The organism is Bradyrhizobium pachyrhizi, assembly GCF_001189245.1.
In the GTDB taxonomy this organism is placed as follows: Bacteria; Pseudomonadota; Alphaproteobacteria; order Rhizobiales; family Xanthobacteraceae; genus Bradyrhizobium; species Bradyrhizobium pachyrhizi.
The window spans coordinates 111646-168705 of record NZ_LFIQ01000105.1 but is presented as its reverse complement, the minus strand read 5'-3'; the positions used below and the strand labels follow the sequence as shown (position 1 = coordinate 168705).

Annotated in this window: 53 protein-coding genes and 2 pseudogenes (2 of these 55 cut by a window edge); 38 read left to right on the top strand and 17 right to left on the bottom strand. The window is 62.3% G+C overall.

Annotated features, from left to right (window positions below; all coding sequences use genetic code 11):
- Positions 1-14, bottom strand: partial view of a helix-turn-helix domain-containing protein gene (locus tag AKL29_RS26850; RefSeq protein WP_028334137.1) — the beginning only. Its footprint begins 655 nt before the window's first position; only the first 14 of its 669 coding nucleotides appear in the window; its start codon is at positions 12-14; the stop codon falls past the left edge of the window.
- A gap of 664 nt (positions 15-678) precedes the next feature.
- Between AKL29_RS26850 and AKL29_RS26845 the strand changes: the two genes are divergently transcribed.
- From AKL29_RS26845 to AKL29_RS26835, 3 genes are all read left to right on the top strand, one after another.
- Positions 679-2109, top strand: a complete 1431-nt coding sequence (locus tag AKL29_RS26845; protein ID WP_160321797.1) for a sensor histidine kinase — start codon at positions 679-681, stop codon at positions 2107-2109.
- Positions 2110-2227: 118 nt separating this feature from the next.
- A complete protein-coding gene (locus AKL29_RS26840) occupies positions 2228-2860 on the top strand; it encodes a response regulator transcription factor (RefSeq protein WP_028334139.1) in 633 nt (210 codons plus the stop codon).
- 169 nt (positions 2861-3029) lie between these two features.
- Positions 3030-3404 carry a response regulator transcription factor gene (locus AKL29_RS26835; RefSeq protein WP_050386236.1) on the top strand — a complete coding sequence of 125 codons (375 nt, stop codon included), beginning with the start codon at positions 3030-3032 and terminating at the stop codon, positions 3402-3404.
- Positions 3405-3420: 16 nt separating this feature from the next.
- Here the strand turns inward: AKL29_RS26835 and AKL29_RS42305 are convergent, their stop codons facing one another.
- Positions 3421-3999: an invasion associated locus B family protein gene (locus tag AKL29_RS42305; RefSeq protein ID WP_028334141.1), complete on the bottom strand. Its 579-nt coding sequence runs from the start codon at positions 3997-3999 to the stop codon at positions 3421-3423.
- A 27-nt stretch (positions 4000-4026) separates the two neighbouring features.
- Complete coding sequence (locus AKL29_RS42300) at positions 4027-4914, bottom strand: alpha/beta hydrolase family protein (RefSeq protein WP_050386292.1); 888 nt, start codon at positions 4912-4914, stop codon at positions 4027-4029.
- Positions 4915-5077: 163 nt separating this feature from the next.
- Between AKL29_RS42300 and AKL29_RS26820 the strand changes: the two genes are divergently transcribed.
- From AKL29_RS26820 to AKL29_RS26810, 3 genes are all read left to right on the top strand, one after another.
- Positions 5078-6772, top strand: coding sequence for a SulP family inorganic anion transporter (locus AKL29_RS26820; RefSeq protein ID WP_050386235.1), 1695 nt, complete (start codon positions 5078-5080; stop codon positions 6770-6772).
- Between the two features lie 179 nt (positions 6773-6951).
- Positions 6952-9702 (top strand): decarboxylase, encoded by a 2751-nt coding sequence (locus tag AKL29_RS26815; RefSeq protein WP_050386234.1) that lies wholly within the window; start codon positions 6952-6954, stop codon positions 9700-9702.
- A gap of 91 nt (positions 9703-9793) precedes the next feature.
- On the top strand, positions 9794-10228 hold the full coding sequence (locus AKL29_RS26810; RefSeq protein WP_050386291.1) for a hypothetical protein: 435 nt from the start codon (positions 9794-9796) through the stop codon (positions 10226-10228).
- A 41-nt stretch (positions 10229-10269) separates the two neighbouring features.
- Here the strand turns inward: AKL29_RS26810 and ppk2 are convergent, their stop codons facing one another.
- A complete protein-coding gene (gene ppk2 / locus AKL29_RS26805) occupies positions 10270-11070 on the bottom strand; it encodes a polyphosphate kinase 2 (protein ID WP_050386233.1) in 801 nt (266 codons plus the stop codon).
- A 22-nt stretch (positions 11071-11092) separates the two neighbouring features.
- Entirely contained in the window at positions 11093-11548 is a 456-nt protein-coding gene (locus AKL29_RS26800) for a hypothetical protein (protein ID WP_028334147.1), read from the bottom strand.
- A gap of 156 nt (positions 11549-11704) precedes the next feature.
- Here AKL29_RS26800 and AKL29_RS26795 point away from each other — a divergent pair, with 156 nt between their 5' ends.
- Both AKL29_RS26795 and AKL29_RS26790 read left to right on the top strand, forming a co-directional pair.
- On the top strand, positions 11705-12142 hold the full coding sequence (locus tag AKL29_RS26795; protein ID WP_028334148.1) for a hypothetical protein: 438 nt from the start codon (positions 11705-11707) through the stop codon (positions 12140-12142).
- A complete protein-coding gene (locus AKL29_RS26790; protein ID WP_028334149.1) occupies positions 12135-13367 on the top strand; it encodes an HlyD family secretion protein in 1233 nt (410 codons plus the stop codon). Before AKL29_RS26795 ends, AKL29_RS26790 begins: the two co-directional genes overlap by 8 nt.
- Here the strand turns inward: AKL29_RS26790 and AKL29_RS42980 are convergent.
- Entirely contained in the window at positions 13353-13913 is a 561-nt protein-coding gene (locus tag AKL29_RS42980) for a hypothetical protein (protein ID WP_160321796.1), read from the bottom strand. The genes AKL29_RS26790 and AKL29_RS42980 overlap by 15 nt on opposite strands.
- Between AKL29_RS42980 and AKL29_RS26785 the strand changes: the two genes are divergently transcribed.
- From AKL29_RS26785 to AKL29_RS26745, 9 genes are all read left to right on the top strand, one after another.
- Positions 13906-15216 carry a TAXI family TRAP transporter solute-binding subunit gene (locus tag AKL29_RS26785; RefSeq protein WP_244482438.1) on the top strand — a complete coding sequence of 437 codons (1311 nt, stop codon included), beginning with the start codon at positions 13906-13908 and terminating at the stop codon, positions 15214-15216. The two genes, AKL29_RS42980 and AKL29_RS26785, sit on opposite strands and share 8 nt — an antisense overlap.
- 87 nt (positions 15217-15303) lie before the next feature.
- Entirely contained in the window at positions 15304-17034 is a 1731-nt protein-coding gene (locus AKL29_RS26780; RefSeq protein WP_050386290.1) for a DUF3300 domain-containing protein, read from the top strand.
- Positions 17031-17963, top strand: a complete 933-nt coding sequence (locus AKL29_RS26775) for a DUF2950 domain-containing protein (protein WP_050386231.1) — start codon at positions 17031-17033, stop codon at positions 17961-17963. Before AKL29_RS26780 ends, AKL29_RS26775 begins: the two co-directional genes overlap by 4 nt.
- A 29-nt stretch (positions 17964-17992) precedes the next feature.
- Entirely contained in the window at positions 17993-18415 is a 423-nt protein-coding gene (locus AKL29_RS26770; RefSeq protein WP_050386230.1) for a hypothetical protein, read from the top strand.
- Positions 18416-18514: 99 nt separating this feature from the next.
- Positions 18515-18943, top strand: coding sequence for a universal stress protein (locus tag AKL29_RS26765; protein WP_050386229.1), 429 nt, complete (start codon positions 18515-18517; stop codon positions 18941-18943).
- Between the two features lie 54 nt (positions 18944-18997).
- Positions 18998-19294 carry an HdeA/HdeB family chaperone gene (locus AKL29_RS26760; RefSeq protein ID WP_028334156.1) on the top strand — a complete coding sequence of 99 codons (297 nt, stop codon included), beginning with the start codon at positions 18998-19000 and terminating at the stop codon, positions 19292-19294.
- Between the two features lie 23 nt (positions 19295-19317).
- Positions 19318-19611 carry an HdeA/HdeB family chaperone gene (locus AKL29_RS26755; RefSeq protein WP_050386228.1) on the top strand — a complete coding sequence of 98 codons (294 nt, stop codon included), beginning with the start codon at positions 19318-19320 and terminating at the stop codon, positions 19609-19611.
- Positions 19612-19848: 237 nt separating this feature from the next.
- Positions 19849-20079, top strand: a complete 231-nt coding sequence (locus AKL29_RS26750) for a hypothetical protein (RefSeq protein ID WP_028344998.1) — start codon at positions 19849-19851, stop codon at positions 20077-20079.
- A gap of 205 nt (positions 20080-20284) precedes the next feature.
- Positions 20285-21022: an outer membrane protein gene (locus AKL29_RS26745; RefSeq protein ID WP_050386227.1), complete on the top strand. Its 738-nt coding sequence runs from the start codon at positions 20285-20287 to the stop codon at positions 21020-21022.
- Positions 21023-21127: 105 nt separating this feature from the next.
- Here the strand turns inward: AKL29_RS26745 and aspD are convergent, their stop codons facing one another.
- Complete coding sequence (gene aspD, locus AKL29_RS26740) at positions 21128-22753, bottom strand: aspartate 4-decarboxylase (RefSeq protein WP_050386226.1); 1626 nt, start codon at positions 22751-22753, stop codon at positions 21128-21130.
- Positions 22754-23115: 362 nt separating this feature from the next.
- On the opposite strand from aspD, the gene aspT (AKL29_RS26735) reads away from it, so the two are divergent.
- On the top strand, positions 23116-24807 hold the full coding sequence (aspT, locus tag AKL29_RS26735; protein ID WP_050386225.1) for an aspartate-alanine antiporter: 1692 nt from the start codon (positions 23116-23118) through the stop codon (positions 24805-24807).
- A gap of 13 nt (positions 24808-24820) precedes the next feature.
- On the top strand, positions 24821-26515 hold the full coding sequence (aspT, locus tag AKL29_RS26730; RefSeq protein WP_050386224.1) for an aspartate-alanine antiporter: 1695 nt from the start codon (positions 24821-24823) through the stop codon (positions 26513-26515).
- A 134-nt stretch (positions 26516-26649) separates the two neighbouring features.
- On the opposite strand, the gene AKL29_RS26725 is transcribed toward aspT (AKL29_RS26730), so the two are convergent.
- A complete protein-coding gene (locus AKL29_RS26725) occupies positions 26650-27525 on the bottom strand; it encodes an AraC family transcriptional regulator (protein WP_050386223.1) in 876 nt (291 codons plus the stop codon).
- Positions 27526-27708: 183 nt separating this feature from the next.
- Here AKL29_RS26725 and AKL29_RS26720 point away from each other — a divergent pair.
- The 19 genes and pseudogenes from AKL29_RS26720 to AKL29_RS26625 all read left to right on the top strand — a co-directional run bounded on the left by AKL29_RS26720 (position 27709) and on the right by AKL29_RS26625 (position 48253).
- Positions 27709-28883 (top strand): annotated as a pseudogene (locus AKL29_RS26720) (MFS transporter).
- A gap of 19 nt (positions 28884-28902) precedes the next feature.
- On the top strand, positions 28903-29778 hold the full coding sequence (locus tag AKL29_RS26715; RefSeq protein WP_063779949.1) for a hypothetical protein: 876 nt from the start codon (positions 28903-28905) through the stop codon (positions 29776-29778).
- Positions 29775-31085: a tetratricopeptide repeat protein gene (locus AKL29_RS26710; RefSeq protein WP_050386221.1), complete on the top strand. Its 1311-nt coding sequence runs from the start codon at positions 29775-29777 to the stop codon at positions 31083-31085. The genes AKL29_RS26715 and AKL29_RS26710 overlap by 4 nt, the downstream gene beginning before the upstream one ends.
- A gap of 90 nt (positions 31086-31175) precedes the next feature.
- Positions 31176-31856 (top strand): cupin domain-containing protein, encoded by a 681-nt coding sequence (locus tag AKL29_RS26705; RefSeq protein ID WP_050386220.1) that lies wholly within the window; start codon positions 31176-31178, stop codon positions 31854-31856.
- 233 nt (positions 31857-32089) lie between these two features.
- Entirely contained in the window at positions 32090-33142 is a 1053-nt protein-coding gene (locus AKL29_RS26700; protein ID WP_050386219.1) for an NAD(P)-dependent alcohol dehydrogenase, read from the top strand.
- Positions 33143-34538: 1396 nt separating this feature from the next.
- A complete protein-coding gene (locus tag AKL29_RS26690) occupies positions 34539-36209 on the top strand; it encodes an aromatic/alkene/methane monooxygenase hydroxylase/oxygenase subunit alpha (protein ID WP_050386217.1) in 1671 nt (556 codons plus the stop codon).
- An 82-nt stretch (positions 36210-36291) separates the two neighbouring features.
- Entirely contained in the window at positions 36292-37332 is a 1041-nt protein-coding gene (locus tag AKL29_RS26685; RefSeq protein ID WP_050386216.1) for a 2Fe-2S iron-sulfur cluster-binding protein, read from the top strand.
- Positions 37333-37391: 59 nt separating this feature from the next.
- Positions 37392-38462: an aromatic/alkene monooxygenase hydroxylase subunit beta gene (locus AKL29_RS26680; protein ID WP_050386215.1), complete on the top strand. Its 1071-nt coding sequence runs from the start codon at positions 37392-37394 to the stop codon at positions 38460-38462.
- A 6-nt stretch (positions 38463-38468) separates the two neighbouring features.
- Positions 38469-38840 carry an MmoB/DmpM family protein gene (locus AKL29_RS26675; RefSeq protein ID WP_028334170.1) on the top strand — a complete coding sequence of 124 codons (372 nt, stop codon included), beginning with the start codon at positions 38469-38471 and terminating at the stop codon, positions 38838-38840.
- Between the two features lie 117 nt (positions 38841-38957).
- Positions 38958-39980 carry an amidohydrolase family protein gene (locus AKL29_RS26670; protein WP_050386214.1) on the top strand — a complete coding sequence of 341 codons (1023 nt, stop codon included), beginning with the start codon at positions 38958-38960 and terminating at the stop codon, positions 39978-39980.
- Positions 39981-39986: 6 nt separating this feature from the next.
- A complete protein-coding gene (locus AKL29_RS26665; protein WP_050386213.1) occupies positions 39987-40790 on the top strand; it encodes an iron-sulfur cluster assembly protein in 804 nt (267 codons plus the stop codon).
- Between the two features lie 122 nt (positions 40791-40912).
- The gene (gene groEL, locus AKL29_RS26660; RefSeq protein WP_050386212.1) at positions 40913-42544 is read left to right on the top strand and encodes a molecular chaperone GroEL; all 1632 of its coding nucleotides are present in this window, start codon (positions 40913-40915) and stop codon (positions 42542-42544) included.
- Positions 42545-42653: 109 nt separating this feature from the next.
- Complete coding sequence (locus AKL29_RS26655; protein ID WP_050386211.1) at positions 42654-43334, top strand: MIP family channel protein; 681 nt, start codon at positions 42654-42656, stop codon at positions 43332-43334.
- 140 nt (positions 43335-43474) lie between these two features.
- Positions 43475-43969: a hypothetical protein gene (locus tag AKL29_RS26650; protein WP_050386210.1), complete on the top strand. Its 495-nt coding sequence runs from the start codon at positions 43475-43477 to the stop codon at positions 43967-43969.
- A 121-nt stretch (positions 43970-44090) separates the two neighbouring features.
- Positions 44091-46130: a sigma-54-dependent Fis family transcriptional regulator gene (locus AKL29_RS26645; protein ID WP_244482437.1), complete on the top strand. Its 2040-nt coding sequence runs from the start codon at positions 44091-44093 to the stop codon at positions 46128-46130.
- Between the two features lie 14 nt (positions 46131-46144).
- Positions 46145-46594 carry a hypothetical protein gene (locus AKL29_RS26640; RefSeq protein ID WP_028334177.1) on the top strand — a complete coding sequence of 150 codons (450 nt, stop codon included), beginning with the start codon at positions 46145-46147 and terminating at the stop codon, positions 46592-46594.
- Complete coding sequence (locus tag AKL29_RS26635; RefSeq protein ID WP_050386209.1) at positions 46591-46899, top strand: hypothetical protein; 309 nt, start codon at positions 46591-46593, stop codon at positions 46897-46899. Before AKL29_RS26640 ends, AKL29_RS26635 begins: the two co-directional genes overlap by 4 nt.
- Positions 46900-46907: 8 nt before the next feature.
- Complete coding sequence (locus AKL29_RS26630) at positions 46908-48017, top strand: WD40 repeat domain-containing protein (protein ID WP_050386208.1); 1110 nt, start codon at positions 46908-46910, stop codon at positions 48015-48017.
- Positions 48018-48067: 50 nt separating this feature from the next.
- Positions 48068-48253 carry a hypothetical protein gene (locus AKL29_RS26625; RefSeq protein WP_050386207.1) on the top strand — a complete coding sequence of 62 codons (186 nt, stop codon included), beginning with the start codon at positions 48068-48070 and terminating at the stop codon, positions 48251-48253.
- Between the two features lie 524 nt (positions 48254-48777).
- Here AKL29_RS26625 and AKL29_RS26620 read toward each other — a convergent pair.
- The 9 genes and pseudogenes from AKL29_RS26620 to AKL29_RS26585 form a co-directional block, all read right to left on the bottom strand.
- The gene (locus AKL29_RS26620) at positions 48778-49848 is read right to left on the bottom strand and encodes a threonine aldolase family protein (RefSeq protein ID WP_050386206.1); all 1071 of its coding nucleotides are present in this window, start codon (positions 49846-49848) and stop codon (positions 48778-48780) included.
- Between the two features lie 17 nt (positions 49849-49865).
- Positions 49866-50402, bottom strand: a complete 537-nt coding sequence (locus AKL29_RS46750) for an ABC transporter permease (protein ID WP_430648757.1) — start codon at positions 50400-50402, stop codon at positions 49866-49868.
- 321 nt (positions 50403-50723) lie between these two features.
- Positions 50724-51503: pseudogene (locus tag AKL29_RS46745) on the bottom strand (ABC transporter permease); the annotation flags it as partial.
- The gene (locus tag AKL29_RS26610; RefSeq protein ID WP_050386204.1) at positions 51500-52561 is read right to left on the bottom strand and encodes an ABC transporter ATP-binding protein; all 1062 of its coding nucleotides are present in this window, start codon (positions 52559-52561) and stop codon (positions 51500-51502) included. The gene AKL29_RS26610 and the pseudogene AKL29_RS46745, both read right to left, overlap by 4 nt.
- A gap of 4 nt (positions 52562-52565) precedes the next feature.
- Complete coding sequence (locus AKL29_RS26605) at positions 52566-53540, bottom strand: extracellular solute-binding protein (protein ID WP_050386203.1); 975 nt, start codon at positions 53538-53540, stop codon at positions 52566-52568.
- A 64-nt stretch (positions 53541-53604) separates the two neighbouring features.
- Positions 53605-54675 carry a pyridoxal-phosphate-dependent aminotransferase family protein gene (locus tag AKL29_RS26600; protein ID WP_244482445.1) on the bottom strand — a complete coding sequence of 357 codons (1071 nt, stop codon included), beginning with the start codon at positions 54673-54675 and terminating at the stop codon, positions 53605-53607.
- A 104-nt stretch (positions 54676-54779) separates the two neighbouring features.
- Positions 54780-55277: a LeuD/DmdB family oxidoreductase small subunit gene (locus AKL29_RS26595; protein ID WP_028334186.1), complete on the bottom strand. Its 498-nt coding sequence runs from the start codon at positions 55275-55277 to the stop codon at positions 54780-54782.
- Positions 55274-56536, bottom strand: a complete 1263-nt coding sequence (locus AKL29_RS26590) for a 3-isopropylmalate dehydratase large subunit (RefSeq protein ID WP_050386201.1) — start codon at positions 56534-56536, stop codon at positions 55274-55276. Before AKL29_RS26590 ends, AKL29_RS26595 begins: the two co-directional genes overlap by 4 nt.
- Before the next feature lie 2 nt (positions 56537-56538).
- Positions 56539-57060, bottom strand: the 3' portion of a protein-coding gene (locus AKL29_RS26585) for an RraA family protein (protein ID WP_050386200.1). It continues 159 nt past the right edge of the window; only the last 522 of its 681 coding nucleotides appear in the window; the start codon falls outside the window, past its right edge — the gene reads right to left on this strand; the stop codon is at positions 56539-56541.

Here is a 57060-nt window from a genome sequence, read left to right as displayed (position 1 = left end):
ACGCGAGCGAACATGGACTAACTCTCTTGGGTAACGACTGATGCAGCGTCCGGGGCGGCTCGAAATGCGTATCCGCGCGCAATGACTACGACAGGGCCCGGCCAGTCTCTATTGGTCTTGAGGTCATTGTCCTAAAGGACAGGGTGCGTGAAATGCGGCAATTTGTTCGTAAATTGGTGCGCACAGTCTTAGATTACTTTTCAATTTTCTCGGCGACAACCGGGTGCTAGGTTTTGAACCTGTTGGTCTCCGGCTCCGAACGTTATGAGCAGTGCAATTCGGCTCTCTGGACTGATCATCCTGCTGGCTGCTTTGTTGGTACCGGCTGATCTCCGGGCGCAACAAACACGCCCGCATTCCATGCTGGTGCTGGACCAGTCCGATCGACGCGGCCCCTTCTACTACCAGGTGTTCGTTGGCTTAAGGGATGCGGTGAGCGCTCACGGGCACGCGCCGACCACCGTCTACACCGAAAGCCTCGATCTCAATCGCTTCGGCGGCGAGGCCTATCAGGAGGATTTCCGGCGATTCCTCGAGGCGAAATATCGCAATCGGCCGATCGGCGTGGTGGTCACTATTGGCGCGGCTGCGCTTGAGCTTGCGCTCCGCTGGCGCCCGCAGCTCTGGCCCGACACGCCAATCGTGTTTTCGCTGGTCGAAGAGGCCGATTTCAAGCGATTGCAGCCGCCGGCCTATGTTACCGGCGGCATCGTGAACTTGAAACTCAAGGATGCCGTCACGGCTGCCCGCGCCGTGGTGCCGGAGCTCAAGACCGTCGTGCTCGTTGGCGCGGACTGGGAGCGGCAGGTTCTGTTTCGCAATTGGAATGACCAGGCAGCGGCCGGCATTCCGGGCCTCGACATCATCGAGATCATCGGACGTCCGATGCCGGAGATCGTTGAGCGGGTCGCAGCGCTTCCCGACCATAGTGCGATCATCTACACCGGCCTCTATAGCGACGGCAAAGGCAACTACTATCCGCCCTCGGATGCGCTCTCTTTTCTCGCAGCGAAGGCAAATCGTCCCATCGTGGTTGCGGCGGAGACGTTCCTCGAACCGGGCGGCATCGGCGGATTTGTTATCGTCCCATCCCTGATCGGTGCCGAGGCTGCAGGCAGGGCGCTGCGCATTCTGGATGGCGAGACGCCGGAAAGCCTCCCGCCGTCGGTCATTGACGTGGTGAAGCCGATCTTCAACTGGCGGCAGATGCAGCATTGGAACGTCAGCGAAGCCAGTCTGCCAAAAGGCAGCGAAATTCACTTTCGTGAACCGTCCTTCCTGGAAAAATACCGCTGGCGGGCCGTTGCGCTGGCAATGGCGCTGCTGGTTCAAACCGCCCTGATTGCGTTCCTGCTCCACGAGCGTCACATGCGGCGGAGTGCCGAGGTCGAAGCCCGCAGTCGCCTGTCCGAGCTCGCCCATATCAATCGACAGGCCACTGCCGGTGAGCTCTCGTCCTCGATCGCCCATGAGCTCAACCAGCCGCTGGGGTCGATCCTGACCAATGCCGAGAGCGCGGAGCTGATCCTCGCTTCGCCGACGCCCGACCTTCAAGAGGTGCGGGAAATCATTTCGGACATCAAGCGCGATGATCTGCGTGCAAGCGAGGTGATCCGCAGGATGCGCAGCCTGCTCAAGCGTGCGCCGTTTGAGAAGAAGGATATCGACCTCAACCAGACCATGCGGGAAGCATTCGATTTCCTCAAGCTGCAGGCCTCGACACGCAACGTCGCGATCTACCTGCAGACCTCGCCGCAGACCTTGCGGGTGAAGGGCGACCCGGTGCAGTTGCAGCAGGTCATTCTCAACCTCGTGGTCAATAGCATGGACGCGATGGCCAAAATGCCCTACGGGCGCACCATCATCGGCCGTACGGAGGTCAATGGGGACGCGTCGGCGGTGATTTCCGTCTGCGATTCCGGTCCGGGAATTCCGCAGGACAGGCTGAACGACATTTTCGATCCGTTCTTCACCACAAAGGAGCAGGGCATGGGCATCGGCCTGTCCATCGCACGGACGATCGTTCTGGCGCATAGCGGCCAGCTCTGGGCCGAGAATCAGTCCGGAGGAGGGGCGGTATTCCACCTTTCGCTGCCGCTGGCCGCGTAGCGCGTTTGGGTCTTGTTTGCCTGATTGCAAGGTTCGATTTGCGACGAACGCAGCATTTTCAGATCGCCGCTGATGGACATTCTACAGGTAGCGGCGATCATCCGGCGATGGAGCAGCAATGCACGCTTACGTGCACATAGTCGACGACGACGCCTCGTTTCGCGCAGCGCTCGAGCGCCGGCTCAAGCTCGCAGGCTATCGCGTCGTCACCTACGCATCGGCCCGGGAATTGCTCGATCAATTGCCCGACGACGAAGGGGCCGGCTGTATCCTGCTGGACGTCCGCATTCCCGGAATGAGTGGTCCCGAGCTGCAGGGTCGCCTCAACGAGCTGGGGTCGACGCTCCCGATCGTATTCCTGACCGGACATGCCGACACCGCGACCACCGTCCAGGCGATCAAGGCAGGTGCCGAAGATTTTTTGACCAAGCCGATCGCGTCGGAACAGCTGATCGAGGCGATCAATCGCGCCCTTGCGCGGCACGAACTGGCCCGTGGCCGGCGAACCAGGCTCGATTCGCTGCGCGCGCTGCTGGCGAAGTTGACCCCGCGCGAGCGGCAGGTGTTCGATCTGATTGTGTGCGGCCGGATCAACAAGCAGATTGCTCACGAGCTTGGCACGACCGAACGCACGATCAAGGCGCATCGTCACCAGGTCATGGAGAAGATGGAGGTGCAGTCGCTTGCCGAGCTGGTTTCGATCGCGGAGCAGCTCGGCACGCGCGCGTCCGGTGGCGAGGTCAAGGCTTGATCTGCCGGGCAGCTCTGCTCCTCCTGTCCCATGGTACAATATGAAAGCTCTGTGACGCAGCGTATCTCCGATCTTGGCCGCGAGAATATTGCGCGCCGGTAGCCGCTTGACGTGCCCTTTATCCACACGCGGGCCAAGGTCATTCAGCGATAGAGTGAGGCTTCAGGATTTGCCGACCGCGAAACTCGTTTTCGTCGTGGATGACAATCCCTCCATGCTCCGTGGGATCGGACGGCTTCTGCGGCAATGTGGATTTGCATCCGAGTTATTCGAGACCGGAAGCGCGCTACTGAGACATGGCAGCTTTGACGGCGCGGTCTGTCTGATATTGGACATCAATCTCAGCGATGGGTCCGGGATCGAACTGCGGCACCGCCTGGCGGATCAGGGCATCGAAATCCCTGTCATCTACATCACCGGAAATGACAATCCGGCGACGCGCATGGCGGCAATGGCATCGGGATGCGTGGCCTATCTGACCAAGCCATTCACCGCCAATTCGCTGATCCAGCCGATTGAACGGCTGTTGGCTGGCGTGGTCTAGCGGCTGCCGGTCTCAATCATTCATCGATGACCTGATCGAGTGTCAGCGCGGGCGCGCCCTTGCGCACGCTTGCAAAGCGGTCGAGCGGCACCGATGTCGTCATCGTCAGAATGCTGGTGTCGACGACCTCGATCGAGAGCGTCTTTCCGCCATCCATGTCCTCGAGGAGCTTGGGATCGGCGACATCCGCCGCGATGCACATGTTGGTCGCGCACCAGGTATAGGGCAGGCGATACACTTGCTTCTGGTCGACCGATAGCTTGACGCCGGCCTGCAGATACATCCCGACCGGCAGGAATAGCTGGACGCGGCTGCTGCCGTCCTCTCGCTCGATCAGATCGAGGCGAACGGCCGTCTGTCCGGTCCCGAAGGTGCCCGTGATCGTCGTCCGGCATAGTGTCTTGGCGCCGGCGGCATTGAAGCAGAGCTTCTTCCACTCGCCATACTTGATGTCTCGCGCCGCGCGCGCGCCCCGCGGGGCCACCTCGCCACCGTCTTTCGCCGCAGCCGGTGGTGAGGGCGTCTGTTGACCGTGGGCAGCACTGATGCCGGCCGCAAACAGCGCCAACTTCGCCAAGGCACCATATCGGACCATGGATGCTCCTCCAGCGGGAACGGCCGCCTAGCGAACCTTGTCGAGAAATCGTTCGACCAGGGGCGACCACGTGGGAATGGAATCGGGTGAGCCGATCAGGAAATGCCCTTCGTCGCCGAACGGCGGCAAAAGATGGTACTCGGCACGACCGCCGGCGCGCGTGAAGGCCTCGTGCATTCGCTTCGACAGGGCCGGGCCGAAGAATGTGTCGTTCTCGATGTAGAACCACAGCATCGGCACCCGCGATGTATGGCCGAACATGCCGGTGGCCTCGACCAGTCTGTCGGGGCCGCAATTGTTGTTGGGCTTGCCATCGACACGGCCGCCGCGGCCTGCCGCGAAGGTGATGATGGCCTTGACCTGCGGCGGGTTGAGGCTCGACAGCGCGATCGCAGCCCAGCCGCCGGCCGACTGTCCGACGACGATCACGTCCTTCGGCAAGGTGCGCTTTTCGGCGGCCATGTACTCAATGATCCAGAGATCGACCTGCGCGACGGCGAGGCCCGGATCGAGGAAATTCGGATTGGTGCATTTGCCGATCTTGGAGAAGAACGGGCCATAAAGACCGCGTTCGGGAATATCGATGGCCGCCGCGCCATAGCCGGTCCCGACCGGCGCCACCACGAGATAGCCGCGCCGCGCGAACCACATTGCGGCATCGCGGAATTCGACCAGCGGGAAGAAGCTGCGATCCCTGGCGTTCAGTGACACGCCATGGTTCATGATGACCAGTGGGAAAGGGCCGTCGCCGAGCGGACGGACCAGATAAGCGAACATTGGCAGCGGGGTTGGCAACGCCCAGATCTCTTCCTGGATGCGCTGGGATGTGTCTCGGTCCTCCGTGCGCGCCGGAGCGATCATGCCAAGCAACAGCAGCGCTGCGGTTGCGAAGGTCCGTAAGCGGTGCTGACGCATGCCATGCGCTCCGGCAGTCATCTGGCAAATCTGCAGGTCACGACGATCGAGCCGCGCAAGATCAGAAGCACATCGAGGACTGCGAGGCTTGATCTGAATCAACGCGCATCGGGCCCGCCGGCGCAACCACATGCGAACATTGTGGCGTCACACGGCGGGCTTGATGTCGATCCAGGCAGAGACGAGTTGGGTGCGCTGGTTTCCGCCGGCGAACTGGCTCGCCGACTACCGGGCATCCTGGCTTGGGGCGGACGCAATCGCCGGGGTCACGTTGGCGGCCTACGCGATTCCGGTGTCGCTGGCCTATGCGGGGCTCGCGGGTCTACCGCCGCAGATCGGCGTCTATGGCTATCTGCTCGGCGGCGTGGGCTACGCCCTGCTGGGCTCGTCCCGGCAACTCGCGGTCGGGCCGACGTCGGCGATCTCGCTGATGATCGCCGGCGCCGTCGGCATACTGGCCGGCGGCGATGCCACGCGTTACGGGCAGATTGCCAGTCTCGTGGCCTTCAGCGTCGCCGTGCTCTGCCTGATTGCCTGGCTGTTCAAGCTCAGCGTGCTGGTGCGGTTGATCAGCGATAGTATTCTGGTGGGCTTCAAGGCCGGAGCGGGTCTCACCATCATCATGAGCCAGCTGCCCAGCCTGTTCGGCGTCGCTGGAGGCGGTCACAACTTCTTCGACCGCGTGATCAAGCTTGCCGGCCAGCTGGGTGACACCAGGCCGCTGGTGCTCGGCGTCGGTCTGACTGCGACGGTGCTGCTCTTGCTTGGCGAGAAGAGACTGCCGGGAAAGCCCATTGGGTTGGTGGTGGTCGCGCTCTCGATCCTGATGGTCTCCGCGCTCGGGCTCGCGCAAATGGGACTGCCGGTGACCGGGCCGATCCCGACCGGGCTGCCAACGATGTCGTTACCGACATTTGGTCTGCTCGAATTTGACGATCTCTTTCCGATCGCTGCCGGATGCCTCGTGCTGGCCTATGTCGAAGGGGTGTCCGCCGCGCGAAGCTTTGCGGCAAAGCACGGCTATCCGCTGGATGTCAGGCAAGAGTTTCTGGGACTCGGCGCGGCCAATCTCGCCGCGGCTGTCGGGCATGGCTATCCCGTCGCCGGCGGGTTGTCGCAGTCGGCCGTGAATGACGCCGCCGGCGCACGCACGCCGCTGGCGCTGGTGTTCTGTTCGGCAACCCTCGCGCTCTGCCTGCTGTTCTTCACGAGCCTCCTGACCAATCTGCCGAAGACCGTGCTGGCCGCGATCGTTTTCTCAGCCGTCTACAAATTGGTCGATATTGCGGCGCTCGCCAGAATGTGGCGGATCAGCCGGATCGATTTCTATGCCGCTATCATCGCGCTGGTGTCCGTGCTGTTCCTCGGGATATTGCAGGGCGTGCTGCTGGCGGCCGTCGCCTCGATCTTCCTGCTGCTGTTGCGGGCGTCGCAGCCCAATATCGCGTTTCTGGGCCGTCAAGCCGGCAGCGGGCGCTATTCCGACCGGGCGCGACACGATGACGTCGAGCCCCTGACCGGGATCATCGCGTTCCGCCCGGAGACCTCGCTCCTTTACGTCAATGCCGAGACGATCTTCGAAACGGTGCTGGCGGCGCTTCGGATGTCGCCCGACGTCAAGCTGGTGGCTTGTGACCTATCGGCCTCGCCGTTCATCGACCTTGCGGGCTCGCGCATGCTGCACGACCTTCAGCAGGAACTCGCATCGCGCCAGATCACATTCTGCATCGTGGGCGCGCACGCGCAGTTGCGGGATCTGCTTCGGGCGGATGGTCTTGCCGACAAGACCGATAGCGGCGACTGGACGCGTACGCTCGACAGCGTATTGAGCAACAGGAAGCCGCAGGCAAGCGGCTAGCGTGCCGTACGGACCGCCGCGACATTCCAGCCTTGTTGCGTCGCAAGGCGTCGCGATCATGCGCGCTTGGGGGCTGTCTCAATCCGGCTTGCAGCTTGACTTGGATCAAAGGGCGCAGTGGGCCCCGTTTGTACGATTGGACAGAACCAGCGCTGAGATCACGAGATCAGGAGACACTCATGGCCAACGACGCGAAGCCGGCACAGCAGCGCATCGACCAGTTCTTCTCCGGGCCTGGCGGACGAGCCGACAATTGGCGCGATCTGGTTGAGGCGGCGAAGGTGTGGAACAGGGGCGGCAACCGTGCGGCGTATGACGCCGCGCTGACGGCGCTTGCGGTGACGGAGGAGTTTCACGGCTATCCGGGCCTTCGTTTGATGGCGGCGTTGAAGGAAGCCGCGGCGGCGGGCGACGCCGCCACCTCGCATATGCTCGCGACGCGGATCGCCCAGGCACTTCAGACAAAATCCTTCCGCCAGCATGCAGGTGACTGGAGCACGCAGGACGAGGGCAATGGCGACGTTCCTGATCTGCTTCCGCCAACTCTGGGGCAATCGGCGGCGCGCCGTCCTTACTTCGAGACCCTGATCGTGACCGGGGTGCCGGCCAGCAACTGGCCGGGACTCTTGTCGGAGTGGCGCAAGCTGCGGCGTCCGGTCGACGCCTTCATCTATGAGCCCGTGGTCGTGGGCAACCTCGAGGACGCCTTCTGTGCGGCAATGCTGAACCCCAACATTGCGGCGGTGGTGATCAATGAAGGCTTTGCGCTGCGCTCGCGACACGATGCGCCGGTGCTTCGTGCCATGACCGGTGCCATGGGGCTCAACGAAGAGTCCGATGCGTCCGCGCTCCGGTTGGCCCATATCCTGAAGCGGGTGCGTCCCGAGCTTGATCTCTACCTCATGTCCAATCGCGACGTTGAGGAGCTGGCCGGCAATCCCGAAGCCGATGTGGTGCGCCGGGTATTCTACTCGGTCGAGGATATCCTCGAATTGCACCTTTCAATTCTGGAGGGCGTGCAGGACCGCTTCGACACGCCGTTCTTCGACAATCTGAAGAAATATGCGCAGCGGCCGATCGGTACCTTCCATGCGCTGCCGATCGCGCGCGGCAAGTCCGTGTTCAAGTCGGACTGGATCCGCGACATGGGCGAATTCTACGGTCTGAACCTGTTCCTTGCCGAGAGCAGTGCGACCACCGGCGGCCTCGACAGCATGCTGGAGCCGACCGGCAACATCAAGAAGGCGCAGGAGAAGGCCGCGCGCGCGCTCGGCGCCGACCGCGTCTACTTCGTGACCAACGGCACCTCGACATCCAACAAGATGGCGGTGCAGGCGCTGCTGGGTCCCGGCGACATCGCAATCGTCGACCGCAATTGCCACAAGTCGCACCACTACGGCATGGTGCTGGCGGGCGCGCAGCCGCTCTACGTCGAGGCATTTCCGATGACGGAATACTCGATGTATGGCGCGGTGCCGTTGCAGACGATCAAGCGGGCGCTTTTGAACGCGAAGGCGGACGGCCGGCTCGACCGGGTCAAGATGATCGACCTGACCAATTGCACCTTCGATGGCCACATCTACAACACGCGGCGCGTGATGGAGGAATGCCTCGCGATCAAGCCTGACCTGATCTTCCTCTGGGACGAGGCCTGGTTCGGCTTCGCGCGGTTTTCACCGTTCCTGAGGCGGCGAACCGCGATGGGCGCAGCGAACGAGATCGAAGCCTGGATGCGCGATCCGAAATCGGTCGCCACCTATGAGAAACAGCAGGCCGAGCTCGGCAAGAATCCTTCCGACGAGGTTCTGCTCAAGACCAGGCTGATCCCCGATCCGCGCCAGATCCGGCTGCGCGTCTACCAGACCAACTCGACGCACAAGTCGATGTCGGCGATCCGCCAGGGCTCGATGCTGGCGGTCAAGGACATCGAATTCCACACCGTCGAAGCCCAGTTCAAGGAGGCCGTATTCACGCACGCCTCGACCAGCCCGAACCAGCAGCTGATCGCCAGCCTCGACGTCTCGCGCCGGCAGATGGAGCTCGAGGGCTATGGACTGGTGGCCAATGCCATGGAGATCGCGTTCGCCATCCGCAATGCGGTCAACACCAATCCGTTGATTTCGAGGTATTTCCGCGTTCTCGGCGCGGACGCCATGGTGCCGAAGGAATATCGCCAAAGCGGGTTCACCGACTATCTGGCGGCCGGTACCAATTGGGCGAGCGCCCTGAGGAGCCTGAACGACGACGAGTTCTGTCTCGATCCGACCCGCATGACGCTGGTCTGCGGCACGGCCGGGTACGACGGAACGTCGTTCAAGGGGCTGCTCGCCAACCGCTACAACATCCAGGTCAACAAGACCTCGCGCAACTCGGTCCTGATCCAGTCCAACATCAACAATACGCGGAGCGATGTCGCGCATCTTGTCCGGGTGCTGGCCGAAATCTCCGGCGAAATCGATCGCGGCCTGGCCAAGGGCGGCGCGAACGCCAGGGTCGACTTCGACATGCGGGTCAAGAGCCTGATGAAGGACGTCCCCGACTTGCCCAACTTCTCGCATTTCCACGACGCCTATCGCAGCGATGCCGGCACGAAGACGAATGAGGGCGACATCCGCGGCGGGTTCTATTCGGCCTATGACGCGGCAGGATGCGAATATATTCGCCTGCACGATCCCGAGATCGACAGGCGCCTGAAGAACGGGCCCGATCTCGTCTCCGCCAACTTCGTGATTCCCTATCCGCCGGGCTTCCCGATCATGGTCCCTGGCCAGGTCATCACGCAGGAGACCATCGATTTCATGCGCAAGCTGGATGTGAAGGAGATCCATGGCTACGACGCGGCGGAGGGCTTGAAGCTCGTGACCACCGAGGCATTGGCCAGGATGGGCAAGCCGCGAGCGGCCGCGCCGAAGTTCAAGGCTGCATCATAAACGAGGGAGATTCCGCAAGGCGTCTTCGCATTCTTGCGGCGATGAGTCTTGCGCAACAAGGCGTAACGCAACCGGTTCCTGGAGGGACATGATGAGAAAAGTGAGTTTGATTGGAGCTCTTGCTATGCTGACGATTGGAGTGGCCGGCTTCAGCGCGCCGTCACTGGCTGAAACCGGCTCGGTCGCCGTCATCTTCACCAAGGGTGGATTCATCGTTGGTGTCGGAGGCGGCGAGGGCGTGTTGACGCTGCGCGGCAAGCACTATCCGTTCACGGTGTCGGGCATGAGCGTCGGCTTCACGATCGGCGCTTCGACCACCAAACTGGTCGGGCGCGCCCTCAATCTCAGAGGGCCTGCCTCGATCGAAGGTTCCTACAGTGCCGCAGGCGCCGGTGGGGCGATCGCCGCGGGCGCCGGCGGCGTGCAACTGCAGAACGCCAATGGCGTGATCCTGCAGCTCAGCGGTCCGAAGGTGGGCGCCGAAGTCTCGGCCGCCGTGGGCGGGGTTTCCATCCGTTTGAAATAGGTCCGGAGAGGTCCAGGCCGCGCCCTTCGCGGCCTGGACCTCTAGTAGCGTTCCTCGACGAACTTCATTCCGCGCAGTCCGGCCTGATCATTGTAGCGCCCCTTGTTGGAGCGCTTGGGGAGCTTGACCTTGTCGCGCCTGACCCGTCCGTGAGGGATTGTTTTGAGCAGGAACGAAATGCAGTTCAGCCGCGCCCGCCGCTTGTCGTCGGAACGGATGACGTTCCAGGGCGCGTGCTCCGAGCTCGTCGCCTTGAACATCAGGTCGCGCGCGCGGGAGTAATCGTACCAGCGGCGGTAGGATTCCGTGTCCATCGGGCTCAGCTTCCACTGCCGCATCGGATCGTCGATCCGGGCCCTGAAGCGGCGCTCCTGCTCATCCATCCCGACCTCGAGCCACAGCTTGATCAGGATGATGCCGCCCTCGATGATGTATTGCTCCATCTGCGGGCAGAGCGAGAGAAACCGCTTGTGCTCCGCCGGCGTGCAGAACCCCATCACATATTCGACGCCCGCGCGATTGTACCAGCTGCGATCGAAGATCACGATCTCGCCGGCCGCCGGAAACTGCTGCATGTAGCGCTGGATGAAAAGTTGAGACTTCTCACGATCCGAGGGCGCGGGCAGGGCGACTACGCGAAACACGCGCGGGCTGACCTTCTCGGTCAAGGCCTTGATCGTTCCGCCTTTGCCGGCCGCATCGCGTCCCTCGAACAAGATGATGACCCTGAGCTTGTTCGCCTGCACCCAATCCTGGAGCTGGCAGAGCTGGGCCTGCAGCTTCTGCAGCTCTTCCTCGTAGTCCTTGCGCTTCATCTTCCCAGTCGGCTTGTCTTTCGCCATGGATATCCGTCCATCGTTTCAACTAATCACCCCAGGCAATGACAATGCCGATGTCGCCGGGCATGCCGCCGGGGTAATCGACGATCTGATAGCGGATGCGGTAGCCGCGCGGCTGCAGGTAGTCAGCCCAAAGCTGATATATTTCCCTGGGGATACCCGTCAGCGTCTTCTCCCAGCCGGACTCCATCTGATTGATGGCTCGCCCCTTGTCGGTGCACAGCGTATTGGGGAAGCGATAGACCTGCACTTCGCTCAGCCCGTTGCGCACCGCCCGCTGAATCACCGTCGACGCCAGCTTGACCTTCTCGTCCTCGCTGAGTCCGGAGGGCTTGCTCAGCCGCTCGATCAACGCTCGCTTCTCGGCTTCGATAGCGGCCGCACGCTTGGCGTGCTCCTCGGCTTTCTCCGCTTCCTTCAGCGCTGCCTGCTTCTGGATCTCGTGCGCCTTCGGGATCAGGTCATCGATTTTGTCTCGCATGGCTGGGGACTCCTAAGCCCGATCTTCCACCTTGCCCCCGGAACGGTAGGGATGAGCCGACCGGCTTCCTTGATCCAGATCAAGCAAGCGCGATAGGATCGTCAGCAGTGTCAATCAAGATTCGCCTGCGGTGTTATTGCGACCGGGAGACTTGGCTTGAGCGAACAGATGCATCCGGCAGCCCCCCATCATCTGCCGTTTTTCATTCCCGGCGCCGATGGGTCGGACGCCCTGATGGTGGTGATGGGCATTTTCCTCGTAGCCACGGTCTTGTGGGTTGGCACTCTGTACTGGAAGCTGCACAGCCTGCCGGAGCGCATGGCGCACAAGAGCCAGAAACTTCAGTTTGAGATCGTCGCCGTCCTCGGGCTGATATCGCTTTTCACTCACATGCATATCTTCTGGGTCGCCGGCCTGTTGCTGGCACTCATCGATCTGCCGGATTTCGGCACGCCGATGCGCAGCATCGCCGATTCCGTCGAGCGCATAGCAGACGCCACGCCGGGCGCTGCCGAACCGGAAGCTGAATCCGTACCTGGCGGCGGTCCCGACGTCCGGACGCCCGCCAAGCAAGAGGTGCACAACCATGCTTGAGCTGATGATCTGCTCGCTGGTGACGATCCTGCCGGATTACCTCTACCGCCGCTATCGGCAAGGCAAGCGGTTCGGCAAGGAGATCACGTTCTTCTCTGTCTGGTACGAACTGAGATGGGGGATCACCGGCTGCCTGATGCTCACGATTTCGCTGATCACGATGATCTTCTACTTTCATCCTTCGACAACCTCCGCGGCGATCTACTTCAGGACCGTGCCGATCCTGCCCGAAGGCTCCGGTCGTGTCGTCGAGGTCAATGTCGACTTCACCGCGCCGGTGAAGAAGGGCGACGTTCTGTTCCGGCTCGACAGTTCGAAGCAGGAGGCCGCGCTCGAGACCGCCAAGCGAAAGATCGCCGAGGTCGATGCGTCGTTGATCGCGGCGCAGGCCGACGTCGTCAAGGCGGACGCTCAGATCGGGGAGGCGAAAGCCTCCTTGCAGCAGGCCAAGGACGAGCTGGAGGTGAAGAGCGAGTTGCAGCGCCGCAATCCCGGCATCGTGCCGCAACGTGACATCGAGAAGCTGCAGGTGCTGGTTGATCAGCGGCAGTCCGGCGTCGATGCCGCCAGCGCCGTCAAGGAATCGGCGACGTTGCGGGTCTCCACGCTGTTGCCGGCCGAGAAGGCGAGCGCCGAGGCCGCGCGGGCGCAGGCGCAAGTGGATCTCGACAAGACCTTCGTCCGTGCCGGCGTCAATGGCCGCGTCGAGCAATTCCTCGTTCGCCCCGGGGACCTCGTCGCCCAGATCATGCGGCCGGCCGGAATCCTGATACCGGACGAAGCGGGCCGCAACAAGTTGCAGGCGGGATTCGGGCAGATCGAGGCCCAGGTGATGAAGCCTGGCATGGTCGCGGAAGCCACCTGCATGTCGAAACCCTGGGTGATCATTCCGCTGGTCGTCACCAGCGTGCAGGATTTCATCGCCGCCGGCCAGTTTCGGGCCACCGAGCTGTTGATCGACCCGCAGAGCCTGCAAAAGCCAGGTTCGATCCTCGTGTTCCTGGAGCCGCTTTACAAGGGCGGCCTTGACGGCGTGACACCGGGCAGCAGTTGCATCGTCAATGCGTACACCAGCAACCATGACGAGATTTCCGATCCGAAAACCGGCACGTTGAAAGGCTTTGCCCTGCACGCCGTCGACGCGACTGCACTTGTTCATGCCTTGCTGCTTCGGATTCAAGCTCTGCTGCTGCCGATCAAGACGCTGGTGTTAAGCGGTCACTGACGGGCGCGAACAGGGAGACGGCATATGAAACCGAACTGCAAGTTTCGCGCAATCGTGGCGACGGGCATGATCTTCGGATTGCCGGGTTACGCGCACGCTTTCGATCTCACGGGTGCCTGGGCCACGAGCGCCGAGCAATGCCGAAAAGTGTTCGCCCACAAGGGCAGGGCGAACCAGCTGACCTTCACGAACTTCTGAGGCGTCTATGGCGGCGGATTCATCGCCGAGCCCGATCGCCTCCGGAGCAAGTTCGAGAACTGCAAGATCAAATCGCGCAAGGACGACGGCCAGACCATCAACATCATCGTCGGCTGTGCGTCCGGAATCATGGTATCCAATGTGCAGTTCTTCCTTAAGGCCGTCGACGACGATACCATTACGCGCCAGTTCCCGGGCATCGATGGGATGGAGGTCAACTATCATCGTTGCAAGATCTAGCGTCCGGTCCCCGCACTGGCTCAGCGCCGCCGGACCGTTGTCAGCTGACGCCGGACCGATTGGGTAGCGCGCCGTGGATCCCAGCAGGTTGCCGAGGTCATTGCGCATCGCCCTGGTGGCCGGGCTTGTGCTTTTGGTTGGAGGCGCGAGCCTATTCGCCTATCGCTGGTACGAGCGGCCGACGACCCTGACGATCGCGGTTGGTTCGCTGGACGGCGAGGCCGGCAGACTGGTCTCGGCGATCGCAGGAAAGTTCGCCCAGTCGAAAGCGCCAGTCCGGCTCAGCCTGGTCCAGACGCCGGGACCGCTCGAGTCCGCCAAGGCATTCGCGTCCGGAAAGGTAGACCTCGCGGTCGTCCGTGGAGACGTCGGTGATCTCTCGCAGGCCCAGGCCGTTATCGTGTTGGCCCATGCCACCGTCCTGTTGGTTGCGCCGCCCGGCGCTGCGATATCTGACGTGGCGGAGTTGAAACGCGCCACGATCGGGGTGATTGGTGCCGAAGCCAATCAGAAGCTGATCAAGGTGCTGACCGACGAATACGATCTGACGCGCGCGGGCGTGACGTTCAAGCCGCTCGCCCCGGCGGACGCGCGCCGGGCGCTCGACACCAAGGAAGTACGAGCAATCCTGCTCGTCATTCCCTTGACCGAAAAGTACCTTGCGCTGCTGCGCAATGTCTTCGCGCGCACCACGCGAGCCGGCCCGGTGATGATCGCCATCGAGTCCGCCGGAGCCATCGCCGAGAAAGAGCGCGCCTATGAAAGCTTCGACGTACCCAAGGGAACCCTGCGCGGCTCGCCGCCCATTCCTGCTGATGACCTGACGACGCTGCAGACGTCGTTTTATCTGGTGGCACAGAAGAAGCTTGGGAATGACGTGATCAGCGACCTGACTCAGTCGATCATGAACGCGCGGCGACAGTTGCTCGCCGAACTGCCGGCGCTCTCCCAGATCGCCACGCCCGATACCGATGCAGGTGCCTACATTCCCGTGCATCCCGGGGCGGCAGCGGTCTATGAGGGAACCAGGGAGAGCTTTCTCGATCAATGGGGCAATGCGATCTTCCTGGCGCCGATGATCGCAGGCGGGCTTGCGTCGGTGCTCGCGGCGGCGTGGAAGTTTCTCCGCTCGAGCGAGACACCGAGCCGGAAGGAGGCGCTCGACACGCTTTATGCACTGGCAGGACGAATTCGGATGGCTAACCGTGTGTCGGACCTCGAAGAGATCGAGCGCGAAATCGATCAGGTGCTGCGTACGCAGCGCGAGCAGCCGGTCGCGGATGACAAGGCCGAGCGTGCCGTTACGGCGGTGAACGTTGCCGCCCATCGGCTCGAGAACCTGATTCACGACCGCCGCATCCACCTTGCGTCGCGACAGCCGGGCCAGGCCGGAAGCCAAATCGAAAGCTGAGCCGAAGGACAGTTTCCTTGATCTCGATCAAGGAGGGGAGGGGATCGTGGCCGATGCTGTCGACCGTTGGTGTCGATGGAGGTCGCGATGGTCCGTTGGGGCAAGACTCTGCTCGCGGTTGTGCTGGTCTCGGTGACGTCCGTTGCCGCATTCGCGCAAACGGCTGACAAGCCGCCCGCCCAGACCAGCCCGCCCGCCCAGGCTAGCCAGCCGGCTGCGGCAACCCAGCCGACCGATCAGCTCCTGAAGCCGGAACAGCTGGAGGCCCTGGTGGCGCCGATCGCGCTCTACCCGGACTCGCTGCTCGCCAACGTGCTGGCGGCGTCGACCTATCCGCTCGAGGTCGTGCAGGCCGATCGGTGGGTCAAGGAGCGCAAGAGTCTGAAAGGGGATGCGCTGAAGGCCGAGGTCGACAAGCAGGCCTGGGATGACAGCGTGAAGGCCCTCGCGAGCACCGCCGATGTGCTCGCGATGATGAGCGACAAGATCGATTGGACGAAGAACCTGGGCGATGCGGTGCTGGCCCAGCAGCCCGACGTCATGGACGCGATCCAGCGGCTGCGCAGCAAGGCGCAGGCCAACAACAAGCTGGTGACGACCAAGCAGCAGAAGGTCAGCGTCCAGACCCAGGAGAGCAAGCAGGTCATCGTCATCGAGCAGATCGATCCGAACACGGTCTACGTGCCCTATTACGATCCCGCGACGGTCTATGGCGCGTGGCCCTATGCGGAGTATCCGCCGTATTATTTCGGCTATCCGTCCTATATTGGCGCCGGTGTGATCGCGGCAGGCCTTGCCTTCGGTGCCGGCTGGGCGATCGGACGCTGGGGCAATTATTGGGGCGGCGGCTTCAATTGGGGCAATCGCAACGTCTATGTCAATCACCGGACCACCAACATCGCAAATGGCTGGCAGCACAATCCGGCGCATCGCCAGGGCGTTCGCTACAACAACAGCAACGTCCAGCAGCGCTTCGGCGGCAACACCAATCGGGCCGGTGCCAGCGATCGGATGAACTTTCGCGGCCGTGACGGTCAGCAGGTTCTCAATCCCGGCGATCGCCCGGGTGCAGATCGCGCAGGTGACCGGGCAGGAGACCGCGGCGGCGACCGTGCGGGTGATCGCGCCGGAGATCGTGCGGGCGATCGCGCTGGAGACCGTGGAGGCGACCGCGGCGGAGATCGTGCGAAGGGTGGTGACCGTCCAGGTGCAGGCGATCGCGCCAAGGGCGGCGACCGCGCGGGTGCCGGCAACAGGGGCGGTGGCGATCGCGCAAAGGCCGCCAACCGCGGCGCTGCCGGTAACCGCGCGGCTGCGGCGAATCGTGGCGGTGGCAGTCGTGGCGGCGCCATGAACGTATCGTCCGGACGGGCAGCTGCGGCGGCATCGGCGCGCGGGCGATCGAGTATGGCCAGCATGCCACGCGGCGGCGGCGGCGGCGCAAGTTTTGCCGGCCGTGGTGGCGGTGGCTTCAGCGGCGGCGGAGGCGGCTTCCGCGGAGGTGGCGGAGGTGGCGGCTTCCGCGGCGGCGGTGGCGGTGGACGACGCTCCGACATCGCGCTCAAGCACGATATCGAACTGCTGGGACATCTCGCCAACGGCCTCGGCTACTACCGCTTCAGCTATCTCGGCAGCAGCAAGGCCTATGTCGGCGTGATGGCGCAGGAGGTCGAGCAGGTCATGCCGGCGGCGGTGACGCGCGGCGCCGATGGCTATCTCAGGGTCTATTACGACAAGCTCGGGATCAAGTTCCGCAGCTACCACGACTGGCTTGCCGCCGGCGCGAAGATTCCATTCCCGTCGGAGGCATCACGATGACAGGCCCCTCATACTCGCGACTGGATCGTATCGCCTCGATCGGCGTGGCCGCGGCAACAGCACTCGCCTTGCTGCTGTCTCCTGCACGCGCGCAGCAAGGCTTCCCCAATCCGGAAGACGCGGCGTCTGCCTTGGCAACCGCGGTCAAGACCGGCACCAGTCGGGCGATGCTGAAGGTGCTGGGCCGCGATGCCGCCGATATCATCGAGTCGGGCGACGATGTCGCCGACGCCAATGCGCGAGAGAGCTTTCTTTCTGCCTACGACGCCAAGCATTCGATCAAGGCTGACGGCAACAAGAAAGCCATCTTGATTCTGGGGAGGGACGATTTCCCGTTCCCGATCCCGCTCGTCAACAACAATGACGGCTGGAGTTTCGACGCCGCCGCGGGACGTCGCGAAATCCTCTACCGCAGGATCGGCCGCAACGAGCTGGCCGCGATCCAGACCTGTCTTGCCTATGTCGACGCACAGAACGAATACGCAGAGAAGGATCGCGGCGAGGGTGTGGGCGCCTATGCCCAGCGCATCGTCAGCAGGCCGGGCAAGACGGACGGGTTGTTCTGGCGCGACGACAAGTATCCAAGCCCGCTTGGCGAGCTGGCCGCCCAGGCCGCCGCGGAAGGCTACAAGGTCGGCGAGCAGAGCATGCCGTACCACGGCTACTACTATCGGATCCTGAAGGCACAGGGCTCCGACGCTCCGGGCGGCGCGCTGAACTATGTCGTGAAGGGCAAGATGATCGGTGGATTCGCGCTGGTCGCCTATCCCGCCGAATACGGCAATTCCGGCGTCATGACCTTCCTGGTCAACCACGCAGGCACGGTCTATCAGAAGGATCTCGGCTCACGCACCGATTTCCTCGCCAAGCGCATGATCGTTTTCGATCCGGATCAGACCTGGAAGAAAGCGGATCCGACAAATCCCTGAGCGAGGAGGGGACTGCAGTGACGCGATCCATGATCCGTTCCGTCATACTGGCGCTTGCGGCGACGGTCCTGGCGGTCGCGCCATGCTTCGCGCAGGCCGTCGGCCACGTTCAGGTCAAGTTCGTGAAGGCCGCGCTCGTCGTGGGCGGCGGCGGCGGCAGCGGCACGTTGACCTACCGCGGGCGGCACTATCGGTTCATCGCGTCCGGCTTCAGCCTCGGCGTGACTGCCGGTGCGTCGGTGACCTGGCTGGAGGGCACCGCCTCAGGCATCAGGGACGTCAACGATTTCGCCGGCAGCTACGCGCTGGTCGGAGCAGGCGGCGCATGGGCTGGGGGCGTGGGCGGGGTGAGCCTGCGAAATGAACACGGGGTGGTGCTGGCGCTCAAGGGACCGAAGGCAGGGCTGGAATTTGCCGCCAATCTGGGCGGGCTTACGATCTCGCTGCGCTGAGCGATGGATTGATCTATCTCAAGGCCAGGTCCGAGGCTCAGGTTCAGCCTGCATTTGGCGGGCGGCGATACGTCATCCAGATAACCGGGAGGTGAAGGCATGTACCGGCACATTCTCATTCCGACAGATGGGTCGGAACTGGCGGAGCAAGGGGTGAAGCAGGGATTGGCGCTGGCGAAATCTCTCGGAGCCAAAGTATCGGTCATCTTCGTTGTTGAGCCGCTCTCGGAAATAGGAGGGCGGTACCGTGATTTGCTCGCGAGATTTGCCGAGATACGCAAGGAAGAGGCCACGAGCGCGCTGGATCGCGCCGCACACGCGGCCAGGGAGGCCGGCGTTCCCTGCGAGACAAGCCAGGTCGAGAGCGGGCACCCCCATCAAGCCATCATCGCAGCAGCCGAGGATAAGGGCTGCGATCTCATCGTTATGTCATCGCACGGGCGCAGCGGGCTCTCCAAGCTCCTCATCGGCAGTGTGACAAACAAGGTGCTGACGCAAGCGAAGACTCCGGTCCTTGTCTGTCAGTGAGGGCGCAGATTGCTGGATAGAAATCACTGTGCACGGAGCTTGGGAGAAATCGAAATGAACAAAATCACTGTATGCCTGGCTCTTGCCGGTGCGGCGTTGTCGGGCCCGCTGCAAGCGCAGACGAGCATCGATATGGCGCGGATAACTTGCTCGCAATACCTCGCCATGTCCCCGGGCGATTCGTCCGTGTTTTCTGCCTGGATGAGTGGCTGGTTCAATCAAAAGAAGGGATACGTCTTCGTCGATCTCAACGCGTATGCACGGAATGTCGCAAGCGTGAAGGCGTGGTGCGCGACCAATCCCACTCAGACCGTGATGGCCGGTCTTGAGCGCTCTACGGCCGGCCAGTGATCAAACAGGGTTGGAAGATAACAATGAAACCATCGATTCTTGCAATTGCGACCGTTGCACTCCTCGCCACGAGCGTCGTGGCCAAAGCGCAGGTCGTCGTCGATCTGTCCCTCATTACCTGCAAGCAATTGCTGGAGTCGGATCAGGAACGACAAATGCTGGTCAGCTCCTGGATGTCGGGCTATTTCAGCGCATCGAAGAACCTGACTGTCGTCGATTTTCGCTACGTCGAGCGAAACGGCAAGGTCATCGGCAAGTACTGCAAGTCGCACAAGACAGACACCGTAATGAATGCGATGCAAAAGAACTGGCGCTGATCATCGTTGTTGCGAACGCGCAGGCAGCGGACGGCATCCTCGTTCTTCCCGGGTCGGAGGTGAAGCCGGCGGTGCCAACGGTCGGCAGGCTCGTCGCGGTTCACTCGCGCTTCTGATCGAACTGCTTCGGACCGCGGTGCCCGTATTTTTACGGTCCGGGCCCTTGACCAAGGTCAAGGCGCGGCCGCTGGCCGGATGGTGTGTTGCTAGGGCTGTTCGCTCTCGCCCGGTGTCGCGGTGTCGGCCATCTGGTATGTCACTTATGAAATTCGCCGACGTGGTCTGCTGGCTCGAAGGGCGCGCAGTCCTCGCGAGACCAGGACATTTGCCAGCGAATCGGAAGCCAAGGCGTTCGCACGGTCAAAACTGGACGAAGGGCTGGTCGTGTTTGCCGGCACCATCAATCCGCACCTCCCCAGGCAATTGATCCCCTCGCAGAACATTGCCGATTGGCTCGTCGAACAGTGAGCCGGCTCCTCTTCGGCAGAGCGAGCTTCGTGCTGCACCGAAGTTGAACGCGGAGCCCGAGCACGCTGTTCGTTTGCCCCTTGAGTGTTGCCATTTTGGCACGTGGCTTTTCGTGACTCACATCTAGGCTTCGACCACTGCCCCGATTGGGCGAACGCAAGGACTGCTTTTCTCGATTAACGCGAAGAGACCCGGAGATCATTCCATGAAGAGATTTTTGCTTTCTGTCGCCGCGATTATCGGCATGGCCACGCCGGCGTTGTCGGCTGACATGGCCGTCAAGGCGGCGCCTGTGCCGGTCCCTCCGCCGGTCTACAACTGGACCGGCTTCTATATCGGTGCGAACGGCGGTTGGGGCGAGAGCCGCACCTGCTGGGACTTCATCCCTGCCGTCGGTGGTGTCGTGGCCGACGGATGCAGCTCACGCTCTGGTGGCGTTTTCGGCGGACAGCTCGGCTATCGCTGGCAGGCCGGCCAGTTCGTCTTCGGCCTGGAAGGACAGGGTGATTGGGCGGACCTGAAGAGCTCGCGCCTCAGCCTGATCGATCCGAGGTTCTCGACGACAACGAAGACCGACGGACTGGGCCTTTTCACCGGCCAACTCGGCTGGGCCTGGGATGCCGCGCTGTTCTACGTGAAGGGCGGTGCAGCGGTCACCAGCAATCGCTATGACATCTGGACCACGGTCGGCGGAATCGGGGTGGCGTCGGCAACGTCGACCCGTTGGGGCGGCACGATCGGCGTGGGCTTCGAATACGGCTTCACTCCGAACTGGTCCGTCGGGCTCGAATACGACCGTCTCTTCATGGGCGATGCCAACAACACGTTCTCGGTGGTCAATCCCATCGTGGCCGGCGCCGCCAACCGGATCGGACAGGACGTGGATCTGCTGACGATACGCCTGAACTATCGGTTCGGCGGGCCGGTCGTCGCGAGATACTGATCGTCCTGGATGGATGTAATTTAGGCCCCGGCATTTTCTGCCGGGGCCTTTCCCTTAGCTTTGGCGCTACCGATCCAAACGCTCGATGCGCGGCAGGCACCGCCGTCAGCGCTTTGCGGCTCCGCCCTTCGCTGCCTCGTAGGCGTCGCGATAGCCTCTGGCGATGGTCCGAACGCCGCGCCCGATATCGTCATAGACATCGTCGGGCAGGTTCGCGAGCGACACGCGAAGCGACCATTCGGGCGCATCGAAACCGCCGCCGTTCAACAGCACGATCCCGTGGGCTTCGGCCAGCCTGAACGCCAGGTCCAGCGGATGGACGTTCTTCTTCAGGTATTCAACCGCATCGTCGCCGATGTTCTTCCGGGCCCAGAACTCGAAATCGATCAGGGCGTAGTAGGCATCGTAGTTCGGATTCGGGCTCAGCTTGTCGGCCAGCCCGAGGCCGTCGAGCATCGACCACAGGCGCTTGTTGACGATCTCCATGCAGGCCGCCTGATAGGCCTTGTTCACGTCCATCATCTCGGCGAGCGAGAACAGGCTCATCATCACCTGCTGCGGCAATGACAGGCCCGCGGTGTGATTGAGCGCCACGTCGCGGCTGTCGGCGACGATGCGGTCGATCAGCTTGAGCTTGCGTGGTTCGAGCGTGAGCGGCCCGTAGCGCTTGTCGAGTGCCTTCACGGCCTCGTTCGGGAGCCTGGCGATCATCTTGTCGAAGATGTTGTCCTCGTTGATGGCGATGGCCCCGAGCCGCCATCCCGTGCAACCGAAATACTTCGAATAGGAGTAGACGCCGATGGTGTTGTGCGGGAGTTCGCCGAGCAGCGAACGGAACCCGTGCACGAAGGTGCCGTAGACGTCGTCGGTGAGGATCATCAGGTCGGGGCGCTTGGTCTTGACCAGATTGGCCAGCTTGGCAACCGTTTCCTTGCTCAACGCCATCCCCGGAGGGTTGGACGGATTGACGACGAAGAAGGCCTTGATCTTCGGATCCTCCAGTTTCTTGATTTCCTCGTCGGTGAACTGGAACTTGTTTTCCTGCGGAGCCCTGATCTGAACGACCTTCAGGTCGTAGTCTTCTAGGTGCGTCATCTCGATGTAGGGCGTGAAAATCGGCGTCGCCAGCGCGATCGTATCGCCCGGCACCAGCAGCCGGTTGGCCTTCAACGACTTGAAGAGGTAGCACATCGCCGCCGTGCCGCCCTCGACCGCATAGATGTCGAATTTCCCGGCCGGCCGGGGCTCGCCGCAAACCGCCCACATCAGGTATTCGTGCACGATCTTTTCGTTGTGCACCAGCATGCGGTCCGGCACCGGGTAATTGTCACCGATGATCGAATCGACCAGCTCGTGGACGAAGGCGTCGGGGTTGAAGCCGAATTTCTTGACCGCAAAGGGCAGCATCTCGGTCAGGAAGCTCGCGCCCGGCATGTCCTTGTGCTGCTTGAGCCAGGCCTCGAACCGCCCGGCAATGCCGTTTGCCTGGGGCATGCCGCCGATGCCCGCCGGGTGCTCCATCACCCGCTTGCTCTCGGTGATGGCGAACTGTCCCAGCAGGAAGAAGGCTTCGCGCGGCGTCGTCGCCACCCAGTTGGGATTGCCTCGCCCGGCGTTCAGGAACGGCATCTGGCTCCGCTTCGAATTGCTCTTGGCGAGGTTGATCAGCTCGTCCTTGATCTCGAAGGGGCTCAGCGCCTCGAATTTCTTCAGGGTCAGAAGATCGGCCATTTGACACTCCCGGGGCGATGCATGCTGTTGGAATGGAGGCGACAGCCTCTGTTGTCTGCGCAATCGCGCGCAGCATGATCGGCGACCGGTTGTGAGCCTTGATCTATGTCAACGTTCACGCGCAGGCGATGCGATGCTGCGACGGATAGTCGCTCACGATGCGAGTGCGCGGCACGTGCGTAGTGTCGGCAAGATAGTGAAATCGCAAGGTTCCCGCAGCTGCGGTTGACATAGATCAACATCCTGCTCGCCAACCGCCGTCTGATGTCGACCGATACGGTTGCTCGCCCTTTTCGGCACCCCTGCACGAGATCGAAGCGGGCGCACGCCGAGGCCCGGGGACAGCATGAACGGGTGACATCATGATCGATTGGCTCTTCCAGACGCTCCGCACCTATCCCGAAATTGCGATCTTCCTCTCGCTGGCCCTGGGCTACTATTTCGGATCCTTCACCTATAAGGGCCTTGGTCTGGGCGCGGTCACCGCGACGCTGATCGCCGCTGTCATCATCGGCCAGATCGGGATCACCATATCAGGGCCGCTGAAGCCGTTCTTCTTTCTGATGTTCCTGTTTGCAATCGGTTACGGTGTCGGACCGCAATTCGTGCGCGGCATCGCGCAGGACGGCGTCCCGCAGGCGGTTTTCGCGGCGGTGGTCTGTGTCTTCTGCCTGCTGTCTGCGTATCTCGGCGCCAAGCTCGCCGGTTACGACGTCGGATCGGCCATCGGGCTCTATGCCGGCTCACAGACGATTTCCGCGTCGATGGGGCTCGCGACCGACGCCATCAATCGCCTTGGTCTGCCCGCCGACGAAGCCAAGAAGCTGCTCGATGCCATGCCGGTCGCTTATGCCGTGACCTATATTTTCGGCACGGTTGGGTCGGCGATCGTGCTGGCGCTGCTCGGACCGGCGCTGCTCGGGATCGATCTCGAAGCCGCGTGCAAGAAATACGAGGAGGAGCATGGCGGCAAGAAGCAGCTGGGCGGCCCGGGGACGGCCTGGCACCAGTTCGATGTGCGCGCCTATCGCGTTCATGAGCGCGGACCCGTCGCCGGCAAGACGGTCGGGCAGGCCGAGGCGCTGCTTCCCGATCATCGCATCTTCGTCCTTAGGCTCCGGCAAGCCGGCAAGGTCGTGGAGGCAACTTCGGACACTGTGATTCATGCCGGCGATGTCGTCGCCGTCGCCGGGCGCCGCGATGTGCTGGTGCAGCTGATCGGCGAGCAGGCCGAGGAGGTTGACGATCGCGAACTGCTGGCAGTGCCGATCGAAGGCGTCGATGTCTACGTCACCAGCAAGGACGTCGACGGCAAGACGCTGGAGCAACTGGCGAAGGAACCGGGCGCTCGCGGCGTATTTCTGCGCAAGATCGCCCGGGGCGCGATCGCGGTCGAGATTCCGATCCTGCCGAACACCAAGATCAATCGGGGCGACATCCTCACGCTGGTGGGCCGCACATCCGATGTCGCCGCCACCACAAAGCTGCTGGGCCGGCCCGACCGCGCAACCGACGTCGCCGACGTCGCCTTCATCGGGGCGGCCATTGCGATCGGCGCCCTGGTCGGCGCTTTCGTCTACAAGATCGGAAGCGTGCCGCTCACGCTGTCCACCTCCGGCGGCGCGCTGATCTCCGGCCTGTTCTTCGGCTGGCTCCGATCCGTGCATCCGACCTTCGGCCGAATCCCGTCACCCACGGTGTGGTTCATGAACTCGGTCGGCCTGAACGTCTTCATTGCCATCGTCGGAATCTCCTCGGGCCCGGGATTTGTCGCCGGCTTGCAGAAGCTCGGCTTCAGCCTGTTCCTCTGGGGCGTCGTCGTGACTACCGTGCCGTTGATCCTGGCGATGTTTGTCGGCAAATACGTGTTCCGCTTCCACGACGCGATCCTGCTCGGATGCTGCTCCGGCGCGCGTACCACGACCGCCTCGCTGGGCATGATCAACGACCGCGCCAAAAGTCAGATTCCCGGCCTTGGCTATACCGTCACCTACGCGGTCGGAAACACGCTGCTGACGATCTGGGGCATGGTGCTGGTGATGATGATGACCTAGCCGCGGCCCGACAATGTTGACCTGGCTTGCGCAATTTCTCGTTCGTTATCCGGAGCTCGCGCTGTTCCTGGTGATCGCGGCGGGCTACTGGATCGGGAGCTTCAGGATCGGCGCTTTCAGCCTTGGCCCGGTGACGGGCGCGCTGTTCGCAGGACTCGCGGTCGGCGATTTCGCGCATGTGCCCGTCTCAAGCATGACCAAATCGTTCCTGTTCCTGCTGTTCCTGTTCGGGGTCGGCTATTCGGTCGGCCCGCAATTCGTGCTGGCGATGAAGCGCGACGGGCTGAAGCCGATGCTGATGGCCGTTGTCGTGAGCTTCACCGGTCTTGCGGCGGCGATCGTCGTGGCACGCGTGCTGCGGCTCGACCCCGGCTTTGCCGCCGGGCTCCTGTCGGGCGCGCTCAGCCAGAGCGCTGCAATGGGTACGGCGACCGACGCGGTCAATTCCCTGCCTGTGTCCGAGGCACAGCGCGCGTTGTTTGTTTCGCACATCGCGGTCGCGGATGCGGTCTGCTACATCTTCGGCTATGCCGGCGTGATCACGTTTTGCACCATTGTCGTTCCGGCGCTGCTGAAAATCGATCTGAAGGCGGAGGCGCTCAAGCTGGAGCAGGCCCTGGGCATCACGCGCGCCAAGCCCGGGCTGGCATCGGCCTGGCGCAAATTCGAAATGCGTGCCTACCGGCTGGAAGCTCACGCGGCGATCGCCGGATTGTCGGTTGCGGCCGCCGAAGCTCACGTCCCCGGGCAGCGCGTGTTCATCCACCGCATTCGTCGCGGCGAGCGCATCCTGGAGGCGGAGCCTGCAACGGTGCTCGCGGCCGGCGATATCATCGCGCTGTCGGCGCCGCGCCAGACCATCGTCGAACTGATCGAACCGCGCGGCGAGGAGGTGGAGGACAGCGAGTTGCTCGACATCCCCGTGATCTCGGCGGACGTGTTCCTGATCAACCCGGAGCTTGCAGGCAGCAGTCTGCAGCAGGCGTCGGAACAGAGCTGGGCACGCGGCCTCTACTTGCGTTCGTTGAGCCGCGGCGATGAAGCCCTCCCCATCGCGGCCGGCGTTGTCCTGCAGCGCGGCGATATGCTTCGCATCGTCGGTCCTGAATCGGTGGTGCAGAATGCCGCCAAGAGCATCGGCGTCATCGTTGCGCCGAGCACCAGCATCGATTTCGTGGTGCTGGGGCTCGCGATCTTCTTCGGCGGCCTCGTTGGCGTGCTCCTGAGCTTTTCGATTGGTGGCGTCACGATCTCGCTGAGCACCAGCGTCGGTACGCTGCTCGCTGGACTTCTTGTCGGCTATCTCCGTACGCGTCTGCCGTATTTCGGCCGGATCCCCGATGGCGCCATCAGCCTGATGACATCGCTTGGACTGGCTGCCTTCGTCGGCCTGACCGGGATCCATGCCGGTCCGGTCTTCCTCTCCGCCATACGGGAGTCGGGCGTCGGCCTGCTGCTGGGTGGCATGTTTGTGACCCTGTTGCCGCAGATCGTCGGCTTCTGCTTCGGCCATTTCGTGTTGCGCATGAACCCGATCCTCCTGCTCGGTGCACTGACTGGCGCACAGACGGTCACGGCCGCGATGGCGGCCATTCAGGAGCGCTCGGGCAGCTCCGTGGTGGTGCTTGGCTACACGCCCGCCTATCCGATCTCCAATATTCTGCTGACAACCTGGGGATCGATCATGGTCGTCGTTTTCGCTGGATGACGGGGCAGGGACGGCTCGCGCCTACCTCGTCATTGAGAGTCGCGCACAAGCGAGCCTCCCCCGGGTCCGGACGACCGTATTTCGCCTGTTCCGAACTGAACTGCGGTTTCCAACGAGTCCCTACGGCTGAAGGGTCAGCGCGCTCGGCGGGGCGAATCCTGAGATCCGGATCGACGCCTTGATGGAGTCCCTCTGCTGGCAGCTTGGCCCAGACTGCGTCGATGTTGCAGGGGACTAACGCGCATTTCAGAGCGAAACATGAATATGAATGCGGAGGCCGATGAGTAACCCAGACGCAACGCGATCTCCGTGATCGGCAGTTCGCTGCCCAACAATTCGATAGCCTTGAGCAGGCGGAGACGCTGACGCCATGCACGCAAGCTCATGCCGACTTCGCGCTCGAAGTGCCGCGTCAAGGTTCGCGGCGACATGCCGATCTCACGCCCCCATCTCTCGGCGCGGCGAGGATTCGCTGGATCGGCGTAGAGGGTTTCACAGAGGGCCAGCAGGCCCGGGTGGGTGGGCCAAGGTAACGCTGCCGAGATCGGCGTCGCCCGCCGCAACTGATCGAGGATGAGCGCGATAACGCGAGCGGCGTAGCGACGATCCTCGCCTTTCAGCGACGCGGCTTCCACGATGAGCGTCCGCAGGAGCGGGGACACATGGATGACGGTCGTGCCCGAAGTCATGCCTTGGCTGGCAGCATTGGCGACCCAGAGGCTCCGGAATTCCGCTCCCATCAGGGAGCCGACCGAATGCTTCGTACCGGCGGGCAGCCAGACGGCCTGTTCCGGAGAAATGACGACGCGCCGTCCATCCGCCTTCACGGTGAGCGCGCCTGAGATCGCGTAGACCAGCTGATTCCAGCTGTGACTGTGTTCGGCGAAGTAGCTCCTCGCGGGAAGAGACTGCACCCGAACGATCAAAGGCTTCGGTGATCCGAGACCGTGCGGGGCATCGACCGTCTTCCAGCCAGCATTCCCTGGCGAAATGTGACGTTTCATCGACATAAATTGGCAATCTGTAGAAGGAAAAGTCCAGCGATTTCTCCTTAACTCCGACGCGGTGATCCACGGCCCGTGGACCGGCCACCGGTCCGATCGGCGACGTCCCGTCGACGGACATCTAACGGCGGAGCAAGCCGCAGCGTGAACTTCAATTTTCCCGTTCCCAGCCATGAGGCGCCGACCGCCATTCGCCGAAAGCGCAGCAATGTCGCAAGGCTGGCTGTCGCCCAGGCCCTCGCAGGCGCCAATTCCACGGTCGTCTACGCAACCGGGGCCGTGGTCGGCGACATGCTGGCGCCCACCAAGGCACTTGCGACGCTGCCGGTCTCGGTTTTTGTCGTCGGCATGGCTATGTGCACGCTGCCGGCGGGCGCTGTCGCGCAGCGCTGTGGCCGGCGCGCGACATTCCTGCTCGGTGCAGGCAGCGGCGTCCTCGCGGGCTTGATTGCGCTCCTGGCAGTACTCAACGCGTCGTTCCCGCTATTCTGCGCCGGGACCTTCTTGGCGGCGTCTACGCGGCCGTGGTGCTCTCGTTCCGCTTTGCGGCGGCCGATTGCGCAGCACCTGAACGGCGTCCGCGCGCGCTCTCGGCCGTGATGGCTGGCGGTGTGTTCGCCGGTGTGATCGGTCCACAGCTCGTGACGCATACCATGAATCTGTGGGCGCCGTACCTCTTTGCCGCGACGTTTGTCGGCCAGGCGGTGGTTGCCGCGCTCTCCGCGGTCATTCTGGCGGGCGTTGAGCTTCCTCCGCTGACTGCAACGCATCTCCACGCCGGAAGGCCACTCGCTGTCATTGCCCGGCAGCCGCGCTTTATCCTGGCCGTGATCTGCGGGGTCGTCTCCTACCTGCTCATGAATTTCCTCATGACCGCAGCCCCGCTGGCGATGAAGCTCTGCGGGCTGCCTCAGGAATCGGCCAATCTCGGTTTGCAGTGGCACGTCATCGCGATGTACGCCCCGAGTTTTTGGACCGGCCTCCTGATCACGCGCTTCGGCGCATCCGCGATCGTCGCGGTCGGGCTGGTATTGATTGCGGCCTCTTCGTCGGTGGGCCTGCTCGGGATCGATGTCTTGCATTTCTGGGCGTCGCTGAGCCTGCTCGGGATCGGCTGGAACTTCGGCTTCATCGGCGCCTCCGCGATGATCCTGGAGTGCCATCGTCCCGGGGAAAAGGCGCGCGTTCAGTCGCTCAATGATTTCGTGGTCTTCGGAACGATGACGGTCGGCTCCTTCCTTTCGGGCGGGCTGCTGTCGTCCTTCGGCTGGTCGACCGTCCTGATGCTGTCGTTCGCACCACTCGTCGCCGCGTTGCTGGCACTCATCGGCTTTTCATACCGGCCCGCCGCACGACCAAGCTAGCGTCTCGAGGAGAATCCACATGAGCGTAGCGGAAACCCCAGTTCAATATATGGAGCGAACGCGCCAATATTACCGTGCCCTGGGTTACGACAACGACTATGTCTGGGCGACCTTTGATGATGTCCCTTTCACCAAACCTGCCAAACCATCATCGGACCTGCGTATCGCACTGATTACGACGGCCAGTCCGCCGGATTTTGACGGCGTCAAACGGGTATGGTCGGGTGTGGTTTCGCCGCCGCCCGGGAAGCTGTTTACCGACAATGTTGCGTGGGACAAGGAGTCGACCCACACCAATGATCCGGGCAGCTTCTTGCCGGTAGAAGCCGCTTTCGGATTGGTCGGCGAAGGCGCCCTCGTCGGACTGACCCGGCACTTTCACGGCGTGCCGACAGAATACAGCCAACGGAAAACGAACGCGGAGGATGCACCTGAAATCCTGGCACGGGTTCGAAAAGACGGGGCGGATGCTGCGATCCTTTGCCCCCTTTGCCCCGTGTGTCATCAGACCGTAAGCTTGGTGGCCCGGCATCTGGAAGCGAACGGCATTCCGACGGTCATTGTCGGCTCGGCGCAGGATGTCGTGGAGCACTGCGGCGTGCCACGGTTCTATTTCACGGATTTCCCGCTGGGCAATCCTTGCGGGCATCCCTGGCGACCGGACATGCAGCGCGAAATCATGCGCCAGGCGCTCGGCCTTTTCGACACGGCGACGGCGCCGCGAACGACTGTGAAAGCGCCATTTGCGTGGAAGGAGGAGGGTTCCCTTTGGCGGCCCCGGTATGGAAGAGTAAATCCAGCGGATCGAGAGCGGCTGCTCAAGCTGGGTGATGAGCGCCGCCGGCGGCAAGCCAAGGCCAAGCAGGTTTCCATGGAGGGAGTGTCATCAAAATGACCGAGAGTTCGATGGGAAATCGGGTGCGCGTTCTTGAAGACCGGTACGGTAACCCCTTGAGCACAAGCTCTGCCGCCGCCCGCGACGCATATGTCGCCGGCGTCGACAAGCTGCTCTCGGCCGGATCGGGAATTGACCAGGCATTCCGCGACGCGATCGTCGCCGACGAAGGTTTCGCTCTGGCGCACATCGCGCTTGCGCGAACCCTGCAACTGCTCGGTCGCGGCAACGAAGTCAAAGCGCCGCTCGAACGCGCGATCGCGCTAGCGCCGGCTACGACTTCGCGCGAGCAAGGTCATATTGCGATCTTTGCCAAGATCCTGAGTGGTCAAGGCGCTGCGGCGGTTTCGGCGATCGCCGAACATATGAAGCACTGGCCGCGCGATGCCATGGTGCTGGCACCGGCCACCGGTGTCTTCGGCTTGATCGGCTTCTCGGGCAAGTCCGGCCGCGAGGTTGAGCAACTGGCGATGCTGGAGCCGCTTGCAACCCATTATGGCGATGACTGGTGGTTTCGAACCGTGCTCGCGTTTGCTGAAATTGAGCTGCACAGGTTCGACAGTGGTTTCAGGAATATCGAGACCGCACTTCGTGGTTGTCCCCGCAACGCTCACGCTGCGCATATCAAGGCCCATCTGTTCTATGAGAAGGGACAGCGCGAGGAGGGGCTGGTTTATCTCGAGCAATGGAACGCCGCCTACCCACGCGAGGGGCAACTGCATTGCCATATCAGTTGGCATCTTGCCCTGTGGTCGCTGGAGACCGGCAGGCGGGATCAAGCCTGGAGGATCTATCGTGAGGCGCTGCATCCGGGTGGCTCGTGGGGGCCGCAAATCAATGTCCTCACGGATTGCGCCTCGTTCCTTGCGCGCGCCGAGATGGCGGGCGAGCCGCGATATCCGAAACTCTGGAGCGAGATCAGCCAGTATGCGGCGAAGTGGTTTCCCAATTCGGGGATCATCTTTGCCGACATGCACAGCGCGCTTGCCTTTGCAATGGCTGGCGATGCGGAGGCCTTGGCGAGGATCATCGAGAACCCGAAGGGACCCGCCGCGGATATGGTGGTGCCCATCGCGCGCGGCTTCGATGGTTTGGCCAGGGGCGACTGGACACGGGTCGTCGATGAGCTAAGGCCCGTCCTGGCAACCCATGAAAGGGTTGGAGGCAGCCGCGCCCAGCGCGACCTGCTGGAATATTCCGTGACCTGCGCCTTGCTGCGCAGCGGTCGAGCCGACGAGGCGCGGCGGCTGATCGCGTCACGACGACCGCAGAATGCGGCGAGTGGCGTTCCGCTCGCGGGGATCTGAACGTGTCCTGGTTTGGGACCTGCACTGGTCAAGAGATCCGAAATGGCGAAGCGGTGGGTTTCGGATGGCGCCGCCTGAGGGAGAGTAACGATGCGCATCAACGATGATCTGTCGAAGCCCGTTATCGTTCACGCCTCGAAGCTGGACTGGGTGGCCAGTCCGTCGGCCGGCGTGGATCGGCGCATGCTGTTCCGCATTGGCGGCGAAGTCGCGCGCGCGACGTCGATCGTGCGTTATGCTCCCGGCAGCGCCTTCCCGCGTCATACGCATGGCGGTGGAGAAGAGATTGTCGTCCTTGAAGGTACCTTTCAGGATGAGCATGGTGACTATCCCGCGGGCAGCTACTTCCGCAACCCTCCGGGGACGTCACATGTTCCTGCCTCGAAGGACGGCTGCACCATCTTCGTGCGGCTCTGGCAGTTCCGGGTCGAGGACCGGACCCAGGTCGTGCGTCAGCCAGGTGAGGGCCAACACGTTGCGCCGCGCCCCGGTGCAAGCAGCGTCAGCGTGCTGTTTGACGACGGCCACGAAGAGGTCCGCCTTGAAGACTGGCGGCCGGGTGAAGTCATCAGCCTTGCGAACGCGCGCGGGCTCGAGTTCTTTGTTCTATCGGGGGGACTAACGATCGGGGGCGAGACGCTGCAGCCGCAGGGCTGGGGTCGGCTACCCAGCGGCGTCGACCTGAAAGCGACCGTGGGCCCGCAGGGCGCGAAAATCTGGATCAAGGAGGCGCCGCTGCTGCACCCGGATATCTGTCGACTTCCCGGGTAGCCGGTACAATCCTGACCGCCTCTGCGCTGGGCTCCTTGCAAGGGCGAAGCTGCTTTGCATGGGGTTGTTTTCGATAATTTGGTTGGGCCGGGCACCGTCTTGATCGGGGCAAGTTTCCCGACGGGCTCCCCGCATCCTGCGTCGCGCTGCAATAGCAATTGTGCTGGCACGAAAAATGCTGAGGCGCCTCCGCGACGGCGAGCGCAAGGTTCGCTGGGCAGACGGAGGAGAACATGAAAGCCCAAGTATTGAGAGCGTATGACGAGAAGCTGTCCAACGACCGCTGGGTCATCGAAGAAAACGTACCTGATCCCAAGCTGACGAAATCGACTGACGTTATCGTCCGAATCGGCGGCGCGGGCGTATGCAGGACCGATATCCATATCATCGAAGGAGTCTGGAAGCCGCACATGGATCCGTCCGGCGACAAACTCCTCCCCATCATCATGGGACACGAAAATGCAGGTTGGGTCGAGGAGGTCGGCAAAGAAGTCGAGGGACTAAAAAAGGGAGACCCCGTCATCGTTCATCCGAAGATCACCGGAGGGACGTGTCTCGCCTGTCGTCGCGGCTTCGACATGCATGGCCCCGGCACATTTCCGGGTCTGGATTGCAACGGCGGCTATGCAGAATTCCTCTGCACCTCGGAACGGAATATCGTGCCGCTGCCGCGGACGCTTGCCCCCAAGGAGGTGGCGCCTTACGCGGATGCGGGGCTCACGGCCTATCGCGCCGTCAAGAAGGCTACGCGTCACCTTTTGCCCGGCGAATCTTGCGTCGTTATCGGTGCAGGTGGATTGGGTCACATCGCAATCCAGTGCCTCAAAGCAATGTGCGCCGCCGATATTATCGTCGTCGACAAGTCCGAAGCGTCGCTGAAGCTGGCCGAAAAGTCAGGTGCCGACCATCTGGTGAAAGCCGACGGCGACGAAGTGGCTGCCGTTCTGGCTCTGACTGCCGGAAACGGCGCGGAGGCGGTAATCGATTTCGTCGGTGAGAAGGGCACGACATCGAAGGGGCTGGCGATGACCCGTTCGATGGGAAGTTACTACGTTGTTGGTTACGGCGAGGACATCCGCATCCCGACTGTCGACATGGTGATCACCGAGAAGAACATCATCGGCAATCTCGTCGGCACATGGGCCGAGCTGACGGAGTTAATGGCGCTCGCAGACCGCGGTCTGGTTGAACTGGCAACCGCCGAGTATCGTCTCGCCGATGCAAACAAGGCCTTGCACGATCTCAATGCCGGCAAGATTCATGGACGCGCAGTTTTAACTCCGTGAACCCGAGCCTCGTCCACCGCGAGCATTTGCTCGTGGTGGATTTCACCGGCCCGTCTCCTGACACGGCAAACAAATTCTCGTTCGTTTGGGCGCGCTGGAGGTGGCTTTGAAAGCTCATCGGAAGCACCTTTTTTAGTCTGGCCGAAAGCAGCCAATCGACCAAAATCGGCTCTAGGCATCCAAACCGACTTTTCATGCTGCATCGCAAACCCTGAGGTGAAGAACGCCACCTGCAGTTCGCCGCGAGTCTCAATTTGCATCTTTGTCGCAATTTGCGTCGTGGACGCTCTCAAGTTGACGGGGCGCGGTCATCAGGGATCGCCGGTGATCACGGCGTTCAAGAAGCTGTTGTCGGAGGTTCCGGACGGTCTGGCACGGCCGTTGCACGAACTATGCGGCAGGGAGCCGCGAAGCATGAGTTGACCGTTTAAAGGAAGTGCTGGGAGCCGCCTGCAAGACGCTTCGTCGTTCCGGGTCGGCTGAATTGGGGGCGAGAGTGACATCATTTCTTCGCATTGAGCGGCGCTATATGAGGTTCATTCTGGTGAACGGCATGGCGCTGCGCCCGAGAATCCTCTGTATGCTTTGCTGTGAGCCAATCGGCGCCCACTATCTCAAGGAATTCAGCACCGGGCTGTCGTTCTGCGGTCATGACTGTTACGCGCTCTATTGCGATCGCTGGATCTCCAGGGCGGAGCAGGTAAAGTGCCCGGCCGTTGCGGAGACCTCCTGCTGATTGGCGCATGCGTATGGGCAAGTGTTCCCGCGCAGTGCATCGGCTGGAAGAGCCGCCCAGGTTCGAGGTCCCGAAACATCGCTGGACCTAACGTGCGGTCGTTACTGATCCCAACGAAGCGTTATCGGCATCCAAGCCCGTTTCCATCTTTGCAACGCAAACATTGCTGCACCAATCCCTTTGCGCTGTCGGAATTCTCATTCTGCAATTTCCGTCGCAATCTGCATCGCCTCCGGCAGCAGGCCGGGCCCGTGTAACGCGTCCGCCCACGCCATACACGCGTCGATACCTCGGAAAGAGAGTTGGCGAGCGCCTCGGATGCGCTGGCACGCCCATTGCAAAGCTCCTGATCACAACAACGCCGACTGCTCCGTCTGGGGTGAGCCGCGACAAGAACGAGGGAAGGGGACGCTTGGCTGAGGGCGCATCATGTGTGGGATGAAGTATAGCGATCGCAGGACCGTAGTTCGAAAGATCGCGCCTGATCATCGTTGCGGTGCACCATAGTCGTTCCCGAGACCCTTGCCGATATCAAACGTCCGGCCGTGCAAGCGGCCGCGAGGTGGCCCGTAACGCACGGGTAAGCACTGCCCGGTCCGCGAAGGTCCAGGCAGGCGGAATATCGATGTGGTTTCTGACCCGATCAGGAGGAAAGACGAGATGTCTGGAACTTTAACACTCAACAAGATCACCGCCCAGCGCGGCATATCCGTCGGTGATGCTGCAAAGAAGATTGCAGATCTCGGATGGAATCCTTCCTACGTCCAGGAAGCGATGACCTTTCCCACGGACTACAAGATCGCGAAGGCGCCGAAGGATCCGATGAAGCAGGTCCTCCGCTCCTATTTCCCGATGCAGGAGGAGAAGGACAACCGCGTCTACGGTGCGCTCGATGCTGCGCTGCGCGGCGACATGTTCCGCAACGTCGAGCCGCGTTGGGTCGAGTGGATGAAGCTGTTCCTGGCGATAATCCCGTTCCCGGAAATTTCCGCCGCCAGGTCCATGGCTATGGTCGGCCGCCTCGCTCCAGGCGAAGATCTTCGCACCGGCTTCACGATGCAGATGGTCGACGAGTTCCGTCACTCGACGATCCAGATGAATCTCAAGAAGTGGTACATGGAGAATTACATCGATCCGGCCGGCTTTGACATCACCGAGGAGGCGTTCGGCAAATGCTACGCCACCACGATCGGCAGGCAGTTCGGTGAGGGCTTCATCACCGGCGATGCGATCACCTCTGCGAACGTGTACCTGACCGTGGTCGCCGAGACCGCGTTCACCAACACGTTGTTCGTCGCCATGCCGTCGGAAGCGGCCCGCAACGGTGACTACGCGCTGCCGACGGTCTTCCTGTCGGTGCAGTCGGATGAGAGCCGGCACATCGGTAACGGCCACTCGATGCTGATGTCGATGCTGAAGGAGCCGGAGAACCATCTGCTGCTCGAGCGCGACATGCGCTATGCCTTCTGGCAGAACCACGCCATCGTCGACGCAGCGATCGGCACCTTCATCGAGTACGGCACCACGAACCGCGACAAGACCAAGGAGTCCTATGCGGAGATGTGGCACCGCTGGATCTTCGAGGACTATTATCGCACCTACATGCTGCCGCTCGAGAAGTATGGCATCAAGATCCATCATGACGACGTTCAGACTGCCTGGAAGCGTCTGACCGAGAAGCACTATGTCCACAAGGTCGCGCAGTTCTTCGCGGTCGGCTGGTCGGCCAACTTCTGGCGCATCGAGGCGCAGACCGACAAGGACTTCGAGTGGTTCGAGCACAAGTATCCGGGCTGGTATGCGCAGTTCGGAGACTTCTGGAAGTGGTATGAGAAGCTGTCGCATCGCGGTCAGACCAACATCCTCTTCAACAGCGATGTCGGTTACGTCTATCCGCATCGTTGCTGGTCGTGCCTGGTGCCCTGCCTGATCCGCGAGGACATGGTCACCGGCGAGATCGACGGCAAACTCTACACTTTCGCCCATGAGCTCGATCGCTGGACGGCCGTCGAAGCCTTCGCCGGCGAATACCAGGGACGCCCGACCCCGGCGATGGGACGGTTCAGCGGCCGTCGCGAATGGGAAAGCGTCTACCACAATGTGGATATCGCCGACGCCATCAAGGATCTCGGCTTCGTGCGCACGGACGGCAAGACCCTGGTCGCCCAGCCGCATCTGCGCTTCGACGACAAGGAAATGTGGACGCTCGACGACGTCCGCGGCCACATCCTGAAGAGCCCGCTGCTTACGCTGCGGGAGATGAGCCCGACCGACCGGGAAAAGCATCTCGCCGAGTATCGCAAGGGATTCACCATCAATCCCTGCAACTAGCCGAGACAGAAGGGGCCGGCTCCGGCCGGCTCCTTCCGATCATTCTCCGGAAGATACGCAAGTCTTGGTTTGAGGAGGCCCTATGGGCACGCCCGCTAATGTCGTTCGCCTGCAACCGGTAGGCATAGAATTCGAGGTCGAGGAGAACGAGACCGTTCTTGACGCCGCCTTTCGCCAGGGCATCGCACTGCCGCATGGTTGCAAGGAGGGACAGTGCTCGGCGTGCAAATGCGTCCTTACCGGAGGCGAAGTAGAGCTCAAGAAATATTCGACGTTCGCCCTCAACGAGATGGAGCGAGGCCAGGACTACATCCTGCTGTGCCGGACCTTGGCCTATTCGGATCTCGAGGTGGAGCTCCTCAACTATGACGAGGAGGTGCTGTCGAAATCGATCCCGGTGAGGGACTTCACGGGCACAGTCACGAGCGTCTCCGCGCTGACCCATGACATCCGGCTCCTCGAGATATCGCTCGAGCAACCTCTGAAGTTCTGGGCGGGTCAATATGTCGACATCACGCTCCCGGGGGCAGAGACGATTACGCGCTCGTTTTCCATGGCAAATTCGCCGATCGAGGGCGAAAAGCTCGCATTCATCATCAAAAAATACCCGAACGGACGCTTCTCTTCCCGGCTCGACGGAGACCTCTCCGTCGGAACCGCGGTCGGAATCCGCGGACCCTACGGGACCTGTTTCCGGCGAGAAAACAGAGCCGGAGCCATAGTCCTGGTCGGCGGCGGATCGGGAATGTCGCCGTTGTGGTCGATCCTGAACGATCACATCGAGTCTGGCGAGGCTCGTCCGGTGCACTTCTTCTATGGCGCACGGACGCGCAACGATCTTTTCTACCTCGATCGCTTCGCAGAACTCGCCGCCAGGCATCCGGAGTTCAAGTTCATCCCGGTGCTCTCCCATGCGGCCGATGATGCGGCCTGGAGTGGAGCAAAGGGCTTCGTGCACGAAGCCGTCGGAGCGCACCTTCGCAACGCGAGATATGGCGAAGACGTCGACGTCTATGCGTGTGGACCGTCGCCGATGATCGAGGCGCTGGTGCCCGTGCTGCAGATGAACGACGTCGAGTCGGATCGCATCTTCTTCGACAAGTTCACACCAGCCAACAACTGAGGTTTTCGAATAGCGACCGTGCCTTTTACAGAGCCCACCAAGGGAGGAGGAAGACGACCATGACTGCCGTTCAAAGCGTTCCAGCGAAATCCGGTGCAGCAGGCGCTGCGGTGTTTCCGGATTCGGACAGCCGCAAGTACCGGTATTTCGAGCCCCGCAGCAAGCGGGCGACGCACTATGAGGACGTGACCGTAGACGTTCAGCCCGATCCGGAACGCTATTTGCTGCAGGATTGGATCATCTCCTTCCCCAACGGGAAGGGGGCCTACACCAAGGACAACACGGCCGCGTTGAGCTCGAACTGGCATACCTTCCGTGCGCCCGATCAGGAGTGGGAGCGCACCCACTACCAGCGCCAGTCCAAGATCGAGACGATGGTGCAATCGGTGATCGCCAACGGCCGAAAGTCCGGCGCGCCGAAGGGCTTCGACAAGGCCTGGGTCAAGATCCTGCAAAACCACCTCGGTGCGTGGAAACACGCCGAGTTCGGGCTCGGCACATCGCTGATGCAAGCTCAGCGCTACGGCTACACCCAGATGATCAACAATGCGACCCTGACGAACTCGTCCTATAAGCTTCGGCTGGCCCAGGACATCACGCTCTATCTCGCCGAGATCGGAATGGACATTCCGGGCTTCGACGACATGGCCGGCAAGCGGGCGTGGCTGGAGGACAAGGGCTGGCAGGGCACCCGCGAGGCGATCGAATCGATCATGGGGTCGGCTGACTATCTCGAGCAGTACTTCGCCACCAACATCGTGTTCGAGCCGCTGGTCGGCGAGCTGTTCCGCAGCGGATTCCTGATGCAGGCCGGCTCGCCGAACGGCGACTTCATCACGCCAGCGGTCATTTCGGCGGCCGAGGCCGACTATGAGCGCAATCTCGCCAACACGATCGACCTGATGCATCTGCTGGTGAGCGACAATCAGCACGCCGCACACAACAAGAAGCTGTTCCAGGGCTGGGTTAACAAGCACGTGGCGCTGGCCGGCAAGGCGGCCGCCGGACTGCAGCCGATCTGGTCGCAGCCACATTCGAAGCCGGTGCAGTACGCCGACGTCCGCGCGCAGTCGGTCGAACGCATCAAGAAGATTCTCGGCGAGCTCGGTCTCGTCCTTCCCAAGGAGTGAATTGCAATGTCCATTGCTTCAAGAAGTGCGACCAACCAGAACATCTTCCAGAAGATGGGAGATCTCCGTTTTGAACAGACGATATCCCATCAGTGCGGCGTCACCATGAACGACAGCGTCGAAGCGCGCGCCATCGCTGAATTCATGGGCAAAAAGCCGAACGTGACCGTGACCTACCAGCCGGCCCTGATCCGCATCGACGGCGAGGGCAAGCTGATCTTCAAGATGGATGAGATCAGCGACATCCTCGGAAAGGACATGACGGCCGAGATATTCGAAGTGAATACCTCGACCCACTACGGCCGGATGGTGCGCATCGACGACAATACGGTGACGCTGTTCGGAAACATGGACGAGGTCTTCGAATACATCGAGTGAAGCTCCCTCACTGGGGGCCGCATCCTCAACGGTGTGGTCCCGCCGTTTCCAAAGTGTTCGCGCAGCTACGATGCGTGGATTGATCGAATAGCGCCTATCAAATTCTCGGAGATCATCATGTTCATAACTCCCACGGGCGAGGAAGTCTTCGTCATCGACGGTCATACCCACTTCTGGGACGGCAGTCCGGCGAACCAGCTCAACATTCACGGCAAGCAGTTCATTGATTGCTTCTACGCCTACCACAGCTCGCTCAGTCCAAAGGACAAGCTCTGGCCCAAGGAGCAATTCGAGAAATACAGCGCAGAGCAGATGTACCGCGATCTGTTCGTCGACGGTCCGGACGACATGGCCATCGTGCAGTCGACCTACCTCACGGAATTCTACAAGAACGGCTTCAACACCATCGACCGCAACGCCGAGATGGCGAAGAAGTACAAGGACCGCTTCATCGTCAACGGCGCATTTGATCCGCGCGACGGTGAGCGGGCGCTGGAATACATCCACTACATGAAGGATACGTTCGGCATCAAGGGCGTCAAGCTCTACACCGCCGAGTGGAAGGGCGAGTCGCGGGGCTGGAAGCTCACCGATCCGAACGCCTATCGTTGCTTCGAACTGTGCCAGAAGCTCGGCATCACGAACATCCACGTCCACAAGGGGCCGACCATCATCCCGCTGGACAAGGATGCATTCGATGTTCACGACGTCGATCACGCGGCGACCGATTTTCAGGGCCTGAATTTCATCATCGAGCATTGCGGGCTGCCCAGGCTCGACGACTTCTGCTGGATCGCCGTCCAGGAGACCAACGTCTATGGCGGCCTTGCGGTCGCGCTGCCGTTCATTCACGGACGTCCACGGTATTTCGCGGAAGTGATCAGCGAATTGCTGTTCTGGGTCGGCGAGGACAAGATTCTCTTCGGCAGCGACTACGCCATCTGGACGCCTCGATGGCTGGTCGAGAAGTTCTGGAACTTCGAGCTGCCCGAGGATCTGAAGCAGGAGCACGGTGTCGATCTGACGCCGCAGGCAAAGAAGAAGATCCTCGGTCTCAACGCCGCGCGGCTTTATGGCGTGGATGTCGAGGCACAGAAGGCAAAGCTTGCGAAGGGTGCCTACGCGACCGCGGCGGGATGACATCACATGAACGCACTGCTCCACGAGTGTGACCGAAGAACCAGCGAGGTGTGGCAGCGCCTCGCGTTGGTGACAGACCCCGAGCTCGACGAGTCTGTGACCGAGCTTGGATTCGTCGAGCATGTTACCGTCGATGACGATGGCGATGTCGACATCGTCTTTCGGTTGCCGACCTTCTGGTGTTCGGCGAACTTCGCGTTCCTCATGGCCGACGACATGCGTCGGGCGGTGTCGTCGCTGCCGTGGGTTCGCAAGGCGCGGCCACAGCTTCGGGACCACATGGTCGCGGAGCAGATCAACCGCGGCGTCCGCGAAGGGATGTCGTTTGCCGATGCGCTCAAGGAGTTCGCACCTGGAGGCTCGCTTGACGAATTGCGGGATAAGTTCCGCCGCAAGGCGTTCGAGCGGCGCCAGGAGGTCATGATCCTGGCCTTGCGGGGGATAGGTTATGAAGATCCGGCGATCTGCCGGATGAGTCTGTGTAGCTTTGACGAGGTCGAGTTTGCTTCGCCGGACGTCGCGCGACAGAAGCCCCGCTACCGCGAGCTTCTGATCGAAACAGGCCTGGCCTGCCTCCCGGAGGATCGCACCTTTGTCACCTACGAGGGGGCCCCCATCAAACGGCACGAACTGGCATCCTATCTGCAGCGGTTGCGGGGAGTGCGCATCAATATGGAATTCAACAGCTCATTGTGCAGAGGCCTGCTAGCCGTCCGTCGTCGCGAACTCGTCGACGACAATCCCGGACCGACGCCGTCACCGTGCGGCGGCTGTAGCAGCCGCTGTGCTGCTCCATCAGGCAGCCCGTGACCTTTGAGAAGCTTAAAGCGTGGGGGCGCGTTTAACGCGCTGCCCGCAAGCGCCAAGAACCGGAGCGGTCAGCAAGTCCGCCCAACCAGACAACAAGATCCGTCCGCTTGGGAGTGAAGCCAATGCCGAAAGTATTGCTACATCATATCGAAGCCCGCCGTGCTCTTGCGCGCGGGGTCCAGAAGCTTGCAGCAGCGGTCGAATCGACCCTCGGTCCGAAGGGCATGAACGCGATGGTTGACAGGCCGATCGGCACGCCCATCGTCTCGCGCGATGGCGTCACCATCGCCTCTGAAATCGAACTGCCTGATCGCTTCGAGAACATGGGTGCGCAGGTGGTGCGCGAGGTCTCGATGCATACCAATGAGGTCGCCGGCGACGGCACGACCACCGCCATGGTGCTTGCAAATGGCCTCATCCAGGGAGGAGTTGCAGCACTAGAGCGGGGCGCCAAGGCGGTCGATCTCTGCAAAGGGATCGACCGGGCTGTTGAGGTCGTTGTCGAGGCTTTGAAGAGCTCCGCAATTGCCGTATCGGATCGCAAGACGCTGGAGGCGGTGGCGACGATCGCGTCAACCGACGCCCATCTGGGCGGTCTGATTGCGGAGGCGGTCCAGCGCGTCGGCAAGGATGGCATCATCAGTTCCGACTACGGGCTGACGACGAGCACGACGCTCGAAGTCGTCGAAGGCATGTCGTTCGATCGCGGTTACATCTCCCACCACATGGTGACGGATGTCGAAAAGATGGAGGTGGTGCTCGATCAGCCCTACATCCTCCTGACCGACCTGAAGATCAAAACGCCGGCCGAGCTGGCGGCGGTGCGCGCGACGGTCGCCTCGACCGGGCGGCCGCTTGTTATCGTCGCCGAGGAGATTGCGCCGGAAGTGGTCGTCACACTGCTCGGCGATGACAATCGCGGCAAGATCCTGGTGGTCAATCCGCCTGATTATGGTCATTGGCGCAAGGCAATGATGGACGATCTCGCCATCATCACCGGTGGCCGGGTCATTGCGCGCGAGCTTGGCGGCAGACTGGAAGAGGCCAGCCTGGCCGATCTCGGCACCGCACGGCAGGTGCGGGCCAGTGCGCGGGAAACGGTGATCATTCGGGGCGGCGGCGACGATGCGGCGATCGCGGCGCGGCGCCTGCAGGTGGCCAAGCAGCACGATCTGGCTCCGCCTAACATCGAACAGGACAAGCTCAAGGAGCGGTTGGCGAAGCTGTCGGGCGGGACTGCCGTGATCCTCGCAGGCGGCGTCACTCCGGTGGAGCAGAAGCGGACGATCCAGTTGATTGACGATGCGCTCAGTGCGGCGCGGGCCGCGGCCGAGGAGGGCATCGTGCCCGGTGGCGGCACGGCGTTGGCGCAGTGTGCGCCGGTGGTGACGCGTACGCTCGGCAACATCAATGGCGACTTGGGTGAGGGAATCAAGCTAGTGCGAGAAACCCTGTCTCGTCCGGCCGCTTTCATTGCACGGAATGCCGGCCATGATGCGGAGAAGGTCGTGGCCGATCTGCAGAGCTCCCGGTCGGGCGTCGGGTTCGATGCCGCCAACGGCGTATTCATTGACATGGTGTCGGCCGGCATCGTCGACCCCGTCCGGGTGACCTATACGGCGCTTCGAAACGCAGCTTCCGTCGCGACCCTCGTGCTGACCACCAACACGCTGATTGCCGACGTGCCGGAGTATATCGACCCGACACAGGGGCCCGCACTGGGCGGTGGGGCTGAGAAACTTGGACGCGCATGAGACTGTGTGCGCGGTCCGCGTTTCACCGCGTCGTCTCAGGAGACGACGCGGGCCGCGACCAGAGGGACAGAAACCTCGATATCGAATCCATCACCAGGAAGGGGGAGTTATGCAGAAGTATGTTGCGGAATTTATCGGTACGTTCGCGCTGGTGTTCTTTGGCTGTGCGACCGTAATCTTTATGCGGGCCGAGGTCGGCTTGCTGGGCGTCGCGTTCGCATTCGGCCTGACCGTGGTCGCAATGGCTTATTCTATCGGACATATCTCCGGTGCTCATCTCAATCCGGCGGTCAGCCTCGGGATGCTCGTCGCCGGGCGGATGTCGCCGCGGGATTTCTCGGGCTATATCGTCGCGCAGTTCGTCGGGGGAATCGCGGCTGCGGCCGTGCTGTACCTCATCGCCGAAGGCAAGGTCGGAGGCTACGACGTCGCGGCGAACGGCTTTGGCCAGAATGGCTGGGGCCAGTACGGTGTTCTATCCGCGTTCGTGTTCGAAGCGTCGGCAACGTTCCTGTTTCTGACGGTGATCCTTGGTGCGACGCAAAACGGAGCGGCGTCTGCCTATGCCGGGTTGGTGATCGGTCTGACGCTGGTCGCGATCCATCTCGCCGGCATTGCTGTGTCGGGATCGTCGGTCAATCCGGCGCGCTCGTTTGGGCCTGCATTGTTTGCGGGCTCCGATGCGCTGTCACAGGTGTGGCTCTATTTTGTGGCGCCGTGCCTGGGGGCCGCACTGTCCGGTTACGTCTTCAAGGCGGGGGTGACGCGCCAGATGGTGGCAACGGCGTGACGTTCGCGATCGAATGATTGATTGCACCGTGACAACGATCCGGAACGGGTTACAATCTTGAAAGTCCCGGCATGAGCCGAAGGAGGCAGTGTAACAAGCCTCCAGGCTCATCCGATCAGCCGGGCGGGAGGAAAAGGGACATGGTCTATATTATCTCCAAGCGCGACGGTCCGCACCGTGAAGAACTGGCGGCCAAGGACTTCCTTCAGAAGAACCGCACGACGATCAACGCGCTTGCCAATCATCTGACGCTCGGGCGTTGGCAGCAGCTGCGCAATCCTACGCCTCCTCCGCAACCGCAGCCGTCGGGCAAGCTCTGGTCCACGCCGCCGGCTCGTCCAAAGGAGGCCGAGCCCTATGTGCGGATCAGCCATAACGGTCGCGTCGTGATCGCCGATCTCGCATCGGGACGGCAGCTCGATTTTGTCGGCGAACTGCGCGGCAACGGCCAATCGCGATACTTCGCTCTGGCGACGCGCGAGAACGGGATCTTCGAGCCGCTGGACGACGAATTGTACAGGGTCCTGGCCGACCTTGAGGGAGTGAGTGTGCCCGACGAGACGTCGGAAGCTCACCTGGAACAGGTCATCTCAGGTCGTCTCGGCCTGGACGCGATCTCCAGAAGCGTCGAATGATCTGCGTGAGCTGAGCCTGCAGGGAAAGCGATCCCGGTCGGCTCCGGCTCAGTTTGTGTTTGCCGATCGGGTTGCTGTTTGCCAACGGACGTATGGTGCTCCAATGCTGACGGAAACGCTCATGGCCAAGCCGCCGTTTTCCCTGGAAGGCTACAAAGCTTCGGACGCGGAGCAGGGGCGGCCATACGATGAGGGCGAAACCAACAAGGCATGGGAAAACTTCCTGACCTTCGGGGACCTGAGGCGCGAGAACGCTCCGGTGCGAAGCGTCATCGAGGATTCATGGCAGCGCAGCGTCAAGTCCGGGGTTGATGCTCGTGGCAAGGGCAGTCATCTCCTAGCCTCGCCGGACGATCTCTATGAACTTCGTTTGAAGAATGATGATCTGCTTGGTTCGAGCGCCGAGACCTTCCGCCGTATTGCCGAGGTGCTTGGTGACGCGGCGACGATGGTGGTCATCACCGACGGGAACGGCGTCGTGCTGGAGGTCGGGGGCGATCGGCGGACCATTGATGCGGGGCACGATATTCGCCTGGAAGCAGGCGCGGCCTGGGGCGAAGCGGTCACCGGCACCAATGGCATCGGCACAGCGCTGGTCACTGGAAAGCCGGTTCATGTCCATGCGGCCGAGCATTTCTCGGAGGGCATCAAGGCGTGGACCTGCGTCGGTAGCCCCATTCGCAGTCCGATAGACGGCAGCATCATCGGCATCGTCGACTTTTCCGGACCTCAAGCAATCTTTCACCGGCACAATGTGGCCCTGGCGGTGGTCGCGGCCCATCACATCGAACTGGCGCTCTCGGAAAAGATCCGCATCGAGAGAATGCGGCTGCTTGAGGCGAGCATTTCCCGAATGCCGGGGATGAACAGTGCTGACGGGGTCGTTATTCTCGACCGGTTCGGCCGGGTCGTTCACCATAACGACATGGCGTCAGTTCGCTGGCACCGGATTGCGCAATCGCAAGACTTGAGCATCGGGAGGCAGCTTCTGCCAAACGACAAAGGCTTTCTCGCGAAAGACCTTGCCAAGGGGCTGCCCGAGGAACTGCGCGAGCAGCGGATCGAGCCGCTCGTGGTCGACGGCGTCGTAAAGGGCGCGATGCTCGTGCTCGCAGCGAAGCCACGCGCCAGTCTTGCCCGATCCCAGATGTCGCCAGCAGCCCGCGCCGCACTTGTTTCGGCCAGGGAAGCGATTGTTGGCTGCAGTGACGCATTACTGCAAACGATCGAGAAGATTGAGCGGGCAGCGCTTGGACGAACGGCAATCCTGCTCGAGGGTGAGACCGGCGTCGGCAAGGAACTGTTCGCCCGTCTGGTTCACGCCGCCAGCCAGAATACCGGCAAGGAGCCGTTCATTGCCTTCAATTGCGGTGCGGTCTCCAAGGAACTCCTCGGCGGCGAATTATTCGGACATGCGCCGGGCGCCTATACCGGCGCTACGCGCGAGGGGAGGCCTGGACGGTTTGAGTTTGCCAATGGCGGGGTGCTCAGCCTTGACGAGATCGGTGAAATGCCGATGGAGCTGCAGCCTTACTTGCTTCGTGTGCTGGAGGAGCGCGCGGTGTACAGGCTTGGTGACAGTAAGGCACGACCTGTAGACGTCCGGCTCGTGGCGTCGACCAATCGGAATCTGAAGCAGGAGGTGGCGGAAGGGCGTTTTCGCAAGGACCTGTACTTCCGGATCGGTGTCGTCAAGTTCACCATACCGCCGCTCCGTGAGCGCCTGGGCGATGTCGAGATTCTGATCGATCATTTCAACAGGCAGTTTGCAGAGACCTATAGTACCCAACCGCTACACTTCGAGGCAGCGACGATGGAGTTGCTGCGTCGCTATAGCTGGCCCGGGAACGTTCGCGAACTGCGCAATCTGGTCGAGAATCTCGTGCTGATGACGATCACCGGCATCGTCGCTCCCCGGGACTTGCCAGAGGATTTCGTGGAAATGGCGTCGGTTCAGCCCTCCTCGGTGTCCGTGCAGGCGGGGCATAGCTCGACGGGATCGGAAGGCGACGAGATTGCGCGTTTCGACGAGGTGGAACGCCGCACCATCGAGAGGGCGGTCGCGAATGCTGGCGGTAACATTGCCGCCGCTGCCGAGAAGCTCGGGCTTTCGCGCGCTACGCTGTATCGCAAATTGCACCAATACCGTTCCCGAACCTGAGGGCGGGGTGACACATGGCGGCTGTCTGGCATGAACAGAACGGCGGGGAGGGGCCGGCGACCGCGGCGGCGCTCGCATCGCAGATTGTTGCGCGCGCGGACCGCGACGTCACTTTCGTGGTGCAGCTGCTCGGCGAAAGCCAGGATCTGCTGGTTCGGCATTTCATCGTGCTCATCGAGGTCGAACTCTCGAAGCGCGGCATCAGTTACAGTGCGCATCCGCTCTTGCGTCCGTTCATCGAAATGCATGCGCGTGAGCTTTCGGAATTCGTCTTGAAGGGGATCGGCTTGCGGCATCAGTTCGGCCTTCAGGCTATCGAGACGATGGCCGGCGATCCTGCGCGGTTGCTGAGGGTCGATCTGTGGGACTCCCTGCAATCTCACATCAATGACGCGCAGCAACATTTTGTATCTGGTGTCGGAGGCCTGCAGCGGATCCTGGCTCAGATCGAGGCAGGCCGATGAGTGACGATTCTCCAACCCTGGTCGAAGTGCTGAAGGAACGATTGGTCGTCGTTCAGGAGATGTCGGCTGCTCAATCACGCAACCTTCTGAACCTTCAGCTCGGCGGTGGGGCGGAGTTCGAGATTCAGGAGATTGAGCGCGAGATCGCCGCGACGGGCGTCTCGCATGCGCTCGCCGAGGCGCTGGAGGAAGCGTGGGCGCGCCTGAAAAACGCAACTGCCGGAATGGCAGTATGCGACGCTCAATGCGCCGCACTGGAACGACGCCTTGAAGATCTTGACAGGCGGATTGCCGCCGGCAGGTGAGATGTTCGATGGATACGATGGAAGCAGACACTGCAACGCTTTATGATTTGCTTGGGCGACGCTGGACGGTAGGGGCGCCCGTCACCAGTTTGGCCTTCGCGGAAGACGGAGTTGCGTTTGCGCTCGCCGATGGCGCTCTGGCGATCGCTCCGTTGACCGATATTGAGCCGCCGCAAGATCGCTGTCGTGTCGCGCTGGACGGGGGCCGGGCCACAATCTCGCCGCGGCGGAAACCGGCGCCCCCGTTGACGAAGGTCGTTATCAGCGATGCTCCGCTTCACCTCGCCTTGATCGGGACGTCGGGCTTTGTCGCAAGTGATCACAGCCGGTTGCTTCGCGTGTCGGCATCCGGCGTCACGCATCTGATCGCGGACCATGGGTCCCCAATTGATCTCGTCGCCCCGGTTCAGGCTGGCGGCATTCTGGCCGCCTCCGGCGGATCGGTCATATTTTACAATCCAAATGGCGATGTCGGTTGGCTCCAGGAGCGAGCGGGCGGGCACGCATCGGCACTGGCCGTATCAAGGGATAGTCGGCGCTTTGCGGTCGGGGCCGATAATTGTCTGCTCGTTCGTGCCTTCGGGGCACGACCAGGGCCGGCGGCTTCATTCGAGCTCGGCCCGATCTCTCATTTGGCGTGGAGCCCGGACGGATCCTGGTTAGCCGCTTCGGTCGTGGGGACAGGTGTCGTCTTGGTCCGTCTTGCCGATGCCCGGATCGTCCGGATGTCCAGCTATCCCGGGAGTACTGCATCTCTGTCGTGGAGTGCGGATTCCCGCGTTCTCGTCACGAGCGGAGCTTATCGGATGATCGCATGGGATATTGCGAGCCTCAGCGACGACAGCGAACGGCCGGCCAGCCTTGCGACAGGCCGTGCCCGACCCGTACTCGTGAAGGCAGTGGATATACACCCCGAGGGTCAGCTGATTGCAGCAGGATACGCGGACGGCATGGTGGTTGTCGCCAAGATCGGCGAATCCGACGAACTGCTCGTCAAGCCACCCGGCCGGGGCGCTATCCACGCACTTCGGTGGTCGGCCGATGGCCAGCATCTCGCATTCGGCACGGACAACGGGGAGGCGGCGATCGTCACGTTTCCCTCCCACATCTTCAAATAGCGGGCTCGCACCAAAGGCGAAAGTCTTCCGCGATCATTAGGAGGGATACCATGACGTCTACTCGATCGCCAAACGAAGCCGAAAGCAAAGATCAGTATTTCAAGGAGCTGGCCGAGCTTTCCGAGCGGATGATCGCCGCGCATGGCAAGGAGTTCTCGATGGGCGCTCTCGTGCTGGCGGCCAGGTTCATCGCAGAGAACAAACCCTTCAAGCGAAGTGCAGCGACGACGAGCTGAGCAAAGCCAGCGATTGATAGCCGTTGTTGCAGATTGCGTTAAGCCGGACAGAACACGAACTGTGTGTGTAGGTCGGCGAAGCCGTGACGGTAACCGGCGCCCGCCCCGTAATTTTCTGCAGTTCGGGGCGACCTGCCGCAATTTGGCTGCAGCTTGCGCAAACCAGCTCATGATGGATGGAGCGAGAGTTCAAGTTTTTCAAAAGGTGAGCAGACTGCGTGTGCATGACGTGTGCACCGAGAGATCAAGAAAAATCTATTGTCGTCAAATCTTGAGGGGCTTCCTTGAATTGATGTGTGACGGCTGAAAAGCGGTGATGGCTCGAGAGTGCTCGAGCCTCTGGCTCGCGCATTGTGGCGAGGACGCTAGTGTTCCTCACGGCATTCGGCCGGTCGGGAGAAGCTGAACCAACTACAGTCGACGATAAGAGTTGGTGCGGGGTTTGGGTCGCTCCCTGTTCGCATGGGCTACGCTTTGTCCGCCACACTGCTCTTCTATGTTCATCAACAGGGCGCGCGCAGGTGTCACAAGCCAACCGATGTTGGTCCCGTGACCGCGCGACGGACGAGGGCGATGACCTCATCGGCCTCCTGCTCGGTGCTGTCAAAGCGGGCGACGAACCGGATCACCTCGTCGCCTCGTCGCGCGAATTGCAACCCGTTTGCCGTGAGCCGGTCGATGGCTAGTGCGGGCAGCTTTGCGAAGATCAAATTGGCTTCCACTGGAGCAACGAGCCGAACGTCAGGCAGTGCAGCAAGACCTGCTCCAAGGTAGGCAGCCACGGAATTGGCCTTTGCCGCGAGTCGTAGAAAAAGGCGATCCTCGACATAAGCGAGCAGCTGCGCGGACGCATAACGCATCTTCGACGCGGTCTGTCCGGCGCGGCGAAGCCGATAGGACAGGGGTTCAACAAGGTTGTGGTCGAAGACCACGATCGCATCCGCTGACATCGCCCCGTTCTTGGTTGCTCCAAACGACAGGATGTCGACGCCCGCTCGCCAGGTCATATCGGCCGGGCTACAGCCGAGCCGCGCCAAGCCGTTGGCGAACCGGGCGCCATCCATGTGCAGCGACAGATTCTTGTCACGGGCGATTTCGCCGATCGCGGCGATCTCGGCGAGAGGGTAGACCGTCCCATATTCGCTGGCCTGAGTGATCGACACCGCATCGGGCTGCGCGCGATTGCGGACTCCCCAAGCCGCCCCGGTAACCGCCTCGCGCAGGATTGGCGGCTCGATCCGAAAATGCCGGCCGGGCAGCGTGAGGAGCTTCGCGCCACCTGTGAAGGCTTCGGTCGCGCCGCCTTCCGCCGTGTCGATATGTGCCTCCTTGTGGCAATAGATCGCGCCATAGGGCCGCACGCAGGTTGCGAGCGACAAAGCATTGGCGGCCGTGCCGGTCGAGACTGGGAACACCGCAACCTCGGTCTCGAACAGCGTCGAGAAGCGCTGATTCAGCAATTTCGAATAATCGTCGTCGCCATAAGCGGCGGCTGGCCCACGATTGGCCGCCTCGATCGCTCGCAGTATCTCAGGGCTGACCGGTGCGACGTTGTCGCTGCGGAAATTCGGGAGCGCTTGGGTTGCGTCGTTCATGCCGTCCTCACCTGCCGTCAGATCACGGTCGTTTCGTGTTTGCTTATGCGTCGGTTGATCAGGAGCAACGGGATTGCGGTGACCAGGATAAGCACCGCGGCTGCGGCGGCCGCGAGTCCCGCGCCGGTGCCCTCGATGGCATGGTACATCACGACGGTCGTGGTGACCCAGCCGCTCGCATAGAGCACGATAGTTGCGCTCAACTCGGATGCTGCGGTGATCCAGACCAGCACGAGGCCGCCGACAAGGCCGCTCGCCATCAACGGCACCGTCAGGGTCGCGAAGGTTTTGCTCGGCGAGACCCCAAGATTGATTGAGGCTTCCTCGAGCGAGGGATCGAGCTGATGCACAATTGCCGAGGACGACCGGATCGCGAAGGGCAATTTGCGGACGACATAGGCGATGACTAGGATCAGCCAGCCGCCGGTCAAGATCAACGGCCCGCTGTTGAACGCGATAATGAGCCCGATCGCCAGGATCGTGCCGGAAACCGCAAACGGCACCATGCCGACGAAATCGAGCAACCCAGACAGGCGCGTGCGGTGCCGGGCCACCACGTAGCCGATCGGAGCGCCGATCAGCATAGTGGCGATGGCCGCGATGCTGGCGAGCGTCAGCGTGTTGAGCAGCGGCCGATAGGAGCCCGACAACAAGGTCGCGTAATTGCCCAATCCGAACTCCCAGGTCAGCACGGGGCCACGGAAGCGCAGGAGAGAGATCATCAACACGGCTGCGAAAGGCAGCAGCGAGGAAATCACAATGCCCCAACTCACGACCGTAGCCACCAGCCGCAGTCCCGGTGTCATCGGCAGCTTCGCGGTCGCACTGCGGGCATTGGTTGAGAAGCGGCGCTTGGCGAGATAGTGCCGTTGAACGAGAAGCGCGAGCGCCGTGCAGGCAATCAGGAGCACGCTGAGCGCACCCGCAGCAGCCGGATTGGCGTCAGATTCGCCGGCGAACAGCTTGAAGATGTCGACGGCCAGGAACGGGCGGTCCTCAGCCAGCACCGCTGGCACGCCGAAATTCTCCAGCGCCTCAATGAACACCAAAATTCCCCCGGCAAGTATCGCCGGCATCACGATCGGCAGCAGCACGGTGCGGATCACATAGGACCGTGAACCGCCGAGATTGCGGGCTGCCTCCTCCATCGAGGCATCGACGGCCTGGAAGCCGGCCAGCACGGGCATGACGACGTAGGGATAGAGCGTCAACGTGAACACGATGACGATGCCGGGTAGGCCATAGATCGAGCCGATCGGGATGCCGATTCCGCGCAAGGCGCTAGTGATGACGCCGGCATGGCCGAACAGCAGCACGAGCGCGTAGGCGCTGACGAAGGAGGGCAGGACCAGCGGGAGGGAGGCAAGCGTCAGCAGCAGTGCGCGGCCCGGTATGTCGATCCGGGCAAGACAGAAGGCGAGCGGAATTCCGATCGCGCATGTGAAGGCCGTCGCGAGCGTGGCGCAAAGCAGACTATTGCCGATGCTGCCAAGGTAGTAGCGGCTCTTCACAATCGCCGCATAGTTCCCGAGCGTCAGCCCGCCCGTGCCGTCGATCCGTATGCTCGCATCCAGAACGAGCGCCAGTGGGTAGAGCAGAAAGACCGCGAGCAGCACCAGCGCCGCCAGCGCCACGATGGTGGCAAAGCGTTTCATGGCGCCGGATACGCCGTGATCTGGGCAGGATCGTAGGCAAGGGTGAGCGGAGCGCCGGGCAAGACATCAAGTACCTGGCCGCCGAGCGCTGTGATCCGAAGCTGGGTGCCGTCTGGCAACGTTGCGTGGAGACGCTGCATCGGGCCCAGAAATTCGCGTAGCGCCAGACGTGCCTGAACGAGCGGGCCGTCGGAACTGTTTCCCAGCCGCAGGGCCTCCGGCCTGAGCGACAGCAACACCGGTGCGCCCGGTGATGCAACCTCGCCTCTGACTGAGAACTCCGTTCCGGCCGCCGCGACAGGGGTGTTGCGGCCGTCGAAAGCGCCGGCGATGCCCGGCACCATATTGGTCGAACCGAGGAACTCGGCGACGAACGCAGTCTGCGGCATCCGATAGATGCGTTCGGGCGTGTCCACTTGCTCGATCTTGCCGCGACGCAAGACGGCGATGCGGTCCGAGATGGCGAGCGCCTCCTCCTGATCGTGCGTCACGTAGATCGCAGTGAGGCCGAGCGCCTGCTGGAGCTGTCGGACCTCGATTCTCATTTCGGTGCGCAGTTGCGCGTCGAGATTGGAAAGAGGCTCATCGAACAGGAGCACAGCAGGTTCGATCACGAGCGCGCGGGCGATCGCCACGCGTTGCAGCTGGCCACCGGAAAGCTGGTGTGGCGAGCGTGGACCGTAACCTGCTAGGCGCACCCGCTCGAGCGCTTTGTCGACACGCGATGCAATCTCGGCAGCCGGGACCTTCCTGGCCTTCAGCCCGTAGGCCACGTTTTCGGCGACGGTGTGGTTCGGGAAGATCGCGTAGTTCTGAAACACCATGCCGCTGTCGCGGCGATGCGCGGGCAGGGCATCGATGCGCCGGTCGTCGAAGGAAATGGATCCGGATTCGACATCGACGAAGCCGGCGATCATGCGCAGCAGCGTCGTCTTCCCGCAGCCCGAAGGCCCGAGCAGCGTGAACAGCTCGCCGTGCCTGATGTCGAGCGAAATGTTGTCGACGGCCCGCACCGCGCCGAAGGTGCGGGTCAGGCCTTCAATCCGGATCCTGGTCATGGGATCAGCGCGTGTTCTGGATCGTGGTCTTCAGCCGCGCGAGGGTGTCGCGCCGGGCTGCTTCCCATTTGGCATCGTCATAAGGCAGCACCTTGATCGCCCGGAACGGCAGCATCCCGGGTGCGACTGCCTCGAGCTCGATATCTTGACGGGCAGGTCGCCGGAAGGTCGCCTTAAGCAACATCTCCTGAACTTCTTTGCTGGCCAGGTAGTCGACCAGCCGCTTGGCGGGCTCGGGGTTGGGTCCGCCTTTCAGGACGGCCGCGCCCTCGACGCCCGCATATGTGCCCTCGGCCGGATAGGTGACGCTCACTGGCGCGCCATTATGGGCCCACAGGAAGCCGGCATATTCGAGGGTGATGCCAAGTGGATATTCGCCGCTACCGATCCCGTCGAACACCTGGGTCGAGCGGTTGAGCACCTTCGCATTGGCGAGCAGCCCGTCCATCCTCGTCCAGGCGGCGTTATCCGCGCCCCACAGCGACAGAAGTGTGGTCGCGGCGGCATATGAGAAACCGGAATTGGCCGGGTCGGTAAAAGCGAGCTTGCCCTTCCATTTCGGATCGAGGAGGTCGGCCCAGGATTTGGGCCCGCTGGCCTTGTCGATCGCCTTGGTATTCTGCCCGATTACAACGACCTGGATGTTGGTGCCCAGCCAAAGGTCGTTTGGATCGCGGAATTGGGCCGGCACGGCTTCGCGGCCCGTGGCCGGGTAAGCCTGAAGATGTGGACTCGCCAGCCGCAGCAGCGTCGCATTGACACCCCAGATCACGTCACCCTGCGGATTGGCGGACTCGGAGGCGACACGGCGTACAAGGACACCCGATCCGGTCGAGACCACGTCGACTTTGATCCCGGTCGCCTTGGCGAAGCCTTCGGCGACAAGCTTGTTCACGGTGTCGTCGTTGGCCGAATAGAGCACGACGCTCTGCTGGGCCGCGGCCAGCCCGGCCGCGAACAGCGATACCGCGAGCGCCACGACTCGGGCGAGGACGGAGGCAGGACATCTCATCATGGTTCGCCTTTATCGGTTCAGTCGTCGCTCATGTGGTGGCAGCGAGGTACACGGTGGCCGCCTTGAGCCCGGCGCCTGGTTCAATCGGCAAGCCGAGCTTCGTGAGTGAGTCTTCAAGATGCAGAAGGTCGGTCAGAATCGTCGCCGTGCTCAAAGCCCCCATCGTGCCAAACCGGATGACACGGCCAGAGAGACGGTTGCGGGCGCCTGCGATCACCGTGCGGTGATCCTGGTAGAGCTGCCGGACGATGGCTCCGCCTTCGAGCCCGTCTGGGACCTTGAAGACCACGACCGTGCTCGAGCGCGGCTCATCGCGGCAAAAATCTGCTAATCCGAGCGCCGCGCCGCCGGCGCGCAGCGCGGCTGAGAGCTTCTTGTGGCGCACGAGCACATTGGCGAAGCCTTCCTCATGCATCATCGTCAAAGCCTCTCGCAGACCATAAATAAGGCTCACCGGCGCCGTGAATGCGGTCTCGTTCTGCTCTGCGGATTTCAGCGCGCGACGGAAATCCCAATAGAAGGTCGATCGCTGCTTGTCCTGCCCGATCACGCGCCATGCCTTGGCGCTCACGCTGGCAAGTGCGAGGCCGGGCGGGCACATCAAGGCCTTTTGCGAGGCTGAGACCACGATATCGACGCCCCATTCGTCCTGCCGCATCTCGATGCCGCCAAGACCGCTGACAGAATCTGCGATCAGCAGCGTTGGCCGGTCGCGCACGAGCGCGCCGAGCGCGGCGAGATCGGCCACGATCCCGGTTGAGCTCTCATTGTGCACGGCGACGACGGCGCAATAGGTGTGCTCGCGCAACCGGGCCTCCACCGCGGCGATATCGATCGCCTGGCCCCATTCGATCGCGACCGTGTCGACCGTGATGTTCATGGCCTTGGCGATGGCGGTGAAACGCTCGCCGAACTGACCATGCTCGATCACAAGGATCCGGCTGCCGGGCCCCGCCACGTTGACGAGCGCGGCCTCCATGACGCCTGTTCCGGAACTCGCAAAGAACAGGACATGGTTTGTCGTCCCCAGGATCGGACGGATCATCTTCTCCGCCTCGCCGATCGCGGCCCGGCATTCGGGACCGCGATGGTTGACCATTGTCCGGGCCATCGCCTGCCGCACCCGCTCGGGCACCTCGGTTGGACCGGGAAGCCGAAGACGGTAACCTGTCGAGGCGATGGCGGAGGAAGTCTCTGTGGCCGTCATAGCTTGAAGTCACCGTTCTGACGCATGTAGGGAACGAGGCCACCCGCGCGCAGGATCGCCAGCATGATCGGTGGCAGAGGATCCGGGCTGAGCGTCTCGCCACTACGTTCGTTGCGGATCGCGCCGGTGCCGTCGTAGATCAGGATGTCGCCCTCACTAATCCCGGCGGTATCGCAGACGAGCGGCAGCAGGCCGTTGTTGATGGCGTTGCGGTAGTAGGTCCGCGAGAATCCTCGAGCCAGCACCGCCGGAATGCCGGCGCCGAGCACTGTCGTGACGGCGACCTCCATGGCCGAACCGCAACCGAAATTCTTGCCCGCCACCAGGATGTCTCCGGGCTGTACAGAGGCTGCGAAGGCAGGGTCGACATGCTCGAACAGGAATTGCTTCAGAACAGCGGGATCGAGGCTCTCTCGCTTGCGGGTCGAGCTGATGATCGAGTCAGTGTTGACGTCGTCGCCAACCAGTCGCGCGCGTCCCCGTAGAGCTGTCATCGCGACACCTCGCGGGGATCAGTCACCGCGCCGCGTGTTGCCGTGGCTGCGCAGGCAGCCGGGGAGGCGAGGTAGATCGATGCCTTGGCGTTACCCATGCGACCCTTGAAGTTGCGGTTGGCCGTCGAGATCACTGAAACTCCGTCTGCCGGGATCACCCCGCAGGTCCCGCAGCAGGAGCCGCAACCCGGCTCGACCACCGTCGCGCCGAAGCCGACCAGGGCGTCGAGCGTGCCGTCGGCCGCCATGGCGTCGCGGACCTCGCGCGATGCCGGCGTGACCACGAGCTGGACGCCGGGCGCGACGCCTCCACCCGCCTCGAGCACGGCACGGGCCTGATGGAAATCGCGTAGCCTGCCGCCCGTGCAGGTGCCGAGATAGACCATCTGCACCGGCGTGCCGGCCGCATTCTCGAGTGGCACGACCTGATCCACCAGATGCGGCAATGCGATCTGCGGCGGGAGTGCGTCGAGCGCGATCTCCACGGTCCGGCTGTAGCTGGCATCCGGATCCGGTGCGATCGGTTCGAAGGCTTGGCTGGTGCGACCTTCCAGATACGCGACGGTCTCTTCATCGGCCGGGAAGATGCCGGTCTTCGCCCCCATCTCGACGGCAAGATTGCTCAGGACGAGGCGGTCCTCCAGCGTGAGCGTGGCGAGGCCGGGCCCCGCGAATTCGAGCGCCTGATAGGCCGCACCGTCGGCGCCGAGTCGGCCCGCGAGCGCCAGCGCGATATCCTTCGCATAGACGCCGCTCGGCAGTTCTCCGGTCAGAACGACGCGGATCGAGTCCGGGACGCGCAACCACATCCGGCCGCACAGCATGATTGCGGCAAGGTCGGACGAGCCGATCCCGGTCGCAAAACAATTCAGCGCCCCGTATGTCACGGCGTGGCTGTCGGCTCCAACGACCAGGCTGCCCGGCAGCGCGCGGCCGGTCTCGACGATGAGCTGGTGGCCGATTCCTTCGCCGGCCTCATGCAGGGTGACGCCGAAGCGTTTGGCGAAGTCTTGCATCACGCGATGCAGTTCGATCGTTTGCGGGCTCGCGGGCGGCACGTAATGGTCGAGCGCAAAGACCAATCGCGCAGAATCGTGCACGTTCTTCCCGCCCATCGCCTTGAAATAATCGAGCGCCATCGGGACTGAACCGTCGGTACCGAGCGCGCAATCGACCTCGCAGACCACGAGGTCCCCGGCCTGCGCATCCTGCCCGGATTTCCGAGCGAGGATCTTCTCGGAGATTGTACGCCCGGCCATCGTTAAACCTCAGGCATCTCGCAGCCGAGACGGCGGAGCGAGGCGTCGACCCAGCTGCGATCGAGCGTACCGGCTTCGATCGCCGCCATCTGCTTGGTCTCGGCAGCCTGCTTGGTTTCGGCGGCCTCGATCACCGCCCGGCAATCGTCGACGGCGACCGCGAGGACGCCGTCGTCGTCGCCCAACACCAAATCGCCGGGTTGTATGACCATGCCGCCGATCGCGATCGGCCCGTTGATCTCGCCCGGACCGTCCTTGTACGGACCGCGATGGGTGACACCCGCTGCGAATACGGGCAGCGGGTTCGCCCGGATCGCAGCCGCATCGCGGATCGCGCCATGGATGACGATGCCGGCGACGCCGCGCCGGGCCGCCTGCGCGAGCATCATCTCTCCGAAGATTGCGTTGCTGAGGTCGCCAGCCGCATCGACCACGATGACGTCGCCGGCAACTGCCATGTCGAGCGCCTTGTGAACCATCAGATTGTCGCCGGGGCGGGTCTTCACGGTCAGAGCGGGACCAGC

What these genes read in the sequence shown, in the direction of transcription:
- AKL29_RS26840 (WP_028334139.1), top strand. Translation starts at nt 2,228, where the DNA reads ATGCACGCTTACGTGCACATAGTCGACGACGACGCCTCGTTTCGCGCA.
- AKL29_RS42305 (WP_028334141.1), bottom strand. Translation starts at nt 3,999, where the DNA reads ATGGTCCGATATGGTGCCTTGGCGAAGTTGGCGCTGTTTGCGGCCGGC.
- AKL29_RS42300 (WP_050386292.1), bottom strand. Translation starts at nt 4,914, where the DNA reads ATGCGTCAGCACCGCTTACGGACCTTCGCAACCGCAGCGCTGCTGTTG.
- AKL29_RS26820 (WP_050386235.1), top strand. Translation starts at nt 5,078, where the DNA reads ATGTCGATCCAGGCAGAGACGAGTTGGGTGCGCTGGTTTCCGCCGGCG.
- AKL29_RS26815 (WP_050386234.1), top strand. Translation starts at nt 6,952, where the DNA reads ATGGCCAACGACGCGAAGCCGGCACAGCAGCGCATCGACCAGTTCTTC.
- AKL29_RS26810 (WP_050386291.1), top strand. Translation starts at nt 9,794, where the DNA reads ATGAGAAAAGTGAGTTTGATTGGAGCTCTTGCTATGCTGACGATTGGA.
- ppk2 (WP_050386233.1), bottom strand. Translation starts at nt 11,070, where the DNA reads ATGGCGAAAGACAAGCCGACTGGGAAGATGAAGCGCAAGGACTACGAG.
- AKL29_RS26800 (WP_028334147.1), bottom strand. Translation starts at nt 11,548, where the DNA reads ATGCGAGACAAAATCGATGACCTGATCCCGAAGGCGCACGAGATCCAG.
- AKL29_RS26790 (WP_028334149.1), top strand. Translation starts at nt 12,135, where the DNA reads ATGCTTGAGCTGATGATCTGCTCGCTGGTGACGATCCTGCCGGATTAC.
- AKL29_RS42980 (WP_160321796.1), bottom strand. Translation starts at nt 13,913, where the DNA reads ATGCGCAATGACCTCGGCAACCTGCTGGGATCCACGGCGCGCTACCCA.
- AKL29_RS26780 (WP_050386290.1), top strand. Translation starts at nt 15,304, where the DNA reads ATGGTCCGTTGGGGCAAGACTCTGCTCGCGGTTGTGCTGGTCTCGGTG.
- AKL29_RS26775 (WP_050386231.1), top strand. Translation starts at nt 17,031, where the DNA reads ATGACAGGCCCCTCATACTCGCGACTGGATCGTATCGCCTCGATCGGC.
- AKL29_RS26770 (WP_050386230.1), top strand. Translation starts at nt 17,993, where the DNA reads ATGATCCGTTCCGTCATACTGGCGCTTGCGGCGACGGTCCTGGCGGTC.
- AKL29_RS26765 (WP_050386229.1), top strand. Translation starts at nt 18,515, where the DNA reads ATGTACCGGCACATTCTCATTCCGACAGATGGGTCGGAACTGGCGGAG.
- AKL29_RS26760 (WP_028334156.1), top strand. Translation starts at nt 18,998, where the DNA reads ATGAACAAAATCACTGTATGCCTGGCTCTTGCCGGTGCGGCGTTGTCG.
- AKL29_RS26755 (WP_050386228.1), top strand. Translation starts at nt 19,318, where the DNA reads ATGAAACCATCGATTCTTGCAATTGCGACCGTTGCACTCCTCGCCACG.
- AKL29_RS26745 (WP_050386227.1), top strand. Translation starts at nt 20,285, where the DNA reads ATGAAGAGATTTTTGCTTTCTGTCGCCGCGATTATCGGCATGGCCACG.
- aspD (WP_050386226.1), bottom strand. Translation starts at nt 22,753, where the DNA reads ATGGCCGATCTTCTGACCCTGAAGAAATTCGAGGCGCTGAGCCCCTTC.
- aspT (WP_050386225.1), top strand. Translation starts at nt 23,116, where the DNA reads ATGATCGATTGGCTCTTCCAGACGCTCCGCACCTATCCCGAAATTGCG.
- aspT (WP_050386224.1), top strand. Translation starts at nt 24,821, where the DNA reads ATGTTGACCTGGCTTGCGCAATTTCTCGTTCGTTATCCGGAGCTCGCG.
- AKL29_RS26725 (WP_050386223.1), bottom strand. Translation starts at nt 27,525, where the DNA reads ATGTCGATGAAACGTCACATTTCGCCAGGGAATGCTGGCTGGAAGACG.
- AKL29_RS26715 (WP_063779949.1), top strand. Translation starts at nt 28,903, where the DNA reads ATGAGCGTAGCGGAAACCCCAGTTCAATATATGGAGCGAACGCGCCAA.
- AKL29_RS26710 (WP_050386221.1), top strand. Translation starts at nt 29,775, where the DNA reads ATGACCGAGAGTTCGATGGGAAATCGGGTGCGCGTTCTTGAAGACCGG.
- AKL29_RS26705 (WP_050386220.1), top strand. Translation starts at nt 31,176, where the DNA reads ATGCGCATCAACGATGATCTGTCGAAGCCCGTTATCGTTCACGCCTCG.
- AKL29_RS26700 (WP_050386219.1), top strand. Translation starts at nt 32,090, where the DNA reads ATGAAAGCCCAAGTATTGAGAGCGTATGACGAGAAGCTGTCCAACGAC.
- AKL29_RS26690 (WP_050386217.1), top strand. Translation starts at nt 34,539, where the DNA reads ATGTCTGGAACTTTAACACTCAACAAGATCACCGCCCAGCGCGGCATA.
- AKL29_RS26685 (WP_050386216.1), top strand. Translation starts at nt 36,292, where the DNA reads ATGGGCACGCCCGCTAATGTCGTTCGCCTGCAACCGGTAGGCATAGAA.
- AKL29_RS26680 (WP_050386215.1), top strand. Translation starts at nt 37,392, where the DNA reads ATGACTGCCGTTCAAAGCGTTCCAGCGAAATCCGGTGCAGCAGGCGCT.
- AKL29_RS26675 (WP_028334170.1), top strand. Translation starts at nt 38,469, where the DNA reads ATGTCCATTGCTTCAAGAAGTGCGACCAACCAGAACATCTTCCAGAAG.
- AKL29_RS26670 (WP_050386214.1), top strand. Translation starts at nt 38,958, where the DNA reads ATGTTCATAACTCCCACGGGCGAGGAAGTCTTCGTCATCGACGGTCAT.
- AKL29_RS26665 (WP_050386213.1), top strand. Translation starts at nt 39,987, where the DNA reads ATGAACGCACTGCTCCACGAGTGTGACCGAAGAACCAGCGAGGTGTGG.
- groEL (WP_050386212.1), top strand. Translation starts at nt 40,913, where the DNA reads ATGCCGAAAGTATTGCTACATCATATCGAAGCCCGCCGTGCTCTTGCG.
- AKL29_RS26655 (WP_050386211.1), top strand. Translation starts at nt 42,654, where the DNA reads ATGCAGAAGTATGTTGCGGAATTTATCGGTACGTTCGCGCTGGTGTTC.
- AKL29_RS26650 (WP_050386210.1), top strand. Translation starts at nt 43,475, where the DNA reads ATGGTCTATATTATCTCCAAGCGCGACGGTCCGCACCGTGAAGAACTG.
- AKL29_RS26645 (WP_244482437.1), top strand. Translation starts at nt 44,091, where the DNA reads ATGGCCAAGCCGCCGTTTTCCCTGGAAGGCTACAAAGCTTCGGACGCG.
- AKL29_RS26640 (WP_028334177.1), top strand. Translation starts at nt 46,145, where the DNA reads ATGGCGGCTGTCTGGCATGAACAGAACGGCGGGGAGGGGCCGGCGACC.
- AKL29_RS26635 (WP_050386209.1), top strand. Translation starts at nt 46,591, where the DNA reads ATGAGTGACGATTCTCCAACCCTGGTCGAAGTGCTGAAGGAACGATTG.
- AKL29_RS26630 (WP_050386208.1), top strand. Translation starts at nt 46,908, where the DNA reads ATGGATACGATGGAAGCAGACACTGCAACGCTTTATGATTTGCTTGGG.
- AKL29_RS26625 (WP_050386207.1), top strand. Translation starts at nt 48,068, where the DNA reads ATGACGTCTACTCGATCGCCAAACGAAGCCGAAAGCAAAGATCAGTAT.
- AKL29_RS26620 (WP_050386206.1), bottom strand. Translation starts at nt 49,848, where the DNA reads ATGAACGACGCAACCCAAGCGCTCCCGAATTTCCGCAGCGACAACGTC.
- AKL29_RS26610 (WP_050386204.1), bottom strand. Translation starts at nt 52,561, where the DNA reads ATGACCAGGATCCGGATTGAAGGCCTGACCCGCACCTTCGGCGCGGTG.
- AKL29_RS26600 (WP_244482445.1), bottom strand. Translation starts at nt 54,675, where the DNA reads ATGGTCAACCATCGCGGTCCCGAATGCCGGGCCGCGATCGGCGAGGCG.
- AKL29_RS26595 (WP_028334186.1), bottom strand. Translation starts at nt 55,277, where the DNA reads ATGACAGCTCTACGGGGACGCGCGCGACTGGTTGGCGACGACGTCAAC.
- AKL29_RS26590 (WP_050386201.1), bottom strand. Translation starts at nt 56,536, where the DNA reads ATGGCCGGGCGTACAATCTCCGAGAAGATCCTCGCTCGGAAATCCGGG.